The sequence below is a fragment of the Candidatus Avelusimicrobium alvi genome (assembly GCF_958451995.1).
GTDB classification, from domain to species: domain Bacteria; phylum Elusimicrobiota; class Elusimicrobia; order Elusimicrobiales; family Elusimicrobiaceae; genus Avelusimicrobium; species Avelusimicrobium alvi.
In genome coordinates, this window is the sequence record NZ_CAUDSG010000011.1 from 1 (window position 1) to 43,607 (window position 43,607).

Here is a 43,607-nt window from a genome sequence, read left to right on the forward strand (position 1 = left end):
GTCGCCAGACACCCACGCGTCGCCAGACACCCACGCGGCGCCATACACCCGCGCGGCGCCATACACCCACGCGGCGCCAGACACCCGCGCGTCGCCATACACCCGCGCGTCGCCAGACACCCACGCGTCGCCAGACACCCACGCGGCGCCGCATTGGCTTAAGTTTTCTTCTTTTTGGATGTATCCGCCCTTTTCGCCAGCGCCGACATCAGCAAAAGGAACTAACGCTTGGACGCGGAAAACCTTTTCGCCGTCAGGCACGATAATATATTCGTTTTTTAAAATTTCGTATTTTTTCATAATTCCTCTTAGAAGGGTTTGAAAATTTCTTTAAAATCCACTTTTCTGGCCTGGTTTAATTCTTGTTCCGCTTTTTCAGCTACGGCCTGTATTTCTTCCAATAAACCAATAATGTTTTTACTCATACTTCCTCCGAAATAGGGGGCGGAGCAGATTACCGCCCCCGTGTAAGACCTTTCCTTTGTTTTTAGGCCCCGCAATACTAGGATTATTGGGGGCGGGCCGCCTGCTCACTCTTCCGGGCCTGCCACTGTGTCCACCCGTCAAGCATTAAGCCATACTTACTGCTTCGTAAAGAACAACCAGCGAGATTTTGCCACGCTGTCCGGCCCGTTTTTTACCCAGAACGGATGGGGCTCGTTATTTCGCGCTGCGCGCGTTAAATTCTTGCGGGGGGAGGGTTTTTAAGCCCTCCCGTGGTTGGCCCGCAGGGTTTAGACCACCCTAAAATCTGCCCGGTAATCGGCACCGTCCGGGCCACGGCTTTATGAGGTATTAACAAGACCCTTGCCTGACACAATTATGCGCATTGTGCCCAACGTACTTACTCAATACCCGCCATAGCGTGATGTCGTATAGTTTTGCGGGTCAGTTTAATCCATTCCCGGCGGCTGGCTGTTCGGTTGTAGGAGACCCCCGCCGGGCCCGGGACCTGATACCCGGGAAATCTTGCGCCTGCTGGGACTTGAACCCAGAACCTACCCGTTATGAGCGGGGCGCTCTAACCAATTGAGCTACAGGCGCGTAAATTGTTAAAGAACTGCATAAAAATAACCGTATAAATAACTGTTTAAAAGGGGGCTTTATATCCCGTGAACATCGGCGAGAGCCGGAAACCAAGGGAACAGGGAAAAATAATTTTTTAAAATTACTATCCCGCCGCGTCTTCCCGTAATCAAATAGATTCACGGGTTAAAGTTTGGGTATTGGGTTATAAAACTTCACGGTCGGAGGTCGTCAGCCCTAAGACGTTGCCCCCACTATTGGCCCAAACTAAAAGTGTCGCGTATTGTAAGGCGTTTCGGTTGTTGGTTGTTTAAAGAGTGGTAACTCGGGGCCCGCTCTATTCCTTACAATGAAAATTTAAAGGTGGGAACGGCGGGATTCGAACCCGCAAGTACAAACTCGCTTTACCAGTTAAGATACGTTCCCAAAAAATTTAGCCCGGCTCTTTTTAACTCCACCGGGAGAGAGGCCCTTCACATTCCTGCTACTAATTCGCTTGTTTAAGTTCTGCTACAAGTGCCTTAAACTCGTCGTCGGTTTGCCCACATAAAAGGGGTTGTGTCTCACTCAACAGTAGTATGTTTGTATGGCTGTGGTCTCTAAACACCGCTACGATGCTTATGTCTTTGATACTGGCGACGAGTTTTCCGTTGTCTTTGATATTGATAAACATCTTCTGCCTCCTATTTCAAAAGCTCAATGGCCGTTTGGTATTCTTTGGCCTGTTTTAACAGCGGGCCCACTTTGGCGTAGAAGCGGCCGCTAAAACTCTTTATCTGCTCCATAAGCGGCTTTTTGCCGTTCTGCTGGGTTCTAAACTCCCGCTCCAGCTTGGCCGTTTCCCGTTTGGCTCGGCCCAGGATGTTTGCCCGTTTGGCTTTTAAAAGCTGTACTTTTTGATTAAGTTCCATACTTTCCTCCTAAATCGCCCACACAAACATAAGGGCCAAAAACGTGTAAACGGATAACAGGGTAACGGCGCACGACACGTCGCTCATCCGTTCGGGGTGCTGTAAAAGCGTGATAAACTGTTTCATTAGTTGACCTCTCTCCGTGCCAGGTATGCTTCAATGTCGCTCTGTGCGTACACCGTTGCGCGGTGCCAGCGGCTTTTTAAAGGGTTTAAACCGTTTTTGCCGCGTATTTTTAGCAGGTTGGAGAGCGTACAGCCTATAAGCTGTGCGGTGGCGTTTTTGGTAAACACCACCTCCCCTAACCCCGGGTGCATGAAATAATGCTTCTTGCTGATTTCGTCCAGTTTAATCGGCATGGGGGCTAACTCCAAAAAGATGCCTTACTTCACACAGATTCCTCTCCACCAGTTTTTGTAGGGTCTCCAATTTTGATTTAAAGAAGGATATTTCTTGCTCGCGTTTATAAATTAAAGCCTTAGTATATGAGTTATAAATTTGGTCCGCAGGTATGACCAATTTTTCGTCGGTTATATACCAAGTGCAACCAGGGCATTTAACCCAAGCCATTTTTCCGTCCTTGGCTAATACTTTTACGTTTTGTATTTTTCCATTCACAACTATGTATTTGCTCATATCTTTCTCTTTTTTTGTAAAATAAAAACCGCAAACGATTAACTCTGGGCAGAGCGGCGGATGCCATTCGTTTGCGGTGCTCAACTAAAAGGGAAATTGCTTTCCCCGTTTCCAAATTGTGTTTTTTAGTTGAGCGCCGCTGCCCATGCGGTTTACTAACAAAATTAACTGTTAGTGCTTAATGCTCTTTGACAATTTTTTCCCCTTAGCGGAATAATGCATGGACGAGAGATAGGATTTGTGTGTCTATTTTCCGAGTGAGGGAAGTAACGCGGTTGCGGAAGCAAAGTCGGAAACGTTGAGGTGGATGTACTTTTCGGTCTGTAAGACGTTGGAATGCCCCATTAAATCAGATACGGTTTTAATATGGGCTCCATTTTTAATAAGCATAGTTCCATAAGTGTGCCGGAGTTTATGCAAAAAGCTGTGCAGGTGGGGGAGAAACTGTTTAACTGTACGGCGGTACTCATAGCTCAAGTAAGTGGGAGCATTTCTGTTACCTGGACAATTAATGATATATATACTATGCGGATTATTGGCTATGCTGTCCTGTATTGCTTTTTCCGTATCGGGCCGAAGTGGAATAGTCCGGGCTGATTTCTTTGTTTTTGGGGCCCATTCGGACTTTGAAGTAATAGTTATAGTATGGTTGCGCGGGTTATAGTCCGATTTATACAAAAACACCATTTCCCCGCGCCGCAGGCCCTCTTCCCATCCCAGCATAAAGGCCGTATATAAATCCCCGTTTAAAACGCCCGCTATTTGGCGCAACTCCTCCATGGAGTGCCAAACAATACGGTTTTTTGTCTCGCCTTTTTCGGCCTGCACAATATCCCATTTTTCCAGTCGTTCTATCTTCCCCAGCTTTTCCGCCGTCTTCATCATACTTTTAAGCGCCTTAATTATTCGGTTTCTGCCGGCCGGCCCAGGTTTATTATGATGTTGGTTTGCCAGTTTCTTCAGGTAAGCCTTAAATCCCAGCAGTAAATCCGCTGTAACTTCCCGGAGCAAATGGGGCTTCTTATAGGCTTCCAGTCGTTTGATAGCCAGTTTATGTATGTAGAGCGTGGCGGGGGAACGGTTGTCTTTTAGGAAGCCCAAATACCACTTTTTAAAGCTATTCCAAAGTATTATTTCCTGGCTTCCCGGTTGCTGGTCCTCAAACAGTTTAACAAGCCTTTTTTCTAATTTTCGGGCGGCCTTATCATCGCTGGTTTTTAAGGAAATCCGCTCACGTTTCCCAGCGCGGGTGTAAAAGTCCGTATAGTAAATATTGCCTCTTAAATACATAAATAACCTCCGTTTTAATTAATAAATGACTTGTCATATTGACAATTAGGAACTAAACTAACAATAATAAGAAGATAGGCTTTTTGAATAATTGATATAATAGAAATGATGGGGAAAATATGATAAAACCTAATTTTAATGAAAAAAAAGCGACTGGCTTGGCTACGTATTTATTACGATTAGCCGGCGGAACTATGAACAAGATGAAGTTAATCAAGCTGATGTATTTGGTTGACCGTGCGAGCTTGTGCGAAATGGGGCAGTTTGTAACTAATGATGATTTTTATTCACTCCCCTATGGTCCTTTTTTAAGTCATACAGCTGATTTGATTAATGAAGAACCTCAAGAACCTACATTATGGAATAAGCATATTGCGCCGCCGGCTGATTATAGCGTTTCTTTGACCCCCAACAATCATACCGAAATGGAAGAATATTTATCCGAATATGAGTTAGGATTAGCACAGAAAATTTATACTCGGTTTGGGACTATGAATATCTGGGACTTGGTAGAATGGTGTCATAGAAATTTGCCCGAGTGGAAAGACCCCGGAAGAGGTAACCGATTGCCGATTGATTTGAGTGTTATTTTAGATGATTGCGGAAAAACTCCAGAAGAACAAAAAGAAATCATAATGGGATTGGCTGAACAAGCCCAAGTAGAGCGGTTTTTCCAATGAATACAGGGGATGTATTTTTGGCGCTCTTGTCTGCTAATGAACCTAAAAAACATTTTTGGGTTGTCGTTTTGGCAATTACCAAAAGCGGAAATGCGATAGTAGGAGATATCACTTCCCGCTGTAAAGACCCCTCTCTTCCCATTAATGATGCGGAGTATGAATGTTTAACTCAGCCCGTATCTTATTTTAATTTTCCCGAAATGCAAATATTGCCTTTAAATTATTTAGAGGATAAATTAAAAAAACGGGAAATGATTGCTAAACCAAGTGTGTCGGAAAGCTTGTTAAAACAGATACAGCAAGGCGCGATAGATTCACAGTTTACGCCCCAGAATATCAAAAATTTACTTAGGCAATATCTTAAACATTAATCCCCGGCACACCCGGGGATTTCTTTATAAAAATAACCAGGCATCCTGTGCCTGGTTTTTTTATCCCCCGAGTGAGTGGATAGTTATTTATTTGCTTTTTTGTCAGGTTCTCTTGTTTCTATATTTTGGTTAATAGACATAGATTCCCCCCTAACAGCAACTCTTGATGGATACTTTGGGTTGGAATGTTCCATTATGCCCAATTCTTCTTTTATAGCTCCTTGAATGTTATTATAAATCTCTACCAATTCTTGTGCATACTTTCTGTTTACCTTGATTTCTGTTTCTTCATCTGGTATTTTTTTAGATGACAAAAAGGCATCGTACCGTGATAAAAACTCATTATAGTAGCTTTTCACCGTAGAAGAAATATACAAATCTTCGGTTTCTATGATTTCTTTGATATTCGCAATACTTTGTTGTAAATTATCAAAGTCAACTCGGTTTAAATTTGTTTTTTCGGCCAACTTTAGTGCCACGTTTTTTTCTTTAATAAATTTTTTCATTAAAACATAATAAGAGGCGTGTTTTTTGTCCAAAGAAAGAGTCTTTCTATATCGTTCAAATTCTAAATCAGAAAAAATTTTATCCCTTTCTATTTCTGCTCTAACATTAAAGATATTAGAGGCGCATAGAGCAATAAACAAGCTACATACTGTCACTAATTTGTCATATTCCTTCTCTATTACTAGCACAATTATAGCAATCAAAAATCCAAACGAGATTAAGATAAAAACAGAATTTTTAACCCACTCCGGAATAGGTCTGACACGACCAGTTATAGTTCCCCATATCTTCTTCATATTATTTCCCCTCCTTAGCCAGCTGAATAAGAAGGTCTAATTTCGCTTCCAAACTCTTTAATTTCTCTTTAATGAGTTCTGCTTCAAAATTGCCTATAATCTGCTGGATTTGGCAATCTTTGTTTTTAACATTATGCTGGATAGGTTTTTCTTTTTCATAAACATTAAAAATTTCCTTTATCTCTTCTTCTGATTTTTTATAAATATGCGCCAAGTCTTTTATGGCTTGTTCAGATGGAACCTGTTCTCCTGAAAAATAACGGTTTGTGGTGGCTGTAGACGTATGTAAATCGCGAGCCATTTTTGCCTGGGCTCCGCGTAATTTTCCATTATTTATTTCTTTGAAAAAATCTTCTATTTTCATATTTTCTCCGTCGTAAAAAAGAACGCTTGACAAATGCTACATTTATTACTAATATATTTATGTAGCAAATGAAATAATTTGGACGGTAAAAAATTTCCGTGCAGGGACATAAAAATCCCCGCACAAACGGAATAACAGTATAGTCTGATACCGTCCAAAGTAAGCAGACTATACTGATTTAATTTTAGTACATTGCAGTTTTTTTTGCAAAAACTTAGACACAGTTTTTCGTTTTCCCTCGGAGCATTATTCCGCTAAGGGGAAAAAGTGCCCAATACATTAACTTTCTTGTGCCCACAAAATGGGCACTTTTTTATTGGGATTAAAGGGATAAATATTTACTTTGCTAACAATATTTGGTATAATACATCATAATTAGCTATCATCTTCCTTTTTCTTTCCTAATCCATTTTGGACTTGTCAAGTCCTTATAAAACCCCTATAATATATTTAAGGAAGTATTGTATAGTACGGAAATTATAGAAATTTTTATTCTCCCGCTTGCTTTGCGAAGTAACCGGGATTTGTTGTCATAAAAAACGGAGACTATTATGGCAAATATTTTTGATGTGGCTAAATATATATTAAAAAAAATAGGCCCCATTACTGCCATGAAACTGCAAAAATTATGTTATTATTCGCAGGCGTGGCATTTGGTATGGGAAGAAAAGCCATTATTTTCTAATAAGATAGAAGCTTGGGGAAAAGGCCCTGTGTCTCCCGAATTATACAAATGGCATAAAGGCCAGTTTATTGTGAATGTTGATGAGGTGTTAAATAAATTGGCTGCCAATAAATTATCTAGCGAAGAAAAGAGTTCTATTGATGCTGTATTAAAAGGATATGGTAAATATACAGCACAAGAATTAAGTGATATGACACACCGAGAAGAACCTTGGAAAGCGGCTAATTCCTTGTGTCCCGTATCTGGTAATTGCACAGCTGAGATAACAATAGCAGCTATGCATGAATATTACAGCAGTATTGGGAAATAATGGGAAAAAAGAAAAATAAATCAGTACGTTTTACATATACGCCGGGGACAGCCGTAAAAGCTCCCCGGTCTTTTTTGAAACCATTGGATAATAAGTTTATTTGGGCTTTTAGATGTGATAAGGTGGATTGGGAACATCCTTACTATGGATTTTGTGTAAAACGTATTCCACAATTTATTAGGTCCATCAAGCCTAAATTGGATAATTATGCAACTATGAAATGGGCTGAAATAACAGCAAAAGAAAGCTGTCATTACATGGATACAAGTCGTTTAAGTAAGGGCTTGATAAGTAGAATCATTGAATTGTTTGGAGAAAATGGCCCAGAAACTTTGTATCAAATTCGCTTGGATGGAACTCATAGAGTTTGGGGATACAGAGAGGATAATATCTTCTATGTGATGTTTAATGACCCGGAACATCTAGGATATCCCGTTGGCAAGAAACATACTTAAAATAATTTCCTATCCCCGCCGCGCGCGGGGATTTTTGTTGACAAATTTCATTTTTTCACTTATACTATGATTGGGCAAACTGTTCAGCTAAAAGGATAACAGCCTTTTACGAACAGTTTTTTATTTTAAAGGCTCTTTCCCTGAAAAACCAGAGGAAAGGGTCTTTTTTTATGCTCAAACAAATTTGCGATGCCTTAACCGCCCTGCGTCAGTATATCCTGCAAACTCATTGGTCTTCCCGCGGGAAAGCCTATTCCACCCACCTGCTTACGGACCGAATCTACTCAGGTATATCGGATGACATTGACCGCTTAAAAGAATTATCCATCGGCGCCACAAACGATTTATCTATTGCAGACGCTGAAAGTACCTTTAAAGACGCACTTGCCTATATCCGGGCCCTATCCGAAAACCCTTCTGTTTCCAATACTCAAGCAATGCTTCATACCTGCATGCAATTGGAAAATGCCGTATCCAACCTGTTACAGCAAGCGTGCGAGTATTACTCCGCGTTGCCCGCGCAAACGCCTTATAAAGCGGGTATTTTGAACGCGCTGGGCGATATTGACGAAAAACGCCTGCGCGACATTTATTTAATCAAAACGGAGCTGGAACAATGAGCGGTAAAAGCAACTTAAAACCTATCCGAAGCGTGGGCGAAGCGAGGGAAAAGGGCAAAAAAGGGGGTATCGCTTCCGGCAAAAGCAGGGCCCGCCGCGCCACTATGCGGCAAATCCTGCTGGACTTGCTGGGAACAGAGGTAAAAACTCCCTTTGCCACAGAAAAAATGCCCGCGGACCGCGCCTTGGCATACGGGCAGATTATTAAAGCCATCAGCGGGGACACCCAGGCGGCCGTGTTCGTGCGCGACACCATTGGGGAAAAACCCAAAGACGTTTTGGACGCCAATTTATCCGTACCCGTTATTGTAGACGACATTGCCAAGCAAGGAGCAAAGCGTGGCAAACGTTCGGTTAAGTGATTTAATCGCCCCCGTGTTTTGGCCCGTTTGGCGGGATATTAAAGCCGGCGCGCATACGCACTACTGGTTTAAGGGGGGAAGAAGCAGTACGAAGAGTTCTGCCATTTCACTCTTTCTCATTTTGCTTTTGATGCAGGACCCGGAGGCTAACGCCATTATCTTCCGCAAAGTAGGCGACACCTTGCGCAACAGCGTGTATGAACAGGTCAAATGGGCCATACAGCAGTTGGGGATGGAAGCCTGGTTTAAGTGTTCCGTGGCGCCGCTGGAAATGACTTATCTGCCTACCCGGCAGAAAATACTGTTCCGCGGCGTGGATGACCCGCTTAAAATCAAATCGCTAAAAACAGCGCGGGGATATTTTAAGCTGGCCTGGTTTGAAGAATTGGCGGAATTTGCGGGGCCGGAAGAGGTGCAGAATGTGTTGCTTTCGGTTATGCGCGGCGGAGGAAATAAGCCGTTTATTTATTTTTATTCCTATAACCCGCCCCCGCAGGTAAGCAGCTGGGTCAACCGTGCTGCCAATACGCCGCAGGCGGACAGACTGGTAACCAGCAGCAGTTATTTGGACGTTCCGAGCGCCTGGCTGGGGGACGCTTTCCTGCGGGAAGCTGCGCACCAAAAGAAAGTGAACGAAATGCTGTACCGCCACGTGTTTCTGGGTGAAGTAACGGGCACGGGGGGCGCGATATTCCCCAATGCGCGTACACTCAAAATGTCGGACGAGATGATAGCGCAGTTCAGCAATATACGGCAGGGCATAGACTGGGGATTGGTCAATGACGCGTTTGCCTTCGTTAAACTTCATTACGACAAAACGCGGCGCAGTATTTATATTTTTGACGAAATTTATCAATGGGGTTTAACTAATCCCAAATCTATCCCCTTGGTAAAAGAAAAGGCGGATTTAAATCGCTATATCATAGCGGACAGCGCGGAACAGAAAAGTATTCAGGAGTATTGGGAAGCCGGTATTTATATTTCCGGATGTTTTAAAAACAACAAAAGCGTCATGTTCGGCATCAAGTTTTTGCAGGGGATGGACAACATTTTTATTGACCCGGACCGGGCCCCCAACACCTGGCGGGAGTTTTCGGGCTATGAGATGGAAAAAGACAGAAACGGCGAATGGAAGAACCGCCCGCCGGACAAAAACAACCATACGATAGACGCAACCAGTTATGCACTGGATGAGGACAAAGGGATATATGTTCCAAAAAATTAAACAAAACATGCTTAAAACCGCTGCCGCTTATTTGAAGCCCTATCTGGCCCCCAAAGAGGAAGCGCCTGTGGTGCTGGAGGCGGATGTTACGCACGGCCGGCAGAGCATTAACGTCGCACAGTATCCCGCCGGCTCGGCCGAGAGTATGCTTACCGCGCAGGACGCGCAAAGACTTTTGAAACTGTCTTTTCAGCGCGGGCCGGAATCATTTTGCATACAGCCGGCTTCCGGCAGGCCCTACGCGATGGACTGCGGCGCCGATGATTGTCAGCTCTCGGCGCGCAATATGTTCGGTATGGACGGCGTGGCCAATGCCATTATTTATACGTTTTTTGCCAAACACGGTTTTATTGGCTGGCAACTGTGTTCCATGCTGTCTCAGCACTGGCTGATAAACCGCGCTTGCCGCTTACCCAACGAGGACGCTCTTGCCCCCGGCTGGACGGTGGAGTGGAGCGGGGAAGCCCCCGAAGGAGAAGACGACAAATCAGAACTGCTGCGTAAAGTGGTGGAAGTAAGCAACCAGAAATTTAAGCTGTCCGAAGCCGCCCTTCGTTTTGGCGTTAACCGCTCCATTTACGGGCAGGCGCTCGCTTATTTTGAAATTGAAGGCGAAGACCCCGCCACGCCGCTTAACATAGACGGCGTGAAACCGGGCACTTTTAAGGGCATTAATATCGTGGAGCCTTACTGGGCGTTCCCGGAATGGAACGGGGACGGCATGACGCCCGGAACTTCGCATTTTTACCGCCCGCAATATTACACGGTAGGCGGAAAGCGCATACACATCAGCCGCCTGTGCGTCAAACCCTTCGTGGAAGTGCCGGATATTTTGAAACCCTCGTATTACTTTGGCGGCATTCCCTTAACTCAAATGATTTACGAGCGCGTTTACGCCGCCGAAAAGACGGCCAACGAAGTGCCGGAACTGGCATTGACTAAACGCATGCTGGTGGCGGACGCGAATATAGCGGACATGATGGCGCGGCCGGACGTCTTTGGCGCCAAAGCCAATATGGTGTGGCGCAGCCGCAACAACCGCGGGGTGTATTACAAAAACCCGCAGGAAACCGTAACCCAGTTAGACACCAACCTGGCCGATTTGGACAATAACGTCTGGACGCAGTACCAGTTGGTGGCGGCGGTGGCTTCTTTGCCGTCTGACAGGCTGCTAGGCACTTCCCCTAAAGGGTTTCAGAGCACCGGGGAATACGAACGCCGGACCTATGCCCAGACGCTGAAAACGTACCAGGAAACGGCTTACCGGGAATTTGTGGAAAAGGGAACCGCCCTTACGTTAAAGAGCGAGTTTGACTGCGCCAGACCTATTTCTGTTATTTTTGAACCGATAGACACGCCTACGGAAGCCGAACGGGCCGCCACGCAGTTGCAGCAGGCGCAGCGGCTGTCCGCCTTGATGAATGACGGTATCATCAGCGCGGAAGAAGCGCGCGAGAACCTGATAAACGATAAGGGGGGCGGTTTCAGTCAACTCTCCAAAGAGCCGCCGCAGGAAGAACTGCCGGACCTGGACGGCCTGCTGGACCCGAAACGGGAAAAAGGCCCGGAAAACCCGCAAAACGGCGGAAATCCCACTGGCGGCGCGGCGTCTGCCAAAGACGAATGGGACGAGAGCAAACACCCGCGTAAAGAAAATGGACAGTTTGGTACGGGAAGCAGTCCTGAATCTAACCCTGAGGATAAATCTAAGCCTGTTAAGTCTAATCAACCCAAGCCGCTGAAAGAGTTTTTAGGGAAAGAATACACGGGGGTAAAGGGGCAGGCCGCCGTGGAAAAACTCCTGCAAGAGAAGCAGGGGTACGTCAAAGCCGCTTTTACGCGCGAAGATATTGGCGACATTGACCTGGTGTGGGGCGATGAAGAGAAGGGATTAGCTCATCTTATTAAACGCCGACAAGAGGAAGGACGGTATTTACCTAAAGATATATTGGACAATTTAACTGAAATTGTAGAAAAAGGACAATTAAGCAAGAACAAAGAAGGCAAATATGAAATTTGGCACAACCGTGTAGTTATTGTAGTGGCCCCTGATTATAATGGGGAAGATTTAAGATGGGTAATAACTGGTTTTAAGCAGAGAAAGCCATAAAAAAATCAGTATCCCGGGAGGACGCCATCCGGAGCTTTAATCCGGTCCCCTCCATTTTACTGCAGCATGGGGCGACTTTCTGCTGTCAGGATACTGATTACCTATAGTATAGCGAAAAAGGGCTTGGTTTTCAAGGGGTTTTATGAACGCGCGGAATAAAAATATCGTTTATGGCAAAGCTGTGCGTCCCAACGCCGGCATACGGGCGTGGTATCGCGCGGCCCTGCTGGCGCTTACGCGCGATATGGCGGATAAAGTAAAGCGCCGCCTGCTTAACGTATACGGCAAATATGAAGACCAGGTAATCCCCGGCGCCATGGACGCCAATCTTTCCAGCCGTACGGAAGCAGTCCTGCGCCAGCTTCAAAAAGAAACAGAACGGGAATTTGCGCAGAAATCCCAACAACTGGCGGAGCGGTTTGTAGCCCGGACGGACGCGTACGCGCGTAACAGCGCCAAAGAAAGCGTGAAAGGTATGCTTAACCAGGCGGCCTGGGCTGGGTTTGAGGTAAAAGGGCAAACAGTCAGCCAGGCATTAGCCGCGGTGCTGAAAGCCGAGATTTACGACAACGTAAATTATATTACCAGTATTCCCAACCAGTATTTTAAAGACATTGCGGGTGCGGTGTTCCGCAATATAGCCCAAGGTAAAAGCGCGGACGAAATAGAAAAGGTTTTAGCTTACACCGGGCGCGTAGCACAGCGGCGGGCAGAACTCATAGCGCGCGACCAGAGCCAAAAGGCTTTTGAAAGTTTGTCCCGGCAACATATGAAGGCCGCCGGGATTACGCATTTTGAATGGGTGGCAACCGGGGGCGGTATGCACCCGCGTCCCCTGCACCATAAGGACGTAAAGAACGGGGGGCTGAACCACGGGATATTTTCTTTTGACGACCCGCCGGTGATAGACGAGGGTTACACGCCCAAAACCCCGCGCGGAACGGCCCGCGGGCCCGTGCGCGGCTTTCCCGGCGATTTACCTTACTGCCAGTGTATTAAGCGGCCCGTGCTGGTAATGAGCGACAAACAACAGATTTTATAACGGAGCAAGTATGGCAAAAGAATTGGACTCAAGCAAATTTTGGCTGATAAAAAACAACCCGATAACCAAGGCGGGCATATTCCCGTATTTGGGCCGTCAGATTTCGCCGGATTTGGAACCGGGGCGTATTTATCACGTTTTGCGCCCGGAGGCCGAACTGTTTGCGGAAGAAACGGTGAAGTCTTTTAATCTCATTCCGCTTCTTATCGGCCATCCGCGCACGTTGCTGGGGCGCAGGGAAGAAGGCTTTGTCCCGGCGGAAGAAAAAGGAATGGACGGCACCACCGGGGAAGCGGCCAAACGTGAGGGAGACAAAATCGTCAATGACATTAAACTATTTTCCGAGCGTATCAAAGACGAAGTAAACAGCGGCAAGAAAGAACTTTCCGCCGGGTATTTTTGCGATTTTGTGCCCGAAGCGGGCCTCTGGCGCGGCCAGCATTATGATTTTGTGCAAAAGAACATCCGGGGCAATCATATAGCTTTGGTGGAAAAGGGGCGCAGCGGCTCCGATGTGCGTGTGATGGACAGCGCGGAAGCGTTACCCAAAAACAACCGCCAGTTTGTGTGCGACGCTATGGACATTACGGTCCCCTGGACGCAGGACGAAAACCCCAACCACAACCCGGAAAACGGCCAATTTGCGCCGAAAGGGCACGGGGGGAGCCAAAGCGCGGAACCTGCCGCCAAGAGCGAGGCAAACGGTACCCCCGGCGTGGTTAAAATAACGGGACAGGAGCTGGGGGACTACAAAGACATTAAAGAACTGCGCCAAAAGGCGGTGGACTATTACAAAACCCATTTACAGGGAAAGAGCGTAGAACACCCGGAATTGGGAAAGGTGCTGTTTAGTCGTAAAGGGATTAATAAAGTTATTTCTTCTAGCGGTAATGAGAATAAATTAAAATTTGTCCCGGCCCTGTTAAACATGATTGAAAGTGGGAAGTATGCGGGGGAAGAAGCTCTTAAACACCCGCGCGAAGACGGAATTGTTAAATTCCATCGTTTAAATCACGTCGTTCAATTTAAAGAGAAAAAATACAACACATCTGTTTTGGTAGGAGAAGATAAACAGGGAAATAGGTTTTATAACTTTAACGAGGATGTAGACGGTTGGAAAGAAAAAAACCTTTCCACCGCTGGCCCACGTCAAAGCAGGGGCGATGGAAAGGCTACTAATAGTATAGCTGATAATGAGGAAAATTTCAATATGAAAAAACTATCCGAAATGAGCATATCCGAAATGCTGGAAAGCGCCAGCGACGGCATGAACCTCTTTATAGAGGAAGATTTAAGCAGTAAAACTAACGGGGTTGGCGGTAAAGACGCCGCCCCCGAAAAGGAGAATGAAATGGACAAGAGAGAAATTATCCGCGAGATTATGGCCATTTCCGCCAAACCCGTCAGCGAATTTAAGGGCGGGGAAGAAGAAAAGGTGGAAACCGTCTCTAAACTCGCCGAAAAGCTGGCCTATAAACCCAGCGAAACGGGCGCGAACGACGCTTGCCCCAAAGACGAAGACCCGGCCAAAAAGCCGGAAGAAAAGCCCAAAGACAAAGCGGCCGACGAAGAAGCCCCCAAAGACGACAAAAACAAAAAGCCCGAGGGGAACGCGCAGGACGCGGCCCTGTCTATGGATGCGATGGAAAAAGCCTTGTTGGAACGTATGGGCCGCAAAACCGAACTGGTCAGCCGCCTTACGCCTATTATCGGCGCGTTTGACAGTGCCGCTATGACCGAAAAAGAAGTTGCGGTTTACGCGTGCAAAAAGCTGGGCAAAAAAGTGGCTATGGACAACGCTTTGGAATACTTGAAAGGGTATTTGGACGCTTACCGCCCCTCCCAGACTCGTATTACGTTTCGCGCCGCGCAGGACAGCGCCCCCGCGGGGGAAGATAAGGTCCTGACCGAATTTAAGGAGGGTAAATAAGTATGCCTTTTCAGAAAACCGTAAATAAAGAACTTGCCCTGGGCGTTCCCGGGAATTTCTATGACGTTTCCCCTCGCCGCGTGAGCACGTTTGTGTCCAAGGCGAACGACACTGTGCTGCCGGCTTTTGGCCTGGCGTGCACGGTGGACGGGGCGGCCGCCAAAGTGGGCGGAACCGGCAAGTTTTTGGGTATTTTTGTGGATACCCACAGCGTGCCGCTGTATGGCGGCCTTACGCCGTCCGTTTCCGTACCGGCCGGCACCATGCTGCCCGTAGCGTCTTTCGGCCGGATTTTGGTTAAAGTCAGCGCGGCCGTAACGCACGATTCTTCCCTGCCGGTGTATAACACCACCACGGGCGAAATCAGCGGCGTGGCCGCCGGTTCTTCCTCCGCGGGTGCGGGGTATGCTTTTATCCCGGGCGCGAAGTTTGTGTTTGTTGACGCGGCCGCCAAAGGCACCGCTATTTTGCAGCTGAACGATTATGCGGATGAACCCGCCGCGGCTGCCGGGGAGTAATAGGAGAACTCAAGAATGCAACCTACGAAAATTAACTTTTCTTTGAAACCGGGCGATTTCCGCCCCGGAGTGCGCTTTGCGCAGGATAAAGACGTTACTTTATCCACGCTGGCCGCGATTGGCGTTTCCGCAGAGCCGGACGCTTTGGCGGCGTTGATGGCCGCCAACGGCCAGTCTGCCGCTATGGACGCCGCGCCGGATATGATTACCGCGCCGTCCGCTATGACGCCGGTACAGTTTCTGCAGTACTGGATGCCCAAATCCATCACGCTTGCTACCGTCCGCCGCGACATTGACCTTTTGGTAGGGCGCGAGCAGGCGGGCAGTTTTGCCGACGCGCAAGTGGTGCAACAGGTGGTGGAGCTGACGGGTAAGCCCCGCGGCTACGCCGACAGAGCCCAGGGCGCATTGGCCGACTTCAATACCAATTACGAAGCGCGCGACATCGTGCGTTACGAGCTGGACCTGGAAGTGGGCAAACTGGAAGAAGAACAGGCGGGCCGCGCACGCCTCAATGCCGCGCAGCTTAAACGCGACGCGGTGCAAATCGGGCTGGAAGTGGAGCGCAACCTGGTAGGATTCTACGGCTTTGCCGAAGGGCTCAATAAAACCTACGGTATCACCAACGACCCGAACCTGCCTGCCTATGAAACGGTGGCGAACGTGGGTACGGATGAGGCGCCAATTACCAAGTGGGAAAACAAAACTTTCCTGCAAATCCAGGATGACTGGCTTTTGGCCGCAAAAACCTTGCGCGACCAGTCCGGCTTGAACGTGGACCCGAACAAAGACCGCATGCGGGCCTTTGTGTCTGCCTCCGCCATCCAGTGGCTGGATAAAACCAACGAGTTCGGCACCAAGTCCGTACGCCAGTGGCTTAAAGAAACTTTCCCCGGCCTGGAGATTGTTCCTTCCCAATGGCTGGACGGCGTGAACGGCGACCAGGACGTTTTTTACCTCTGCGCCGAAGAAATCAACGGGTCTCCGGTGGTTATGCAGCTTACGCAGGACGTACTGCGCCTGATGGGCGTATTCCCGATGGGGAAAAAGTACCAGGAACAGTATGCCAACGCCACGGCGGGCGTGTTTGTGGTGCAGCCTATCGGCATTGTCCGCTACAGCGGCATTTAAGTCTAAAGCGGAGCGCATCCCCTCCGCATTTTAAGGAGAAATTTATGATTACGGTAGTAAGCAAACTTTCTAACGACCAGAAATATACGGTTTATAAATCCGTTCCCGGCGGCGGCTACGCCGTAAAAGGCTTCGTGCTGATTAAAGGCGGCGCCAACGTAACGGACCGGCGCACTTTACAATCGGCGGATGGGGGCGTTTTTACGCAAATCACTCCCGCACAGTATGAAGTTTTAAAACAATGCCCGCAGTTTGCGGCGCACGTGAAAGCGGGGTATGTGTATGTTTCTAAATCCGAATCCGACGTGGAAAGCGAAAAAGAAGCCAAAAAAGCGGCGGCTGATTTGAAGGAAAAAGACGGCTCCGCCCAGCTGACCCCGAAAGACTTTAAAAAAGCGGGTAAAAGAGCCCCCAGCACCAAAGCGGGTAAATAAGTATGAGCGAAGTTACGGTAACCCCGGCCATTTTCCGCCAGCGTCTGCCGGCATTTTCCGATGCCACAAAATACCCCGATGACATGTTGCAGGGGATTATTGATACGGCGGAATGCTATGTAAGCGTGCAAAACGGCTGCCTGTTAAAGGATAGCTGCCGCGTGCAGGCCATTTGCTTAATGGCCGCCCATTTGCTTATTTTGCGTGAACGTATGGCGCAGGGAGGAAATACCGGGGCTGTGGGTGCCGTAGCTTCTTCTGCTGTAGGAAATGTCTCCGTCTCTTTGGTGCTTCCTCCCAACCGGGACCAGCGCGAATACTGGCTGAACCTGACAGGATACGGTGCGGAACTGATGCGGCTTTTGGACCTTTTTGGCACCGGCGGCGTGTATGTAGGCGGCAGTTACGAAACGGTGCTCAGGTAAAACACTATGCGCATAAAAAGAACGGTCAATATCCAGGCTATGAAAAACCTGCTCCAAACGCTTAAAAAAACCAGCGTAAAAGTGGGCTGGCAGGGGGATTTGGCCAAAATAGCTTTTATCCAGGAATACGGCGCGCAGCTTAAAGGCGGGCAGCCGTATATGGTGGATAACAAAGGCTATTTGACTTTCTTGCGTAAAGACTCTGCCCTGGGCCAAAAAGCCATGCGGGCGCAATCGTCCGGCGCGGGGCGCGTAAAAGTAGCCCAACGCAACAAGCCCCGCAAAAGCGGCAAAATAGCGGGGCTCGGGGTTACAAAGCCCACCCGCATACCGGCGCGTTTTTTAATGCTTCATACAAAAGAAAACCATTCCGGCGCCTGGAAAGATTTTTCAGCGGAAATGGGGCGCAGAATGGCCGCGGGGCGGACGGACCCGCTTTCCGCCATGCAGGCATTGGGCGCGCGCGTACGGGCGGACATCCAGGAAGAAATTGCCGCGGGGCAGCCGCCGCGCAACACCGCATTGACGGCTATGCGCAAGGGTTTTAACCACCCGCTGGAAAGCCAGAAGAACCAGCTGTTTCGTGAAATCCGGGTGATTACGGAGGGCGGGAAATGACGATACCGTGGAATTTGCTCGGCATGGCGCTGGGGCCGATTGGACGGCAGCGTTTTTGGCTGCTTAAATGGACCGGGCGCACGGCTGACCCGACGGGCCTGGCGGTGGACAGTTACGCCGAACCTATAGAGTGCACCGGCAGTATACAGGACGTGCAACAGGATACGTACGAAAAAATCGGCCTTAACTATGAGCAGAACGTGCGCAACGTATGGACGGAAGAAAAGGTCCGCGCGCTGGACGGGCAAAACGGGCCGGATTTACTTGTTTTTGAGGGTAAGGTATGGACGGTATATAAAACCACGCCCTGGAACGAATATAACGGCTGGAATCAGGTAGTGGCAGTTCAGGCGCCGCAACACCAACAGCATTTTGCACAGGGGCTTGTATGATAAAGCGGACAAACCAAATATGGACCGACTTTAAGGAAATACTGGAAAACGCACTGGCATTTTGCGGCGTAAGCGGCTGGACGGTGCGGCAGAACTTTGCGCCCGTAAAAGGAAACTGGCCGCGCCCGGTGCTGGTTATGCACCGGATTCGCCCGGCCTTATACGGCGCGCAGGGGCAGAAATACATCCCGTCTGATTCCGCGCTTACTTTGCAAACCAAGCAGTATATGGAGCTCACGCTTCAAATAGACGCGCTTTGTTCCCGCGTCCCGGGGCGTCCGGAACAGGTACTGGCGAGCGATGTGATTATTATTCTGGCGGATTATTTTACGGGCCCGTTCGGCTCCCGCGCGCTGAAAGACAAAGGATACGCTTTAGCCGAGAAAATCCGCACCGTAGAGGAGCCGGAATTTACCGATGAAAATGACGTTTTTGAATTTAACCCGTTTTTACAGATGAAAATTTCTTACATCAATACGACGGAAAAAGAAGTACCCGCGCTGGACGCGCTGGAAATTCAAGGAGTAAAAGGAGTATAAACAATGCAAATGCAAGGCAATATCAGCCAAAGCAAATATGTGGAAATTACCTCCGGCGTGGGCGGAGCAAGCGCGGCGACGGAAAAAGAACTTATTTTGCGCTTGGTTACCGCCAATGCCAAGGTGGCGGCGGATACGGTGCTTGAGTTTGAAGGATTGGACGCGGTGGGAGCGTATTTCGGAACCTCCGGGGAAGAATATGCCGCGGCTTCCAAATACTTCGGGTTCGTATCCAAAGCTGTGCGCAGGCCGCAGAAAATCAGTTTTTACCGCAGTACGCTTTCTGCGCTTGCCCCGTTTGTACGCGGTACGGTTAAAGCGGCGGCGCTGGGAGATTTTAAAGACATCAGCGATGGCTCTTTCTCGCTCTCCATGGGCGGGCTTACTTATGAAATTACGGGCTTGGATTTTTCCACCGCGCCCGATTACGCCACGGTGGCTTCCGCCATTGAAACCAAAATCCGCGCCAATGCGGACGGCGGGGAATTGTGGACAGCGGCCACGGTGGCTTATGACCCGTCCGAAAACGTCTTTGTGCTTACCGGCGGCACAGCGGGTGATGCCATTATTGTGGCGCCTTCTGCCGCGGCCTCCGGCACCGATATCACGGGAATGCTGGGATGGAGCGCGGGAAGCCAGCCGATTGTCTCGCAGGGGACGGACGCGCAAAGCGTTTCGGAACTGTTGTCCAAAACGCTGAATCTGTCCAACAATTTCGGTTCTTTAAGTTTTCTGCCCGAACTGACCGCCGAACAGATTACCGAGGCCGCCCAATATACCCACGCCCAGAATATGCAGTATCAGTTTCTGGTGCGCGTAGAGCCGGAAAATTACGCGCAGGTACAGGCGGCCGTTTCCGGTTACAGCGGCGTATGTCTGGTGTACGACGCGTATGCCGACAACTCCTTGCCGCATATTCTTCCGGCGGCCGTTGCCGCCAGTGCGGACTATAACGCCGTAAACGGCGCTCCGGGGTATGACTACCAAAAAGACGACACCGTCGCCCCGTCCGTTACGGACGACGCCACGTATGACAAACTGGTGCCGCTGAAAGTAAACTTTATCGGGCGGACCCAGCAGGCCGGATTGGGGATTTCTTTTTACCAGCCGGGGTTTATGCAGGGGGCCGTGGAAGACCAGGGCGTCTACATGAACGAAGTGTGGCTGAAAGATAAATTCATCACCGCCGTGCTCAATACCCAGCTGGGGCTGAACAAATGGCCTGCCGGAGAGGACGGACTGACTATTTTTGACACTATCAGCCAGCCCGTGCGCGAAGCGGCCAAAAACAACGGAACCGTGTCCGTGGGTAAAACGCTTACCGATACGCAGAAAGTGTATATCACCCAACTGACCGGGGACGCAGACGCGTGGCAGCAGGTGCAGACGCAGGGCGACTATATGGTGCGCAAGATTGTGCAAAAGAGTATTTCGGGCACGATGCAGTATGTTCTGCAGTACACCTACATTTACAGCAAGGGCGACCAAATCCGCAAGGTGGAAGGTTCGCATATTTTAATTTAAGGAGAGTAAACAATGGAAAACGTAAGCGGAACCGGCATTAAAGCGTTTTTGCAGGCAAGCCACACATTCCCTGTCGGGATTTGGCTTTCTATCTTTGCCGACGATAAGGACGCCGTGTCCTCCGACACCGTCAACATCAACGATACCGCCATGGGCGTAAACGGAGATATGGTGTTTTGGGGCACGCCCAATGTGGTGCCGGTAAAATTCGGCGTGGTTGATGGCAGCGAAGACGACAAAAACCTCTCCCTGCTGCTGGAAAACAACCGCGTGGCCAAAAATAAGGCATCCGTCAAAGATATTATCACTTTGACCATTATGTACCCGGACGGCAGAAAGAAACTGTGTGTAAACGGCGTAATTAAAGACGGGGCGGTTCTTTCGTCCGTTACGTCTAACGCCCGCCGGCCGAGTCGGGAATATACGTTCCATTTTGAGAACGTCATTTAAGGAGTGCGCCCATGACTGACACTATGAGCGGGTTTTTGGAACCAAAAGAAATAGAAATAAACGGCGCGCGCTTTATCATCAGCAAGCTGCCCTGCACGGCGGCGCGGGAAGTGGTGTACAAGTACAGTACGTCCAATATCCCCAAGGTGGGCAATTACGCCGCCAGCGAAGAAGTAATGCTAAAACTGGTGTCCTTTGCGGCGCGCATCACGGCGGACGGCGGCGCTATGCGCCTGACCAGCAAGGCGCTAGTGGACAACCACGTGCCGGACTGGGAAACGCTTACAAAGCTGGAATGGGAGATGATGAGGTATAACTGTTCTTTTTTTCAGAATGGCAAGGCCTCGGATTTCTTTCAGAGTTTAGGAGCCCTTGCCAAATCCAAGGTTACCGAAATATTGACGGATTTATTGGCGAAATCATTGCCAGCGGCAAAGCCACGCTCCAAGAATTAAAAACCGTCTACACCCTGCAGGAAGCCATGCAGATATGGGAAACGGTTGCCGTGGGCAAATATAACGAGTGGAAACTGGCCAAATACGCCCGGCAGCAGGCTAAAAGGAAAAACTGATGAGCATTTTAAACCAATTCATGTTTGTTTTTGAAACCGAGGGCGGAGAAACCGTTTTAAAGGATATCCGCCGGATGGACGCCGCGTCCGAGAGGCTGGAAGGCACGGCGGACAAAACGGGCAAAAGCATAGCCAAATCCGGGCGGGAAACGCAGGCGGCGGGGAAACGCGCGCAAACCGCGGCAAACCAGTTTACCCTGCTTAAAAAAGAGGTTGCCGGGGCGGTTGCGCCGCTTTTGGCGTTGGGCGTGGTTTTACATCAGACTTTGAATTTTGCCGCGCAGGGAGAGCAACTGCTTTTTATGGCCAAATCCGCCAATATGGCGGCGGACGCTTTCCAAAAACTCGCCATAGCCAACGAACGTTATGGCGGAAGCCGTGAGGGGGCGGCCGGGATGATGGCCGGACTGGCAAGCCAAGTGCAGGCTTTAAAGTTCGGTCAGTCCGCCCCCTTGCAGGACGCGGCCGTTATGTACGGGCTTAATTTGCAGGGCAGGAACGGCGGCCTGGCGGAAGGCAACGAACTATTGCGCAACGTGGCCGCCACTATGGAAAAGCTGGACGCCGGGGCCCAGCTGGATTTGGGGCGGCGTATCGGCCTGGACGAAGCCACAATCCGCCTGCTTCAGGAGGGTGTGGCCGCGTTTGACGCGGAACTGGCGCGGGCCGCTAATCGGCAGGTGTTCACGCCGGAGGATTTACAGCGCGCGCGGGATATGGAACGCGCCTGGCGGGATTTTAAGCTGTCCGTGCAGAGCGTTTGGGCGGAAATAAGCCGCTGGCTGCTGCCCGCTTTGCAAAACGTAACCGAATCGGCCACCGCCGGGATGGATTATATTTCCGAACACGGCGACGCCATCAAGGCCGGCCTGCTGGTAATTACGGGTATTTTGGCGGGCGCAGCGTTAAATTCCATCGTGGCGCTTACGGCGGCCACCTGGGCGTGGCTCGCCCCCATTTTGGCGGTTATGCTGCCCATACTGGCCATCGGCGCGGCGTTGGTGCTTTTGTATGACGATTTTATGACTTTTGCCGAAGGCGGACAGAGCGCTTTGGAGCCGCTGTGGAATTTACTGGTGGAAATAGGGCGGTACCTGGCGGACGATTTTGTAAACGATTTAAAAAGCGTTTGGGAATGGCTGACGGCGTGGCTGAACCCCATTAAGCTGGCCCGCGCGCTCTTGGGCGGTTTGTGGGACGCCATACCGGAGTGGGTCAAAGTGCTTGTCCGTCCGGATACTGCGGATGACGGCGCGGTATCCCGGGGGGCGGACATTTTAGCCCAGGCGGACCAAAACCCGCTGGCGGCCGTGGCCGCGGGCAGTGTGGGGGATACCATAAATCGGACCAGCAGCCAAAACAACAGCTACCAGCTTACGGTGAACGGCTCGCAAAACCCCGTGCGGGACGGCGCGCAATTGCTGGGTGCGGCGCGTTCAGACGCGTTTGAGAGCATGGTTTCCGGGCAGGAGGCGTAATATTATGGCGATGGATTTATCCAAACTTACAACCGCGGTAAAGGGGTTTTCGCTCGTGAACATTGGGCTGAACGCTTACGGGCTGTGGAAACATAAAAAGAAGGTGTCCGTGTGGACGCAGGACCCTGATAATCCGCAGGAAGTGTTTGTGGGCAATATTTTTAACAATAAACTGTCTTACGGTAAAGAGGCCGGGGAGTATTTGTCCCGCTCCGCTATCATTATAAAAGCGGATTTTTCGGACCCTTCCAAACTCTGCACCCACCCGGTGGAGTCGGGCGTGCTGATTACGGACCACAAAGTAATTCTGCCCAAAAAGTGTACGCTTACGCTGGCTATGCCGGCCTACTACCAGGACATTGTCATTAAAGAAATAGACAAGTATTTCTCGCAAAGCACTTTCTTGTCCGTGCATGATGTAAGCGGCGTTTATAACAATATGGTTATTGTTAACAAGCCGCATCTGACGGACGCAAAAACGGCGGACAGGCTGGTTTTTACGCTGGATTTGGAAGAAGTGCTGGTGGTAGCCCCGCAATACGTAAAACTCACAAAAGACAAAGTAAAAGCGCCAAAAAACGCTTCTACCGTCAATTCCGGCATTAAACAAGCCAAAGAAACGAGCATTTTGGAGGACATCCGAAAATCCGGGGAGAATGTGTTTTATAAGTTTTTTAAGGCAATAGGGGTATGATATGGCCCAGAAAATAGATTTAACCAATGAACCGGCCCAAAAGCTGACCGTTAGTCTGAACGAGCATTCCTTTGAACTGACGGTACGGGACATAGGCGGTATTTGTCTGATGGATATAACAGCAGACGGCGCCGTTTTGGCAAAGGCTCTGCCTTGTTTTGCCAACCAGCCTGTAATCCCCTATGCTTATTTGGCGCGCCTTGGCAACTTTGTTTTTATAGGCGCTTCGGATGATTATCCGACGTATCAAACTTTTGAAAAAGGCTGCGCCTTGTATTACTTGACGCCGCAGGAGGTATCCGATGCCGCAGCTGCCTAAACGCTACTGCCGCGTGGAATTTGAAGCGGTGCGGCCGGACGAGCAAGGGCGTAACGCCAAGAGTTTGCAGGGCGTGAACGTGCGTTTTTCCATCCCCAAATACCGCGGTCAAATACGCGGGCAGGCCAAAATATCGGTTTGCAACCTGGCGGGGGAAGACATCGCTTATTTAACGACGTATATGTCTCCCTGGATTGAAATACAGAAACAAAAGAAAATCCGCCTGTTTGCGGGGTATGAAAATAATAACGCAATGCTTTTTGCCGGGGATATTTTGCGCGCCGTACCTACCCAGCCTCCGGACGTATGGCTGGAGTGTGAGGCCATCGGCGGATATTTTAACAATTTAAAAACGGAGTCTTTTACCGTACACGGGCCGGTTTCCGTACGCCAGTTGGGGGCTCATTTGGCCCAAATGCAGGGCCTGTCTTTCAGATGCCTGTGCAAAGAAGAGACGGCACAAAAGCGGCTGGATAATTTCTGCTATACCGGCGGATTGTCGGGCAGCATAAAAAAACTGAATGATTTGGGCTGTGGGGTTTTTTACGTAGAAGATGATGTTTTGTTTTTGGACGACGCGGAGCCCGAACTAAAAGCCGGAAAAACGGTCCGTCTGCTGACCGAGGCAAGCGGGCTTGTGGGCATACCGTGCCCCGGGCCGATTGGCCTGGAATGCACGACCCTGCTGGACCCTTCTATAAAATTAGGGGAAGCCCTGGAAGTAAGAAGCAGCCGCATCCCTAGCATAAACGGGTTGTATTATCCTTATGCGTTGACCCATGAAGGGGAGTTCCGGGGAAATGAGTGGTACACCAAACTCAAATGCGCGAGGTTTAAATATGGCTAACACGGCTACCAAACCCGCTTACAATCCGGCGGATAAAGAAAGCGAAGCGGGAAGAACGGATTTTTTATTTAAAAAGCTGAAAACGGGCCTTTATGTGGCCGCGCCGGCCTTGGTGGAGAGTTACGACCGTACGCTTTGCCGCGCCGTTGTGCGCCCGGCTTTTATGAGCCAAAAATCGGATGGTTCCGCACAGGAACAGTCCTTAATTTATGACGTTCCGGTACGTTTTTGCGGCGGCGGCGGATATGCGGTAAATTTGCCTTTAACAAAAGGGGACAGCGGCTGGCTGATATTCTGCGACAGGGACATCTCCAACTTTAAAAGCGCGCGGAGTGTAATGCCGCTTAATACGCTGCGCATGCACGCCCAGGAAGACGCTTTTTTCCTGCCGGACGCCATGCAGACTGTTTCCGTCTCCGCTGAGGATGCCGGGCGTGCGGTTTTCCAAACATTAGCAGGGAATAACAAAATCAGTATGGGGCAGGAAGATATCACAATAACGACAGGCAAATTAACGGTAAACGCTTCCCAGGAAGTACAATTTAACACTCCGGCGGTAACGATGAGCGGAACGCTTACCGTTACGGGGATTATCCGCAGTATAGCGGATGTATTGGCGGGCGCGATATCGCTTTTAAGCCATACGCACAGCGGGGTAACGCCTGGCGGCGGAAGCACGGGGGGACCGCAATGATGGCGGCGGCTATGACTAAATTGGCATATTGCGAAATACTGGTGCGCGGGATAAAGGATAAATACGGGTGGGCGAAACTGCCTGAAGAATTATTGCGCGTACTGCCGCGGGCCGCTGCGGCCATGGACGGCGGGGACGGGAGCGGGAACTTTAACCATGCGGGCCGCCCCGGTAAAGTGGGAGGAAGCGCGGAGGGGGGAAGTTCTAATACTTCCGAAGACGTGTTTTTTGGTCCTGCGTTTAAAGAATACAGCGGCAAGCCGGAACAGGCCTTAGAACACCTGTTGAAAGTGAAGAAAGGTCATGTGCCTGCGGCTATCTATAAAGAGGGCATAGGACACATAGATTTTGTTTACGGAGAAGGCGGCGCTTACGGTTATGGTCTGGCTCACATTATTGAACAACGGGACAAAGAGGGGACAGATGGAATAGCTTTTGTCAGAAGTATTCCCGCACTCGTTCAAAAAGGTGAACTAAATAGAAAAAACGAGAGATTTGGACGTATTTATGTGGAAACACAAAAAGCTCAAGTTGTTATTCGGCTGGATTATGATAAAGAAGACAGAAAATGGCTTTTGACTTCTTTTATAAAAAAGGACTCTTAATAGCGATTGCCGGACGACGGACTTGGCAATTCTTTCAGGCTGGAAGACTCCCCAGCCACTATTAAGAGTTATTAAAACTGGATAGCGAGGCTATCCACGCCAGCTATCCATAGTATAGCGAAAAAGGGGCCGGATTTCAAGGGTTTAAAGAGGATTTATGATAACCATAGCTACCACGCAGGATAATGATTTATTTTTGGACGCGGCCGGCAATTTGGCCCTGGCGCGGGGGGACGCGGCTGCCATGCAAACCGTACGCCACGCGGTGCTGACCAATTACGGGGAGCTGCCGCTTAACCAGACGGCGGGGGTTCCGTATTTTGCCACGGTGCTGACGGGCCGCCCGGATTTGGAAGCTTTTGAACAATGGGTGCGTTTAACGGCGCAGTCCGTGGATGAAGTGCAGAGCGTAAATGATTTTACGTTACAGCAACAGGGGAAAACCCTTAAATACAGCTTGCAAATAACTCTAACCAACGGAAGCGAGGTAACGGTAAATGGCTGAGGATTTACAAAAAAGAAGTTTAGAAAACGCCTATCAGTTTATAACGGACCAGGGTGTAATAGTGCCGGATACGGCCGCACTGCGGGAAGCGGTGCAGGCGGAATGGAAAGCGGCGCTTGGGGACAATTTGTCCCTGGAAGAAAGCACCCCGCAGGGGCGGCTTATTGAAATACAATCCCTGGCGCGTGCCACCACTTTACAGTTATGCGCGCTGACCGTTAATATGATGAACCCGAACGAAGCGTTTGGTTTGCCGCTGGATGCGCTATGCGCCTTTAGCAATACTTACCGAACGGCCGCCACCCGCACCCGCGTATTGGTACAGCTTAGCGGGGTGCCCGGCACCAATATCCCAGCCAAAACGACACAGGCCAAAACACCCGCCGGGGATATTTTTTATTTAGAAAACAACATTCAGCTTAGCAGCAGCGGCGGCGCGCAAGCTTACTTTTTGGCCCAGGAAACGGGACCCGTTGCGTGCCAGGCGGGAGAACTGACCCAAATCGTCAGCGGTCCGCTGGGGTTGGAGCGTTTAAACAACGGTACTCCGGGCGAAGTCGGCGCGGAACAGGAAAGCGACGCCTCACTCAAGGTTAAACGCTTAGACCAGCTTCCCCAGGGGGCGGCGCTGCTGGAAGATTATGTATCGGCCTTATCCAAAGTGCCCAATATACGCGGCTACCTGGCGCTGGAAAACTATAACGCAGACGCTATGGAAATAGCAGGCGTTATGGTAAACGGGCACAGCGTGTGTATTATAGCCGACGGCGGCGAAGATGAGGCCGTAGCAGAAGCTATTTTTAAAATAAAATCCGGCGGATGCGGTTATACGGGGGACACCAGCGTCAGTATAACGGACCCGGTCAGCGGGGTTGACTATGAGGTTAAATTCAACCGGCCGGAACTGGTGAATTGCAAGGCTTCCGTCAGCGTTAAAATTACGGATGCCAGCGGCACCACTTCGGATTTGCAAAGCGCCGTTAAAAACGCCGTTTTAAACTGGCAGAACGGGCAGGTGAGCGGCGTGGAAGGGCTTAATATCGGAACGTCGGTCAGTCCGTTTGAACTTTCCGCCGCGGTGTCGGACCAGCTGCCGGGACTGTTTGTAACGGATAGCCAGGTGGGTTTAAAAACGGGCGATTTGGGGTATGCCAATTTGCCTATGAAGATAAACCAGCGGGCCGTTATTTTAGAGGAAGATATCACAGTTGAGGTATTGCAATGAGCACCGTATATCAGGCGGATACTTCCGTAGATTTGGAGCAAAGCGTTATTTGGCAGTATGCCAACGCCAAAGCATTTACGGCGCTGGTTAACGCCGAGCAGGACTGGTATTCCCAAAACGTAACGGAATTTTTTAATTTCTGGCGGGACAAGATGCTGAATTTGGACCGGGCGGATGACTTCGGCCTGTCTGTTTGGGGTAAGATTTTAAACTTCAAACGCCAAATTCTGTTAAAAGACGGGAGCGTTTACATTCTGTCTACCGAGGCATATCGTTTGCTTTTGAAAGGCCAGTTTTTAAAAATGACGACCAACGGTTCCATATCCGATGCCAACCGCTATTTACAGCTGCTTTTTGGCAGCCAGGGGGCGGTGTATTGCCTGGATAATTACGATATGACGATATCGTATATTTTTGAGTTTAAACCCACGCAAGAACAGCTGTTTCTGCTGGAAAATGTGGACTTTTTACCCCGGCCGGCCGGCGTCAAATATGAAATTTTGGTATTGGACGACCAGTTCCTCGGCTTTGACGGAAGCAATATGCAAACTTTTGACCACGGCATACTGTATAACCGTAAATCTTTAAGATAGGGAGAATAACAAAATGGATAACTTACAAGCGCCCGAAGCCTTGGCCCTGCCGTTTGCAAACAACGGGCAGAAAAACGAAATCCCGGTGGCTTCCACCGGCACTAACGGAGCCAGCTTAACCGAGGGGTTTCCGCCCATTACAATGAAGTCAAAGGAAGAAGGCGGCCGTCCGCCGGAAGGGAAAGATTTTAACGGAGTTTTGTACTTGCTTTCTTCTTTTTATTTCGCTTTTCAGAACGGCTGGCTCCCGACGTTTGACGAAAATGTTTCCCAAGCTATCGGCGGATATGCCAAGGGGGCCATTTTATGGTATACCTCCGGCGAGTCCCGCCAGGCGCTGCAAAGCCAAAAGAACAATAACCAGGATAATTTTAACACGAATCCCGATGTGATTGGCACCAGCTGGAAAGCGATTTTCCCGGATTTGCAGACTATTCTGGAAAATATGCCCATCGGGCTTAGCGTGGGGGACCTTTTGCCCAACATTGGCAATCAGCCCCCGGCCGGGCGTATGTTGTGCAACGGGCAGAGGGTGGTAAACTGCCAGACGCTATACCCGGAATTTTATGCCTATGTACTGGCCAAAACGGCCTATAAAACGGTCAGCGAATTTAATGCCATTGTGTCCCAGTACGGACAGTGCGGTTATCCGGCTGTAGACGGTGCGGACGTAATTCTGCCGCTTATTACCCGGCCGATTTCCGGCGTGGAAACGCTGGCGCAGACGGGTATGTCCGTTTTAGACTCTATGCGCCCGATTACCGGTAAATTTAAGTCAGGCAGTATGATTTTACGGTCTTTTAGCGGAGCCATGACGGGAGCGGCCGAAGGGATGGGCGGCGGCCAGGACGGAAGCGGCTGGGACTCTAACAATGTAGAGATTACCTTAAATTCGGGTCTGTTGGGTGCCCGCTATAACGGCTCCGAAACCCGCGGAAAGCAGGTGTGTTATCCTTATTGCGTGGTGGTGTATACCACTATCCCTGATAAAGCTACCGTGGATGTGGCCGAGCTCGTCGCCCTCGTAAAAGAACAAAACCAATTGGGAGTACAGAATTTGCCCGCTTCTTCCGGTAATATCACGCTTGCGTCCGGAGGCATGTACAAAGGCGTGCTAACGGGGAATGCTGTTTTCGTACTGCCGACGGTATCCGACAACAGCAATTTTAATCAAATTTTAATCCAGCTGGAAATCCCGGAGGGGGTAACGGTAAACTGGGGAACTACTTTGTATTTGGGCGAAGAGCCCTCTTCTTCCGCCGGGAATTATAACGTTATTTTTGAATATGACGCTATTTTGGAAAAATGGGCCGTTGGCAGCTTGGTAAAAATGGAGGGTTAAATGAAAATCTGGTCCAAACAGCTTTTAATAAAACCCGACCCCACGCCGTATTTAATGGCGTCCCGCTCGGTGCGTTTGCTGGCGGCGCCGGGCACATCCCTGTTATGGCCGAGTACGCCGCAACTGCTAAGCGACACGCTCAGCAATAAAACGGTGGGACAAGCCCCCTTTGAATTTTCGTTTTCCGTACACGCTGACGTTATCGGCGCCGGGACGGTGTTTCTGCTTGATATGCCGGGCCTTGTGAATATAAAGGCGGAAGATAACACTTTGATGTTCAAGTTCGGCTGGAAAGATGGGTGGGTGGCGGTTCCGGCGTCTGTTCTGATTGCCGGATGGAACGCGGTAAGTTTATCCAGTGACGGCATACGGATTAGACTTACTGTAAATGCGGCGATATTTACTTTACTGGACAGTGAAGCGCACTGGGTCAGCTGGCAACAGCCCATATACCCTGCATACGGGGAAACCGGCTACGATGATTTAAGTGCCCAATACGCTAATAATCAATTAACGGCGTTTCCGCGGTCAGGGACATTTACTTCTAAAAACGGTTCTTTCTCTTTTAACGCGGATAATAACTATTATCTGTCTGGGGTGTATGGAATGCCCTGGGCCTTGTCAGACGGATTTGTTCCCGCAGAAAGTGAGCCTTATTCCGGAGAACTGCCGTATGAGGATTTAAACAAAAATTTTCAAGGTATCGGCTCAAATGATGGGGCATTACCATCTGTCCGCACTGCCTTCCCTTTCTTTTGGAGTTTCGGAAAGGAACTCAGGATACGTAAGATAGATGTTTACCAAATGCGTACCTATTTACCTTGGTATTATGCCGATTCTCCAATATGTTGCAGGGACGTGTACGCCTATTCTGACGGGACAAAAGCCGAGCTTATGGGAAAAGTTACCGGAATGGGACTTACTTCAGGTCAGAAGTATACGATTACAGTTAACAATGTGGAAACAGCCTACTTATGGCTAGAACTGTTCGGAGATGAAGCGACGTTTAACAATAATGGGAATGCAACTGCTGGCCTTGGTGAAATAAAAATAGAAGCTGACGAAAAAGTACCCGGAGACGAATATCCGCCAATTACTACCGGTCAGTTAACGGTCCGCTCCAATTGGCTTCATTTAAAAAATATACAAGCTGTTTTATAGGAGAACGAAAATGGCAAACGCAAAGCAATATACAGATTTACAAACGACGGAAACGCTGAATGATACGGACTTGATGGCTGTTTCCCAGTCCGGGGCGACGGAGCTCAAGACGACTACTGTTGGGGCGGTAGCTTCCCGCGCGGCAGAAATTGTGTCCACCGACCAGGTGCAGGAAATCGTGGCAGACCTTGGGCTTGGAAAGCAGATTCTGGCACAGACTCTGCAGGACAAAGGCGTGGATACGACCGCTTCCGATACGCTCTCCCAGATGGCGACTAAATTGGCGGCGGTTGATGTGGTGGGGGCGAAAGAGTATTTACGCGGGAAGGTGGCCATTACATCTTCCGGCTATAGTGAAAATCTGCCTATTGCCTGCCAGTGCGGTATCAAAAACAATAAAGGACTGGCCTTGACCGCAGGTAAAATTGCATTAATACAGATAGCAGATGATGGGACCGTGGAAGAGCTCGCTACGACTACTGATGAAGACATCATTGTTTCTAATGCTACCTATAAAAGCATATGGACAAATGCGGCGGGTACGGTTGCGGTTTATTTCAACCCAAAATCAACATCGGCTTCTCAAGCCCTTGTGTTTGATATTGATTTGGCTGCGCCGTCAATTACTTTACGCGGTAAAATTGAAAACTTAATCGCATACAGCACCACGAGTGCATTGGATTTTTATTATATCTCCGAAGACGGTACAAAAGCTGTCATATTTCAGCAAAACACGTCGGATGTCGCCAGTATTAATTGGTTAAATCTTACGGACTTAACGGCCGAGACTACCACTCAGACGCTAACCGTCCGGCTGGGATATGGTGCTTTTTCAGGATTTGCCTACGATATCGGAGAACAGACGTTAATGTTCATGGTAGCCGATAACTACCAAGCAGATGCCTATCCTATAACACTTGACTTCTCTTCTAAACTAATATCCTTCGGTACTGCTATGGTATTCAGCGGAAATATACCTAAATATACCCATAAAGGGGGATTGGCAATTCTTCCTGCAGAAGGTTTATTATTTAAAACCACTTATCAGTATGATTCCAATTTAGCTGCTACGGATATTCTCCTTCAAGCCTTTAGCCTGAGCACTAACCAAGTGCTGGATGAAATTAAATTAAAAAATATAAGCCTTAATTTGGACAGCACTACTTACATGAGAGATTATAACAGGACACCGATGCCGTTTGTGGCTGGTGTTTCCCAGAATATCGTAAAAATTACAGGCAGCTATTTGACTGGTTGGGAGTTTAATACAGTTACCAACAAATTTAATACAGAAAATGTTGCTTCAATATTAGACGATATCTATATGCGTAATGCTTCTTTATGGCGTATTAATAGCAATCCTGATTCATACTATCTATATTACCCTACTATGTATTTAGAAAATACAGTAGCAAATAAAGTAACGTTCGCTCCCGGAACAACTGGTTCGGCCCTCAATATTGCTGGAGGGGGTAGATTGTTTACTCTGTCTTTAAGCAAAGAAATCTGTTTCGGCGGTGTATATACACGAAACGGGAGTACTGTAGTTCATCAGTTATCCCCCTGGGACGACGACGCTTACGAAGCCGGGGCGTACGATATTGAAAACAAGAAAGTATTGCTGGATTTACCGGAGGCTAACCAATGAGCGAAGACATCAAAAAAATATCTCCGTCGGCGCTGAAAGAATGGCTGGTGCTGGCCGGTTTGGCGGGCGGCGTTGTGTTGTGGTGCGTTACCATGTACGGCCTGCCGCCGCGCGTAGACAAGCTGGAGCGTACTGTGGCCGAGCACGAGCGCCGGCTGACGGAAAGCGGCGTGAAGATAGACATTATCCTGGACGACGTAAAAACCATCAAAGGGTTTATCTTGCAACGCCACGGAGGCGAATAATGGATTATGAAAAAATTGCCGCACGTATCCGCAAAAGTGAAGGCCTGTCTTACCTACCCTATAAGTGTCCAACAGGGCACCTGACGATTGGGTATGGGCACAACCTGGAGCACGGTATCAGTATAGAGGCCGCCGAGTTGCTATTGCGGCAGGATATTGAAATTGCCACAAAGCAGGTTAAAAACGCGTTTATCTGGTGGCCAAAGCTGACGGAAGCGCGGTTTTACGTGCTGGTAGATATGACGTTTAATATGGGCATTTCGCGGCTGGTTGGCTTTAAAAAAATGCTAGCGGCCGTGGAAGCGGGGGATTATAAAACCGCTGCAAAAGAAATGCTGGACAGCCGCTGGGCGTTTCAGGTAAAGGGACGCGCTCGTGAACTGTCCGAAATTATGGAAAAAGGAGAATGGTAATATGGAATGGATTACGACACATTGGGACGACGTACTGACGATTATCGGCGGTGTGGTGGTAGTGGTGTCCGCCGTTGTAAAACTGACCTCTACAACTAAAGACGACACGGTGTGGGCAAAAATATTAAAGGTTCTGTCTGCGCTGAGTCTGGTAAACCCGGACGGGTCTGTCATCGGCAAAAAGGCGGATAAATGATATAAGGGGCGGATTATGGGGCCGCCCCCGGGGTTATTTTTTCGTTATTTTTTTGGGAGTAAATCCGGGAAGCGAGCTTTGCTTGGTAACTACTTTTTGCCCGGTAGCCTTTTCAAACTGTAAGCGCGCCTGTTTGGCGAGTCTACCGCCTTTTTTGCCGGCTTCTTTATTTTGTTCCAGTCCATTTGCTTCATCTTTTTCGGCTATTTGGCGGGTGGAGAGTTCGGCAAGGGCGGTAAAAAGGAGTTCCGCTTCGCTCATGTGTTCGCGCAGATTTTGGTTTTTAAGGCCTTTTAATTTTTTATGCTGGGCAACGGTTATTCCGGCCCATTCCCGGTGGATGATATTAGTTAATGCGGCAAAGTCTTTGGATTCGGTTACCCCGTGTCCCTGCCAGTAATCGGTTAATTTGTTACGGGTTTCCTGGCCCATCATGCGCTGTTGTATCCATTTTTGAGGGCGCCCTTGCTCTTTCCAGTGGCGGCGTGCGCGGTCTATGGCTTTGGAGGGGTCGGCAGTTTCCTGGATGCGCTCATAGCCGGTTTTGGCAAGCCACAATTTGAAAGGTTCCGCTTTGGGGCTGGGGATGGATTGGATGAGGCGTAAAAGCTGCTCCGGAGTGGCCACGTCCGTCGTATAGAATTTGCCGTCAGATGCTTGCATTTTCAGTTGTCCCAGATTTTGGGACAACTCGCTTCCCTCTTCTTTTAATTTGGTTTTAAGGGCGTTCCAATATTTGCGAGGGCGCGGGCTTTCTGTGAGTGCATGGATAACATCTACTACGGAAAAATACCAAGTATCAGTTTTTTCATCATATTGGCGGCGGATATTAAAATTTTCAAAAACGGCTAAAGCGGATTTTGTCATATTGAACTCCAAAAAAGAATTTAATTTATTGTAGCAAAGCAGGAGGATTATGTGGGACGCATTATTGAAAGTGGTATTATCGGCCGGGGCGGTGTGGGTTATAGCCGCCCTGTCTGCCAAATTGGCGCGTAAATCTGCCGCGCTGGAACAGGTCAAACAGGAGGAGTTGGAACGTGAAAAAGTGGATAAAATTATTAGGAGTAATTCTGATTTGGGGCGCGATGAGTGTCTTAAGCGGCTGCGCGACCGTGAGGACATCTAACGCGGCCATTTGCCGCATTCAGTTTGATTACCGGGACGCGGGCATTGAAGCTTTAAACGACCAAAACCTGCGCGCGCTGGTGGCGTTTAAAGAGGTATGCGAAGATGGACGGTAAATGCCCGTTTGCAGAGTTTGACCGCTATTTAAGCGAGGCCGTGTGCCGAAAATACGGCCTGCCGTGCCGCGTGGCCTGTAAGAGCTGTACGGAACAAACGGACATCTAAAAATAAGAAAAATTTATAAATAACTAGCCTTTTTGGGGCCTTTTGGTATAAATTTTTGCGGGGTTAATAGTAGCGTTTTTAGTAGCGTTTTTTATTACAAAATTGGCTGTTTGATTACAAAATACGCTCATTTATTACAAACTTGGCCCGACGGAAGAGGCCGCAAAAAACCCCGTTCCCGTCGGGGAATGGGGTTGTATAGCTGCACGGAGAGGGAGGGATTTGAACCCTCGAAACCTTGCGGTTTACAGGTTTTCGAGACCTGCTGTTTCAACCACTCACACACCTCTCCAAATTACGCCGCCCGCGAGTGGCGGGCCTCAGGCGTCTGTACTTATTATACAAAAAATCGGGGCGGCTTGCCGATAGGGCGGCCGTTTTAGGCGCGGGCGGCTCAGCTTTTCCCGGCGGGGGTGGTGTTTACCGAGGCCGGCGTGGAGGATTTCCCGCCGTTGTCTAAGGATTCCAAAAAGCGGAGCGCTTCGGACTCAAACCATTCAAAGCTGTGATGCGTGCCCGCGGGCGAGAGAAACTGCTGGGTGCCCCGGGGCGATTTGGCGGCCAGGGCGCGGCTCATCGTCCAGGGTATCGTGCGGTCCAGCCGCGAGAACCCGATAAGCATCGGCGCGCGGACGCGGCCGATCAGGCGGGTATTGTCAAAATTTTTGTGCCACAAAAGCGGTTTTAAGAAAATAGGCAGAATGGTGGCCGCGGCGGTGCCGTCGTAGCGCTGCGAGAGCATATAAAAACCCATATCGGCCATATTGGTAAACGGGCTTTGCAGGATGACGCCTTTAAAAGGCAGTTTGTCGTAGGTGGAGGCTACGTACAGCGCGGGGGCGTTGCCCAGCGAAAAGCCCCACAGCACAATGTCCTGCGGGAAGATTTTTTCCTTCAGCATCAGGTGGAACAGGGCCGAGGAGCCGTCCTCATACAAATGGCTTTCGGAGGGGGAGCCTTCGCTTTTGCCGTAGCCCCGGTAGTCAAACAGAAAAACGCCGTAGCCTTTTTCGGCGTACGGGCGGGCGAAATCCTGAAAACTGTACACATTGTATTTGTTGCCGTGGAAAAATAAAATCGTGGGTTTGTCCTCTTTGGCGGGCAGATACAGCGCGTGGAGCTTCTGCCCGTTTTTGGCGGGGAAGGTAACTTCTTCAAAAGGCAGTTGGAGCGTGTAGACCTGGTCGGTCGGTTCAAAAATTAAATGGTCCGTCACCCGGTCAAAAAACAACGCCCAGCCGCCCAGCAGCACCACCAGCAGTATAGTAGGAATATATTTGCGCATAGTTCAGGATTTTCTCTCCACGAATTATAGTATCATAAAAACACTTTTTAAGGAAGGTTTTTAATAAACCCGTCCGCCGCCCGGGCGGCCCAGGCGAATTCGTCGTGTCCGCCCGACGGAGACAGAAAGCGTTTGGCGTGCGGAACGGCATCCGCCAGCCGCGCGCTCATGCGCCAGGGGATGGTGGCGTCCGCGCGGCTCATGCACACGAGCACGGGCAGGCGGCGGATATGCGCGGCGGGGCGCGTATTGTCAAAACGGTTCAGGTGTAAAAACGGCGCGGCGAACGCGGAAATAAGGCGGTAAGTGAGCGAATTGGGTTCGTAGGTGTGCGTCCACAGGCAGGCGGCCATGGCGGGCGCGCTTAAAAAGGGGCTTTGTAAAACCAGCGCTTTAAAAGGGAATTTTTCCAGGCGCTGCGCCGTAAACAGCGCGGGCGCGTTGCCCAGCGAATGGCCGTAGAGCACGATGTCCTGCGGGCGGATTTTTTTTACGCTCATCAAATAGCGCGCGGCGGCCTGCGCGTCTTCAAACACCGTTTTTTGGGACGGACTGCCCTGGGACAGGCCGAAGCCCCGGTAATCAAACATCAAAATCCCGTAGCCTTTGGGCGCGTAGGCGAGTGCGAACTTTTCAAAGTGGGACACGTTGCCCCCTCTCCCGTGGAAAAACAGCAGGGTCGGCCGGTTGTTTTGGGCGGGCAGATACACGCCCGTAACCATCCGTCCGTCCGGCGCGGGGAAAGAAAGGTTTTCAAAAGGCAGTTTCAGCGGCCAGCGTTTTTTCTGCGGGCGGAATACGATGCGCGCCCCCAGGCGGGCCAGCATATACCATATCAGCAGCAAAGCGGCTGGGAAAATAAGCCAAAGTATCAGGGACATACTAATATTATAGCTTTTACGCCGGCTTTGTTGGGCGGGGGAATTTTGTATAATCGGGGTATGATAAATAAATCCGTTTTAGATAATTTGCTGGCTGAAAACCTGCTTTCGCGTACGCAGTATGACCGCGCCGTATCCGCGCTGCCGGCCGAACCGTGGGCCGAATGGGGCCTGCGGCGGCTGCTTGTGTTAGGCGGTGTATTATTGCTGGCGGCGGTGATTTGCTTTTTTGCCTATAACTGGGCGGATATGGGCCTGCTTTTAAAACTGGGCCTGCCGCTTGCCGGGCTGGTGCTGTGCGGGGCGGGCGTGTGGAGATACGGTCCTTCTTCCGTACCCGGGCAGATTTTTGCCGCGGGAGCCGGCGTGCTGTGCGGCGTGTTTACCGCCGTATGCGGGCAGGCGTTTCAGCTTCAGTCTTACGTATACGAATGGTTTGCGGCCTGGAGCGTGATGATGGCCGTACTGGCCGCCATTTCGGGCGTGCGCTGGCTGTGGCTGGGCGCGTTTTTGGCGTGGGGGATGTTTGCCGAAGACAAATACGGTTTTACCGGCGGGTTCTATGCGCTGGCTTCCGCCGCCGTATTGTTTTGGGCGCTGGCGGAAGGGTGTATTTGGTTTAAAAAATGGCCGGAAAATTTCCGCGCGTGGGCGTTTATTCCCGCCGCGTTTTACCTGACTTCCTGCGCGGCGTACGATACACTGCGGCGCACGTTTCAAACGCCTTCTTATGTATGCGCCGTATTTATCCTGGCGGCGGCGTGGCTGGCGGTAAAGAAATTTAAAAGCCCGATGGTGCTGGGCGTGAGCGCCCTGTGCGCCGCGGTGTGGGTCAGCTGCTGGCTGGTGCGGATGGAAGTTTTTGCCTATCAATGGGGAAGCCCGGTATTTATGTGCGTATTTGCGCTGGCGGGCGCGGGCGCCTGGAAAGGAATTGAATATATGCGGAGGACGAAATGACCGAACAGGAATTATTACAGTCTCTTCCGGCCGAAAAACGCGACGCCGTCAAACAGTATCTGGACGGACGTCCCTCCCCGGTGCATCCCGCGGTGCTGGTATTATTGTTTGTGGGCGCGTTTATCAGTTCGCTCGCGCTGATGTGTACCATGTTTTTGATGTTTTACTCCGCGTTTCCGTCGGCGTTTGCCGTCCTGTGCGGCGCGCTGTTTGCCGCCTTCGGGTACGGGCTGGCGCGCGCGGGGGAAGGCGGCAAATCGGCGGGCGAAGCGTTTTTGGCCCAGCTCGGTTTTATGTTTGCGGTATCAGGCAAGGGGCTGTTGATTTACGGCGTGCCGCATTTTAGCGGGGACACTTCTTCGCAGCTGCTGGTTGCCGCCTGCATCGCGGCGGCCGTGGCGGCTGCGGGCTGGCCGTTTTTTAAACAGCCGGCGGACCGTTTTATTTTTTCCGCCGCCGCAGTGGGATTGTTCGCGTGCTATGCGGGTTCGCTGTGGGGACGGTGGGACGAGCCGGCGGCGTGGCTGGGTGCGGCGCTGTGCCTGGCGGGGCTGCTGCTGTTTGCGGTTCGTTCCGTACGGCTGCGTCCGCTGGCGTATGCGTGTTTGGCCGTCGGCGGCGTATGGACGGCGTGCGGCGCGGATAAATTTTCATGGGCGCTGGTGCCCGCCGCGGGGCTTGCGGCGTGGGCCGTCAGCCGGGCGAAAAGTCTGTCCCCCAAGGGCCGCCGGTGGGGGTGTGTTTTGACGGCGCTGGCCGCGTGTATGCTGGGGCTCAGCGCGTTTGCCGCCTTGTGCGTGATGACCGCGGGGCGGGGCCTGCGCGAACGCATGGTGGAGTGGCTGGGAAGCGCGTGGTTCGCGTGCGCGCTCTTTATGCTGTATTACGATTTGGACGGTTCGCTGTTGTACAAATCGGGCATGCTGGCGGTGTCCGGCCTGGCGGCGCTGGCGGCGTATTTTGCGCTTAAAAGAGGGGGGAAACAATATGCGCGGTAAAATTTTCTTTTTCTGCACGTTGGGGTTGTCCGCTCTTCTGGCCGGCTGGGCGTGGAACCTGTACGCCCAAATTGAACGGGCCCCGGAGGCGTATTTAAAAATCGCGCCGAGGGATCCGCGCGCTTTTTTGCTGGGCGATTATATGACGCTTTTTTACGACTTTGAAACCGTGCCCGGCGTAGCGGATGAAGACGTTTTGTATTTGGGGGAGAATCGGGTGCTGTCCCGTCAGCCCGGTGGTGAGGCGGTATCCGTCCGCACGCGCGGCAAAGAGTATTTGGTGCCCCGGCAGTATTTCTTTCAGGAAGGCACCGGCAAGAAATTTGAAAATGCCCGCTACGCGGCGGTGAAACTCCTGCCGGGCGGAAAAATGGCCCTGTGGGGGCTGGCGGATGAAAATTTTAATTTAATTGAAAGGAGTTCCAAATGAGCGAAAATTGTTCGCACGATTGTTCTTCCTGCGGTGCCAATTGCGCGAGCCGCAAACCGGGCGAAATGCCCAAAGACAAACCGCATTTGAGAAGCCGCATTCAACACGTCATCGGCGTAGTGAGCGGAAAAGGCGGGGTGGGAAAATCTTTCGTAACGGGCCTTTTGGCTGCGGAAATGACGCGGCGCGGGTATTCCTGCGGCGTGCTGGATGCGGATATTACCGGGCCGTCCGCGCCTAAAATGTTCGGCATTCACGAACGCGCCACCGGCGACCAGGACGGTATTTACCCCGTGTCCAGCCAGGGCGGCGTGCAGGTGATGTCTCTTAACCTGCTGTTGGAAAACGAGACGGACCCCGTCATCTGGCGCGGCGCGCTGATTACGGGTACGGTCAAACAGTTTTGGACGGACGTTATCTGGCAGGACGTGGATTATTTGTTTATTGATATGCCGCCCGGCACCGGGGACGTAACGCTGACGGTGTTCCAATCCCTGCCGGTGGACGGTATTGTGATTGTGTCTTCTCCGCAGGAACTGGTGCAGATGATTGTGGGCAAAGCCGTTAAAATGGCTAAAATGATGAACGTGCCCGTGCTGGGGCTGGTGGAGAATATGAGCTATTTAAAATGCCCGGACTGCGGGAAAGAAATAGAACTCTTCGGTCCCGGCCGTGCGGCGGAAATGGGCAAAGCGTTTGACTTGTCCCCCGTGGTGCGCCTGCCGTTAAACCCCGCCGCGGCGCGCGCGGCGGACGAGGGACGCATTGAGTTCGTGCGCGAAGAAGCGTTAAACCCGCTGGCCGAAAAGCTGGCCGCGCTGTAAAACGGGACCCATCTTTATATAGGACCATTGGCCCGGGCGTATAGGGCCAATGGCCCTTGTTTGTATAGCGGGGATTTAGCATAATAAAATAAAGAATTTTACGCAAAAGGATGATACGGATGAAAAAATTTTTATGTGCATTGACGGGCCTTGTGATCTGCGGGGCGGCTTCGGCGCAGGTGCCCGCTAAAAACGTCGGGACGGTGATTAAAGCGCTGGGCAGCGGGGCGGAAAAATCCATTCCGGCCGCCGGCCGCGTAAGTGCGGCGGGGCTGCGGTATGCGCCGGGCCTGCGCGTTTCGGGCGCGGCCGTTTCCGTGCCGTCCGTTTCCGCCGTGCGTGCGCCGCTGGTAAAGGGGAGCCGGGTGGAATCTGCCGTATTGTCCCAGGTACAAAAACAGGTGTCCGTTATGCTGCCGGCCGAATCGGTGCGGGAGCAGGTGGCCAAGGGGGCTTCTTCGCCCGCGCTCGTGCGTTCTATTTTTGCCGTTCCGCCCGCCGCCGGACGCACCGCTCTGCTGCAGAATGAATTTTTAACGCTTACGCTGGAACGCGGCGCGCCCGTAACCGAATGGCAGGCGGCCGCCGCTTTAAAAACATACCGGGTGGATTTGCTTCAAAAGAAAGACGCGTTTAAAGAATTAGCCGCTTTTTCGTCCGTTAAACAGCTGGCGGCGGCCAAGCCGCAAGCCGCCGTGCGGGCGATGGAAGCGTTGGCCGACGTGTCCGGCATCGGTTTTTACGGGGCCGCCGAAGACGCGCCCGTTCTGCTGTCCGTATACGAAGCGGCCGCAGACACCGTGCTGGAACCCGTGGCGTTTACGGCGGTGTCCCGCGCGCTGCTGTCTTTAAGAGCCTATGACGCGTTTGAAAAATTGCTGGCGTCCGCTAAACCCACCGAAGCCTTAAAACAAACCGTTTTGTTTGCGCGCGCCGGCGGCGTACCCGTGTCCGTTCCCGCGCCGGAGCGGGCGGAAGCCGTTTCGGATGTAGCCGTGCTGGAGAATCTTGTCCGGCGCGTATGCGTTTTAAACGTGCGCCATTTGGATTTTTCCGCTGACGCCGCCCGCGACTGGCTGGCGTTAGCCGCACGCCGCACTGCGTCCGGCGTACGGCCCGGGCAGACGGCGGCGGTTCCCGTCAACCCGATTGAAGTGAAGGCGGCCCCGTCTTTGCAGGTGGAGGGGCCGGCTGCTATGCAAGCGGAGGAAAATGCTTCTTTGTCTGCCGGCGGCCCAGCGGCCCCCTCCGCCCGTTCATACAGTTTTTTTGCCCGCACGGAGCCGGCTTCGGCTTCGTCCGGGACGTTGTATTCCGGCCTGCCCGTGATGGAATGGGGCCGCCGGATTAAAAAATGGTTCGCGGCCAAACCCGCCGAATCGGTTGTCCAGGCTCCCGCCGAAGGCTACAACCCCGTGGTGCCCGTGCTGGAGCGCACGCCGCGCACGGGATTGGTAAGCAAACAATATCCTTCCGGTCTGAAAGATGAGGACAGCATCATCCGCGACTGGCTGGAATACTTTAAAAACGGCTATTTCCGTCCGCGTGACCAGGTGGAAGCCATTGAAGGTATGTCCGCCGCCAAGGCCAACAACGTGATGGAATACCTGTATTATATGTCTATGGAAGAGGCGGAAAAAGTGATTTTAAACCCCATCCGCGAAACGGGCCGCCTGCCGGATTTTATGTACGACGCGCGTTTAATCGCGGGGACGAGACGCCTGCCCGCGGGGTATTATAAAAACAAATTTAACGAAAACGTCAAACGCTTTGTGGAGCTGGCGGAAGAGGACGGCTCCATCTTTACCCATAATGTGGAACTGAAAGATTTGGCCACCACTATGGCCGACTACAGCTTTGAGCAGGGGTTCCGCTATACCAACGACTCGCGCATGACCGCCGGCCTGCGTCACAACTGGCGGGAGCTGGTGGCGGAAATCCGCCGCCCGGGTTTAAAGGCGGACCGCAAGCGGGTGAACGAGCTGTGGCGCAAACCCGTGCCGCTGGACGGCGGGAAATCGGTCAGCTTAAAAGAATACTTTACGCAAAAACGGCCCACCGTGTTTTTTAAAGAAGGCAGCACGCCGGAGTTTTTCCTTAACAGCAAAAAGTGGGTTGCCTGGGAAAACGAACGGCGCAATTTGGCGGCCGTGGAATTTGTCAACAAAACCGCCTCGCCGCGCGCTTCGTGGCTGGACAGACTGCAGAATTGGCTGGTGCTGGGAAAACCTTCCAATTATCTGACGGTTAAACAGTTTGCCGATGTGATGGTGTCGCAGTACCGGCAGTCGTTCGGTTCCGCCGTGCGCATGAACGGGGCGGAATATGCTGGGGCGCCGCTTTCGCAGCTGGAGGACGCCACGCCGTCTTCTTTGACGGTAAAAATCAATAATTTTGACAAAGTGGGCGGCGTATGCCAGATGTCGTTTACGGACGGGGGCTTTATGGGCCAGGTGAAACCGGGTTACGACGGCACCTCCACCGTCAGCCGCTTTGAGCCGATGAGTTTTTCCAATGTGCGCGTAGTAACCTTTGATTTGGAAACCCTCGCGCCGCGCGTGCTGACGCTTAAATCCGTACCCTATTTAAAAGATTTGAAAGCGCCGGATTTGGACCAGGTCCGCGCTGGAACCATGGTGGGCGACGGCCTGGACCCCACGCGCGATTTGCTGTCTGTACGCCAGGCGGAGGCCGCCCTTACCAAAGTGCCGCATTTAAAAGCCACGCTGTATCCTCATTCGCGCCTGGTGGGCTATACCGAAATGCCCGAATACTTAAACGGCGGCGGGCTGGGCGGATATCTGGCGCTGTTCACGCCGGATTTCTATCCGCTTAAAACCATCTACCGCCTGCGTTTTGACGGGTGGAGACCGTACCTGAAGCCGCATTATTTTATCCGCAAAGAGGTTCCCGCGCTGGCCGGGCCCATCCACCGCGACCGCCTGACGTTTACCGAACAGGTGCAGGACCGCGCCGTGGACGCGCCCCAGCCGTCCGCCCCCGAAAGCAAGTAGTTTTTATAAGCCGTATTTTCATCCCCGCGCGAGATGTATGCGCGGGGAGTTTTTTATCCGCAAAATACCGGCCGAATTTGTGAAGCAGGGATGCTTTCCCTCTTGTTTGACGGGTAGATTTTACGCTACTTGGCGACATTGTTTAAACAATGTCGCTCTGCTAGTCGGATGTGTCCGCATAGAAAACCGCCCCCTGGTACATCCCCGAATGTTTCTCTCCCAAGTATCTAAAAGCACCGTGTTTTGCTGAGCTCTGGTCAGGCACGCTGCGCGCCGCCAGAGCCCCCAGGCCCGGACCCTGCGGGCGGTTTCATACCCCCTTTGTTGTTCCCCTCTAATTAATAGCACCGCTTATTGCGTTAGCCCTGGCCAGGCCAGAGAAGGGAGCCCAGGCTCTGGGCCCTGCCCCCGGCAAGGGGGTTGATTTGTTTTTTTTTTTTGATAAATTGGAAAAAGCACGGCCCGTCTTGCTTGG

Annotated in this window: 51 protein-coding genes, 3 tRNA genes and 1 pseudogene; 42 read left to right on the plus strand and 13 right to left on the minus strand. The window is 51.0% G+C overall.

Annotated elements, in window-relative coordinates:
• The 7 genes and pseudogenes from ACQY36_RS03375 to ACQY36_RS03405 form a co-directional block, all read right to left on the minus strand.
• A pseudogene (locus ACQY36_RS03375) lies at positions 1–300 on the minus strand (hypothetical protein); the annotation flags it as partial.
• Between the two features lie 670 nt (positions 301–970).
• Positions 971–1,044 (minus strand) — tRNA-Ile (locus ACQY36_RS03380).
• A gap of 346 nt (positions 1,045–1,390) precedes the next feature.
• Positions 1,391–1,452, minus strand: a tRNA-OTHER gene (locus ACQY36_RS03385).
• 257 nt (positions 1,453–1,709) lie between these two features.
• Positions 1,710–1,937 carry a hypothetical protein gene (locus ACQY36_RS03390; protein ID WP_428077725.1) on the minus strand — a complete coding sequence of 76 codons (228 nt, stop codon included), beginning with the start codon at positions 1,935–1,937 and terminating at the stop codon, positions 1,710–1,712.
• Between the two features lie 125 nt (positions 1,938–2,062).
• Positions 2,063–2,296, minus strand: a complete 234-nt coding sequence (locus ACQY36_RS03395) for a hypothetical protein (protein ID WP_428077727.1) — start codon at positions 2,294–2,296, stop codon at positions 2,063–2,065.
• Positions 2,286–2,573, minus strand: a complete 288-nt coding sequence (locus tag ACQY36_RS03400) for a hypothetical protein (RefSeq protein WP_428077729.1) — start codon at positions 2,571–2,573, stop codon at positions 2,286–2,288. Before ACQY36_RS03400 ends, ACQY36_RS03395 begins: the two co-directional genes overlap by 11 nt.
• 246 nt (positions 2,574–2,819) lie before the next feature.
• Positions 2,820–3,863 (minus strand): tyrosine-type recombinase/integrase, encoded by a 1,044-nt coding sequence (locus tag ACQY36_RS03405; protein ID WP_428077731.1) that lies wholly within the window; start codon positions 3,861–3,863, stop codon positions 2,820–2,822.
• A gap of 119 nt (positions 3,864–3,982) precedes the next feature.
• Here ACQY36_RS03405 and ACQY36_RS03410 point away from each other — a divergent pair, with 119 nt between their 5' ends.
• Both ACQY36_RS03410 and ACQY36_RS03415 read left to right on the plus strand, forming a co-directional pair.
• Positions 3,983–4,543 (plus strand): Panacea domain-containing protein, encoded by a 561-nt coding sequence (locus ACQY36_RS03410; protein ID WP_428077733.1) that lies wholly within the window; start codon positions 3,983–3,985, stop codon positions 4,541–4,543.
• Positions 4,540–4,914 carry a hypothetical protein gene (locus tag ACQY36_RS03415; RefSeq protein ID WP_428077735.1) on the plus strand — a complete coding sequence of 125 codons (375 nt, stop codon included), beginning with the start codon at positions 4,540–4,542 and terminating at the stop codon, positions 4,912–4,914. The genes ACQY36_RS03410 and ACQY36_RS03415 overlap by 4 nt, the downstream gene beginning before the upstream one ends.
• 83 nt (positions 4,915–4,997) lie before the next feature.
• Here the strand turns inward: ACQY36_RS03415 and ACQY36_RS03420 are convergent, their stop codons facing one another.
• Together ACQY36_RS03420 and ACQY36_RS03425 are read right to left on the minus strand one after the other, a co-directional pair.
• Positions 4,998–5,717 carry a hypothetical protein gene (locus ACQY36_RS03420; RefSeq protein WP_428077737.1) on the minus strand — a complete coding sequence of 240 codons (720 nt, stop codon included), beginning with the start codon at positions 5,715–5,717 and terminating at the stop codon, positions 4,998–5,000.
• Between the two features lies 1 nt (position 5,718).
• Positions 5,719–6,081: a hypothetical protein gene (locus ACQY36_RS03425; protein WP_428077739.1), complete on the minus strand. Its 363-nt coding sequence runs from the start codon at positions 6,079–6,081 to the stop codon at positions 5,719–5,721.
• Between the two features lie 551 nt (positions 6,082–6,632).
• Between ACQY36_RS03425 and ACQY36_RS03430 the strand changes: the two genes are divergently transcribed.
• The 33 genes from ACQY36_RS03430 (at position 6,633) to ACQY36_RS03590 (ending at position 33,387) form a co-directional block, all read left to right on the plus strand.
• Positions 6,633–7,076: a Panacea domain-containing protein gene (locus ACQY36_RS03430; RefSeq protein WP_428077741.1), complete on the plus strand. Its 444-nt coding sequence runs from the start codon at positions 6,633–6,635 to the stop codon at positions 7,074–7,076.
• Positions 7,076–7,531: a hypothetical protein gene (locus ACQY36_RS03435; protein WP_428077743.1), complete on the plus strand. Its 456-nt coding sequence runs from the start codon at positions 7,076–7,078 to the stop codon at positions 7,529–7,531. Before ACQY36_RS03430 ends, ACQY36_RS03435 begins: the two co-directional genes overlap by 1 nt.
• A 170-nt stretch (positions 7,532–7,701) precedes the next feature.
• Positions 7,702–8,151: a hypothetical protein gene (locus ACQY36_RS03440; RefSeq protein ID WP_428077745.1), complete on the plus strand. Its 450-nt coding sequence runs from the start codon at positions 7,702–7,704 to the stop codon at positions 8,149–8,151.
• Positions 8,148–8,513, plus strand: a complete 366-nt coding sequence (locus ACQY36_RS03445; RefSeq protein WP_428077747.1) for a hypothetical protein — start codon at positions 8,148–8,150, stop codon at positions 8,511–8,513. The genes ACQY36_RS03440 and ACQY36_RS03445 overlap by 4 nt, the downstream gene beginning before the upstream one ends.
• Positions 8,491–9,738: a PBSX family phage terminase large subunit gene (locus ACQY36_RS03450; protein ID WP_428077749.1), complete on the plus strand. Its 1,248-nt coding sequence runs from the start codon at positions 8,491–8,493 to the stop codon at positions 9,736–9,738. Before ACQY36_RS03445 ends, ACQY36_RS03450 begins: the two co-directional genes overlap by 23 nt.
• Positions 9,739–9,745: 7 nt before the next feature.
• Positions 9,746–11,848, plus strand: a complete 2,103-nt coding sequence (locus ACQY36_RS03455) for an anti-CBASS protein Acb1 family protein (RefSeq protein WP_428077751.1) — start codon at positions 9,746–9,748, stop codon at positions 11,846–11,848.
• 142 nt (positions 11,849–11,990) lie between these two features.
• The gene (locus ACQY36_RS03460; protein WP_428077753.1) at positions 11,991–12,890 is read left to right on the plus strand and encodes a phage minor head protein; all 900 of its coding nucleotides are present in this window, start codon (positions 11,991–11,993) and stop codon (positions 12,888–12,890) included.
• Between the two features lie 10 nt (positions 12,891–12,900).
• Entirely contained in the window at positions 12,901–14,820 is a 1,920-nt protein-coding gene (locus ACQY36_RS03465) for a DUF2213 domain-containing protein (RefSeq protein ID WP_428077755.1), read from the plus strand.
• Between the two features lie 2 nt (positions 14,821–14,822).
• Positions 14,823–15,338: a structural cement protein Gp24 gene (locus ACQY36_RS03470; RefSeq protein ID WP_428077757.1), complete on the plus strand. Its 516-nt coding sequence runs from the start codon at positions 14,823–14,825 to the stop codon at positions 15,336–15,338.
• Positions 15,339–15,353: 15 nt separating this feature from the next.
• Positions 15,354–16,469, plus strand: a complete 1,116-nt coding sequence (locus ACQY36_RS03475) for a hypothetical protein (protein WP_428077759.1) — start codon at positions 15,354–15,356, stop codon at positions 16,467–16,469.
• A gap of 44 nt (positions 16,470–16,513) precedes the next feature.
• The gene (locus tag ACQY36_RS03480; protein ID WP_428077761.1) at positions 16,514–16,903 is read left to right on the plus strand and encodes a hypothetical protein; all 390 of its coding nucleotides are present in this window, start codon (positions 16,514–16,516) and stop codon (positions 16,901–16,903) included.
• A 2-nt stretch (positions 16,904–16,905) separates the two neighbouring features.
• Positions 16,906–17,328, plus strand: coding sequence for a DUF4054 domain-containing protein (locus ACQY36_RS03485; protein WP_428077763.1), 423 nt, complete (start codon positions 16,906–16,908; stop codon positions 17,326–17,328).
• Positions 17,329–17,334: 6 nt separating this feature from the next.
• Complete coding sequence (locus tag ACQY36_RS03490) at positions 17,335–17,946, plus strand: hypothetical protein (protein ID WP_428077765.1); 612 nt, start codon at positions 17,335–17,337, stop codon at positions 17,944–17,946.
• A complete protein-coding gene (locus ACQY36_RS03495; RefSeq protein ID WP_428077767.1) occupies positions 17,943–18,338 on the plus strand; it encodes a phage collar protein in 396 nt (131 codons plus the stop codon). Before ACQY36_RS03490 ends, ACQY36_RS03495 begins: the two co-directional genes overlap by 4 nt.
• On the plus strand, positions 18,335–18,877 hold the full coding sequence (locus ACQY36_RS03500) for a phage gateway protein (RefSeq protein ID WP_428077769.1): 543 nt from the start codon (positions 18,335–18,337) through the stop codon (positions 18,875–18,877). Before ACQY36_RS03495 ends, ACQY36_RS03500 begins: the two co-directional genes overlap by 4 nt.
• Before the next feature lie 3 nt (positions 18,878–18,880).
• Positions 18,881–20,401 (plus strand): DUF3383 family protein, encoded by a 1,521-nt coding sequence (locus ACQY36_RS03505; protein WP_428077771.1) that lies wholly within the window; start codon positions 18,881–18,883, stop codon positions 20,399–20,401.
• Between the two features lie 12 nt (positions 20,402–20,413).
• Positions 20,414–20,851 (plus strand): phage tail fiber protein, encoded by a 438-nt coding sequence (locus tag ACQY36_RS03510; protein WP_428077773.1) that lies wholly within the window; start codon positions 20,414–20,416, stop codon positions 20,849–20,851.
• Between the two features lie 11 nt (positions 20,852–20,862).
• Positions 20,863–21,306: a hypothetical protein gene (locus ACQY36_RS03515; RefSeq protein WP_428077775.1), complete on the plus strand. Its 444-nt coding sequence runs from the start codon at positions 20,863–20,865 to the stop codon at positions 21,304–21,306.
• 115 nt (positions 21,307–21,421) lie between these two features.
• Complete coding sequence (locus ACQY36_RS03520) at positions 21,422–22,900, plus strand: hypothetical protein (RefSeq protein WP_428077777.1); 1,479 nt, start codon at positions 21,422–21,424, stop codon at positions 22,898–22,900.
• A 4-nt stretch (positions 22,901–22,904) separates the two neighbouring features.
• On the plus strand, positions 22,905–23,594 hold the full coding sequence (locus ACQY36_RS03525; protein ID WP_428077779.1) for a phage baseplate protein: 690 nt from the start codon (positions 22,905–22,907) through the stop codon (positions 23,592–23,594).
• A 1-nt stretch (position 23,595) separates the two neighbouring features.
• Positions 23,596–23,913 carry a phage baseplate plug family protein gene (locus ACQY36_RS03530; RefSeq protein ID WP_428077781.1) on the plus strand — a complete coding sequence of 106 codons (318 nt, stop codon included), beginning with the start codon at positions 23,596–23,598 and terminating at the stop codon, positions 23,911–23,913.
• Positions 23,897–24,760, plus strand: coding sequence for a baseplate hub protein (locus ACQY36_RS03535; RefSeq protein ID WP_428077782.1), 864 nt, complete (start codon positions 23,897–23,899; stop codon positions 24,758–24,760). Before ACQY36_RS03530 ends, ACQY36_RS03535 begins: the two co-directional genes overlap by 17 nt.
• Complete coding sequence (locus ACQY36_RS03540) at positions 24,753–25,454, plus strand: Gp138 family membrane-puncturing spike protein (RefSeq protein WP_428077784.1); 702 nt, start codon at positions 24,753–24,755, stop codon at positions 25,452–25,454. The genes ACQY36_RS03535 and ACQY36_RS03540 overlap by 8 nt, the downstream gene beginning before the upstream one ends.
• 11 nt (positions 25,455–25,465) lie before the next feature.
• A complete protein-coding gene (locus tag ACQY36_RS03545; RefSeq protein ID WP_428077786.1) occupies positions 25,466–26,059 on the plus strand; it encodes a hypothetical protein in 594 nt (197 codons plus the stop codon).
• A gap of 157 nt (positions 26,060–26,216) precedes the next feature.
• Complete coding sequence (locus ACQY36_RS03550; protein WP_428077788.1) at positions 26,217–26,564, plus strand: hypothetical protein; 348 nt, start codon at positions 26,217–26,219, stop codon at positions 26,562–26,564.
• Entirely contained in the window at positions 26,557–27,789 is a 1,233-nt protein-coding gene (locus ACQY36_RS03555; protein WP_428077790.1) for a baseplate J/gp47 family protein, read from the plus strand. The genes ACQY36_RS03550 and ACQY36_RS03555 overlap by 8 nt, the downstream gene beginning before the upstream one ends.
• Positions 27,786–28,382, plus strand: a complete 597-nt coding sequence (locus ACQY36_RS03560; RefSeq protein ID WP_428077791.1) for a DUF2612 domain-containing protein — start codon at positions 27,786–27,788, stop codon at positions 28,380–28,382. Before ACQY36_RS03555 ends, ACQY36_RS03560 begins: the two co-directional genes overlap by 4 nt.
• A gap of 13 nt (positions 28,383–28,395) precedes the next feature.
• Positions 28,396–29,724, plus strand: coding sequence for a hypothetical protein (locus tag ACQY36_RS03565; RefSeq protein WP_428077793.1), 1,329 nt, complete (start codon positions 28,396–28,398; stop codon positions 29,722–29,724).
• Positions 29,725–30,885, plus strand: a complete 1,161-nt coding sequence (locus tag ACQY36_RS03570) for a hypothetical protein (protein ID WP_428077795.1) — start codon at positions 29,725–29,727, stop codon at positions 30,883–30,885.
• 10 nt (positions 30,886–30,895) lie between these two features.
• Positions 30,896–32,533: a hypothetical protein gene (locus tag ACQY36_RS03575; RefSeq protein WP_428077797.1), complete on the plus strand. Its 1,638-nt coding sequence runs from the start codon at positions 30,896–30,898 to the stop codon at positions 32,531–32,533.
• Positions 32,530–32,778, plus strand: a complete 249-nt coding sequence (locus ACQY36_RS03580) for a hypothetical protein (RefSeq protein ID WP_428077799.1) — start codon at positions 32,530–32,532, stop codon at positions 32,776–32,778. The genes ACQY36_RS03575 and ACQY36_RS03580 overlap by 4 nt, the downstream gene beginning before the upstream one ends.
• Positions 32,778–33,191 (plus strand): glycoside hydrolase family protein, encoded by a 414-nt coding sequence (locus ACQY36_RS03585; RefSeq protein ID WP_428077801.1) that lies wholly within the window; start codon positions 32,778–32,780, stop codon positions 33,189–33,191. Before ACQY36_RS03580 ends, ACQY36_RS03585 begins: the two co-directional genes overlap by 1 nt.
• 1 nt (position 33,192) lies before the next feature.
• Positions 33,193–33,387 carry a hypothetical protein gene (locus ACQY36_RS03590; protein ID WP_428077803.1) on the plus strand — a complete coding sequence of 65 codons (195 nt, stop codon included), beginning with the start codon at positions 33,193–33,195 and terminating at the stop codon, positions 33,385–33,387.
• Positions 33,388–33,420: 33 nt separating this feature from the next.
• On the opposite strand, the gene ACQY36_RS03595 is transcribed toward ACQY36_RS03590, so the two are convergent.
• Positions 33,421–34,254, minus strand: a complete 834-nt coding sequence (locus ACQY36_RS03595) for a BRO-N domain-containing protein (protein WP_428077805.1) — start codon at positions 34,252–34,254, stop codon at positions 33,421–33,423.
• Positions 34,255–34,303: 49 nt separating this feature from the next.
• On the opposite strand from ACQY36_RS03595, the gene ACQY36_RS03600 reads away from it, so the two are divergent.
• Both ACQY36_RS03600 and ACQY36_RS03605 read left to right on the plus strand, forming a co-directional pair.
• Positions 34,304–34,516, plus strand: a complete 213-nt coding sequence (locus ACQY36_RS03600; RefSeq protein WP_428077807.1) for a hypothetical protein — start codon at positions 34,304–34,306, stop codon at positions 34,514–34,516.
• The gene (locus ACQY36_RS03605; protein WP_428077809.1) at positions 34,503–34,631 is read left to right on the plus strand and encodes a hypothetical protein; all 129 of its coding nucleotides are present in this window, start codon (positions 34,503–34,505) and stop codon (positions 34,629–34,631) included. Before ACQY36_RS03600 ends, ACQY36_RS03605 begins: the two co-directional genes overlap by 14 nt.
• Positions 34,632–34,947: 316 nt before the next feature.
• On the opposite strand, the gene ACQY36_RS03610 is transcribed toward ACQY36_RS03605, so the two are convergent.
• The 3 genes from ACQY36_RS03610 to ACQY36_RS03620 form a co-directional block, all read right to left on the minus strand.
• Positions 34,948–35,032: transfer RNA gene (locus ACQY36_RS03610), tRNA-Ser, on the minus strand.
• 102 nt (positions 35,033–35,134) lie between these two features.
• On the minus strand, positions 35,135–36,025 hold the full coding sequence (locus tag ACQY36_RS03615; protein ID WP_428071671.1) for an alpha/beta hydrolase: 891 nt from the start codon (positions 36,023–36,025) through the stop codon (positions 35,135–35,137).
• 47 nt (positions 36,026–36,072) lie between these two features.
• Positions 36,073–36,906, minus strand: a complete 834-nt coding sequence (locus ACQY36_RS03620; RefSeq protein ID WP_428077811.1) for an alpha/beta hydrolase — start codon at positions 36,904–36,906, stop codon at positions 36,073–36,075.
• Between the two features lie 60 nt (positions 36,907–36,966).
• Here ACQY36_RS03620 and ACQY36_RS03625 point away from each other — a divergent pair, with 60 nt between their 5' ends.
• From ACQY36_RS03625 to ACQY36_RS03645, 5 genes are all read left to right on the plus strand, one after another.
• Complete coding sequence (locus ACQY36_RS03625) at positions 36,967–37,866, plus strand: DUF2157 domain-containing protein (RefSeq protein ID WP_428077813.1); 900 nt, start codon at positions 36,967–36,969, stop codon at positions 37,864–37,866.
• A complete protein-coding gene (locus ACQY36_RS03630; protein ID WP_428077814.1) occupies positions 37,863–38,864 on the plus strand; it encodes a DUF4401 domain-containing protein in 1,002 nt (333 codons plus the stop codon). The genes ACQY36_RS03625 and ACQY36_RS03630 overlap by 4 nt, the downstream gene beginning before the upstream one ends.
• Positions 38,854–39,294 carry a GDYXXLXY domain-containing protein gene (locus tag ACQY36_RS03635; RefSeq protein WP_428077816.1) on the plus strand — a complete coding sequence of 147 codons (441 nt, stop codon included), beginning with the start codon at positions 38,854–38,856 and terminating at the stop codon, positions 39,292–39,294. The genes ACQY36_RS03630 and ACQY36_RS03635 overlap by 11 nt, the downstream gene beginning before the upstream one ends.
• On the plus strand, positions 39,291–40,118 hold the full coding sequence (locus ACQY36_RS03640; RefSeq protein ID WP_428071662.1) for a P-loop NTPase: 828 nt from the start codon (positions 39,291–39,293) through the stop codon (positions 40,116–40,118). The genes ACQY36_RS03635 and ACQY36_RS03640 overlap by 4 nt, the downstream gene beginning before the upstream one ends.
• A gap of 119 nt (positions 40,119–40,237) precedes the next feature.
• Entirely contained in the window at positions 40,238–43,132 is a 2,895-nt protein-coding gene (locus ACQY36_RS03645) for a hypothetical protein (RefSeq protein WP_428077818.1), read from the plus strand.
• Positions 43,133–43,607: the final 475 nt, after the last annotated feature.

Coding starts and splice junctions, on each gene's coding strand:
- ACQY36_RS03520 (WP_428077777.1), top strand. CDS start 21,422: ATGAGCATTTTAAACCAATTCATGTTTGTTTTTGAAACCGAGGGCGGA.
- ACQY36_RS03435 (WP_428077743.1), top strand. CDS start 7,076: ATGGGAAAAAAGAAAAATAAATCAGTACGTTTTACATATACGCCGGGG.
- ACQY36_RS03540 (WP_428077784.1), top strand. CDS start 24,753: ATGGCTAACACGGCTACCAAACCCGCTTACAATCCGGCGGATAAAGAA.
- ACQY36_RS03560 (WP_428077791.1), top strand. CDS start 27,786: ATGAGCACCGTATATCAGGCGGATACTTCCGTAGATTTGGAGCAAAGC.
- ACQY36_RS03515 (WP_428077775.1), top strand. CDS start 20,863: ATGACTGACACTATGAGCGGGTTTTTGGAACCAAAAGAAATAGAAATA.
- ACQY36_RS03410 (WP_428077733.1), top strand. CDS start 3,983: ATGATAAAACCTAATTTTAATGAAAAAAAAGCGACTGGCTTGGCTACG.
- ACQY36_RS03480 (WP_428077761.1), top strand. CDS start 16,514: ATGATTACGGTAGTAAGCAAACTTTCTAACGACCAGAAATATACGGTT.
- ACQY36_RS03400 (WP_428077729.1), bottom strand. CDS start 2,573: ATGAGCAAATACATAGTTGTGAATGGAAAAATACAAAACGTAAAAGTA.
- ACQY36_RS03640 (WP_428071662.1), top strand. CDS start 39,291: ATGAGCGAAAATTGTTCGCACGATTGTTCTTCCTGCGGTGCCAATTGC.
- ACQY36_RS03495 (WP_428077767.1), top strand. CDS start 17,943: ATGACGATACCGTGGAATTTGCTCGGCATGGCGCTGGGGCCGATTGGA.
- ACQY36_RS03425 (WP_428077739.1), bottom strand. CDS start 6,081: ATGAAAATAGAAGATTTTTTCAAAGAAATAAATAATGGAAAATTACGC.
- ACQY36_RS03485 (WP_428077763.1), top strand. CDS start 16,906: ATGAGCGAAGTTACGGTAACCCCGGCCATTTTCCGCCAGCGTCTGCCG.
- ACQY36_RS03595 (WP_428077805.1), bottom strand. CDS start 34,254: ATGACAAAATCCGCTTTAGCCGTTTTTGAAAATTTTAATATCCGCCGC.
- ACQY36_RS03580 (WP_428077799.1), top strand. CDS start 32,530: ATGAGCGAAGACATCAAAAAAATATCTCCGTCGGCGCTGAAAGAATGG.
- ACQY36_RS03530 (WP_428077781.1), top strand. CDS start 23,596: ATGGCCCAGAAAATAGATTTAACCAATGAACCGGCCCAAAAGCTGACC.
- ACQY36_RS03615 (WP_428071671.1), bottom strand. CDS start 36,025: ATGCGCAAATATATTCCTACTATACTGCTGGTGGTGCTGCTGGGCGGC.
- ACQY36_RS03545 (WP_428077786.1), top strand. CDS start 25,466: ATGACTAAATTGGCATATTGCGAAATACTGGTGCGCGGGATAAAGGAT.
- ACQY36_RS03475 (WP_428077759.1), top strand. CDS start 15,354: ATGCAACCTACGAAAATTAACTTTTCTTTGAAACCGGGCGATTTCCGC.
- ACQY36_RS03565 (WP_428077793.1), top strand. CDS start 28,396: ATGGATAACTTACAAGCGCCCGAAGCCTTGGCCCTGCCGTTTGCAAAC.
- ACQY36_RS03555 (WP_428077790.1), top strand. CDS start 26,557: ATGGCTGAGGATTTACAAAAAAGAAGTTTAGAAAACGCCTATCAGTTT.
- ACQY36_RS03455 (WP_428077751.1), top strand. CDS start 9,746: ATGCTTAAAACCGCTGCCGCTTATTTGAAGCCCTATCTGGCCCCCAAA.
- ACQY36_RS03460 (WP_428077753.1), top strand. CDS start 11,991: ATGAACGCGCGGAATAAAAATATCGTTTATGGCAAAGCTGTGCGTCCC.
- ACQY36_RS03620 (WP_428077811.1), bottom strand. CDS start 36,906: ATGTCCCTGATACTTTGGCTTATTTTCCCAGCCGCTTTGCTGCTGATA.
- ACQY36_RS03625 (WP_428077813.1), top strand. CDS start 36,967: ATGATAAATAAATCCGTTTTAGATAATTTGCTGGCTGAAAACCTGCTT.
- ACQY36_RS03445 (WP_428077747.1), top strand. CDS start 8,148: ATGAGCGGTAAAAGCAACTTAAAACCTATCCGAAGCGTGGGCGAAGCG.
- ACQY36_RS03500 (WP_428077769.1), top strand. CDS start 18,335: ATGATAAAGCGGACAAACCAAATATGGACCGACTTTAAGGAAATACTG.
- ACQY36_RS03510 (WP_428077773.1), top strand. CDS start 20,414: ATGGAAAACGTAAGCGGAACCGGCATTAAAGCGTTTTTGCAGGCAAGC.
- ACQY36_RS03415 (WP_428077735.1), top strand. CDS start 4,540: ATGAATACAGGGGATGTATTTTTGGCGCTCTTGTCTGCTAATGAACCT.
- ACQY36_RS03440 (WP_428077745.1), top strand. CDS start 7,702: ATGCTCAAACAAATTTGCGATGCCTTAACCGCCCTGCGTCAGTATATC.
- ACQY36_RS03420 (WP_428077737.1), bottom strand. CDS start 5,717: ATGAAGAAGATATGGGGAACTATAACTGGTCGTGTCAGACCTATTCCG.
- ACQY36_RS03390 (WP_428077725.1), bottom strand. CDS start 1,937: ATGGAACTTAATCAAAAAGTACAGCTTTTAAAAGCCAAACGGGCAAAC.
- ACQY36_RS03585 (WP_428077801.1), top strand. CDS start 32,778: ATGGATTATGAAAAAATTGCCGCACGTATCCGCAAAAGTGAAGGCCTG.
- ACQY36_RS03630 (WP_428077814.1), top strand. CDS start 37,863: ATGACCGAACAGGAATTATTACAGTCTCTTCCGGCCGAAAAACGCGAC.
- ACQY36_RS03645 (WP_428077818.1), top strand. CDS start 40,238: ATGAAAAAATTTTTATGTGCATTGACGGGCCTTGTGATCTGCGGGGCG.
- ACQY36_RS03430 (WP_428077741.1), top strand. CDS start 6,633: ATGGCAAATATTTTTGATGTGGCTAAATATATATTAAAAAAAATAGGC.
- ACQY36_RS03590 (WP_428077803.1), top strand. CDS start 33,193: ATGGAATGGATTACGACACATTGGGACGACGTACTGACGATTATCGGC.
- ACQY36_RS03405 (WP_428077731.1), bottom strand. CDS start 3,863: ATGTATTTAAGAGGCAATATTTACTATACGGACTTTTACACCCGCGCT.
- ACQY36_RS03570 (WP_428077795.1), top strand. CDS start 29,725: ATGAAAATCTGGTCCAAACAGCTTTTAATAAAACCCGACCCCACGCCG.
- ACQY36_RS03505 (WP_428077771.1), top strand. CDS start 18,881: ATGCAAATGCAAGGCAATATCAGCCAAAGCAAATATGTGGAAATTACC.
- ACQY36_RS03395 (WP_428077727.1), bottom strand. CDS start 2,296: ATGCCGATTAAACTGGACGAAATCAGCAAGAAGCATTATTTCATGCAC.
- ACQY36_RS03465 (WP_428077755.1), top strand. CDS start 12,901: ATGGCAAAAGAATTGGACTCAAGCAAATTTTGGCTGATAAAAAACAAC.
- ACQY36_RS03470 (WP_428077757.1), top strand. CDS start 14,823: ATGCCTTTTCAGAAAACCGTAAATAAAGAACTTGCCCTGGGCGTTCCC.
- ACQY36_RS03535 (WP_428077782.1), top strand. CDS start 23,897: ATGCCGCAGCTGCCTAAACGCTACTGCCGCGTGGAATTTGAAGCGGTG.
- ACQY36_RS03600 (WP_428077807.1), top strand. CDS start 34,304: ATGTGGGACGCATTATTGAAAGTGGTATTATCGGCCGGGGCGGTGTGG.
- ACQY36_RS03635 (WP_428077816.1), top strand. CDS start 38,854: ATGCGCGGTAAAATTTTCTTTTTCTGCACGTTGGGGTTGTCCGCTCTT.
- ACQY36_RS03550 (WP_428077788.1), top strand. CDS start 26,217: ATGATAACCATAGCTACCACGCAGGATAATGATTTATTTTTGGACGCG.
- ACQY36_RS03490 (WP_428077765.1), top strand. CDS start 17,335: ATGCGCATAAAAAGAACGGTCAATATCCAGGCTATGAAAAACCTGCTC.
- ACQY36_RS03575 (WP_428077797.1), top strand. CDS start 30,896: ATGGCAAACGCAAAGCAATATACAGATTTACAAACGACGGAAACGCTG.
- ACQY36_RS03525 (WP_428077779.1), top strand. CDS start 22,905: ATGGCGATGGATTTATCCAAACTTACAACCGCGGTAAAGGGGTTTTCG.